Annotated in this window: 51 protein-coding genes, 13 tRNA genes and 8 pseudogenes (1 of these 72 only partly in view); 31 read left to right on the forward strand and 41 right to left on the reverse strand. The window is 33.0% G+C overall.

The genetic code is table 11. The features are described from left to right. The 15 genes from rpoC to prfA all read right to left on the reverse strand — a co-directional run. Window positions 1–3,967: the 5' portion of a DNA-directed RNA polymerase subunit beta' gene (gene rpoC, locus AAHJ01_RS00225; protein WP_342226891.1), read on the reverse strand. It extends 242 nt beyond the left edge of the window; the window shows 3,967 of its 4,209 coding nt (coding positions 1–3,967); it begins with the start codon at window positions 3,965–3,967; its stop codon lies beyond the left edge, outside the window. 55 nt (window positions 3,968–4,022) lie between these two features. After that, a complete protein-coding gene (gene rpoB / locus AAHJ01_RS00230) occupies window positions 4,023–7,826 on the reverse strand; it encodes a DNA-directed RNA polymerase subunit beta (protein WP_425286285.1) in 3,804 nt (1,267 codons plus the stop codon). Window positions 7,827–7,851: 25 nt separating this feature from the next. Next, the gene (gene rplL, locus AAHJ01_RS00235; RefSeq protein WP_342226893.1) at window positions 7,852–8,208 is read right to left on the reverse strand and encodes a 50S ribosomal protein L7/L12; all 357 of its coding nucleotides are present in this window, start codon (window positions 8,206–8,208) and stop codon (window positions 7,852–7,854) included. 24 nt (window positions 8,209–8,232) lie between these two features. Continuing rightward, the gene (gene rplJ, locus AAHJ01_RS00240) at window positions 8,233–8,763 is read right to left on the reverse strand and encodes a 50S ribosomal protein L10 (protein ID WP_342226894.1); all 531 of its coding nucleotides are present in this window, start codon (window positions 8,761–8,763) and stop codon (window positions 8,233–8,235) included. Continuing rightward, a complete protein-coding gene (gene rplA, locus AAHJ01_RS00245) occupies window positions 8,760–9,455 on the reverse strand; it encodes a 50S ribosomal protein L1 (protein WP_342226895.1) in 696 nt (231 codons plus the stop codon). Before rplA ends, rplJ begins: the two co-directional genes overlap by 4 nt. Continuing rightward, window positions 9,456–9,908, reverse strand: coding sequence for a 50S ribosomal protein L11 (gene rplK / locus AAHJ01_RS00250; RefSeq protein WP_342226896.1), 453 nt, complete (start codon window positions 9,906–9,908; stop codon window positions 9,456–9,458). Window positions 9,909–9,931: 23 nt separating this feature from the next. Next, window positions 9,932–10,480: a transcription termination/antitermination protein NusG gene (nusG, locus tag AAHJ01_RS00255; protein ID WP_342226897.1), complete on the reverse strand. Its 549-nt coding sequence runs from the start codon at window positions 10,478–10,480 to the stop codon at window positions 9,932–9,934. A 2-nt stretch (window positions 10,481–10,482) separates the two neighbouring features. Further along, complete coding sequence (secE, locus tag AAHJ01_RS00260) at window positions 10,483–10,704, reverse strand: preprotein translocase subunit SecE (protein ID WP_342226898.1); 222 nt, start codon at window positions 10,702–10,704, stop codon at window positions 10,483–10,485. Next, a tRNA-Trp gene (locus AAHJ01_RS00265) sits at window positions 10,680–10,752 on the reverse strand. Before AAHJ01_RS00265 ends, secE begins: the two co-directional genes overlap by 25 nt. Before the next feature lie 19 nt (window positions 10,753–10,771). Continuing rightward, window positions 10,772–11,959 carry an elongation factor Tu gene (gene tuf / locus AAHJ01_RS00270; RefSeq protein ID WP_342226899.1) on the reverse strand — a complete coding sequence of 396 codons (1,188 nt, stop codon included), beginning with the start codon at window positions 11,957–11,959 and terminating at the stop codon, window positions 10,772–10,774. 34 nt (window positions 11,960–11,993) lie between these two features. Further along, window positions 11,994–12,065: transfer RNA gene (locus AAHJ01_RS00275), tRNA-Thr, on the reverse strand. An 11-nt stretch (window positions 12,066–12,076) separates the two neighbouring features. After that, window positions 12,077–12,149 (reverse strand) — tRNA-Gly (locus AAHJ01_RS00280). A 20-nt stretch (window positions 12,150–12,169) separates the two neighbouring features. Then, window positions 12,170–12,254 (reverse strand) — tRNA-Tyr (locus AAHJ01_RS00285). Window positions 12,255–12,264: 10 nt separating this feature from the next. After that, window positions 12,265–12,338: transfer RNA gene (locus tag AAHJ01_RS00290), tRNA-Thr, on the reverse strand. A gap of 62 nt (window positions 12,339–12,400) precedes the next feature. Beyond that, the gene (gene prfA, locus AAHJ01_RS00295; RefSeq protein WP_425286277.1) at window positions 12,401–13,450 is read right to left on the reverse strand and encodes a peptide chain release factor 1; all 1,050 of its coding nucleotides are present in this window, start codon (window positions 13,448–13,450) and stop codon (window positions 12,401–12,403) included. 266 nt (window positions 13,451–13,716) lie between these two features. On the opposite strand from prfA, the pseudogene rho reads away from it, so the two are divergent. From rho to trpA, 8 genes and pseudogenes are all read left to right on the forward strand, one after another. Further along, a pseudogene (rho, locus tag AAHJ01_RS00300) lies at window positions 13,717–14,859 on the forward strand (transcription termination factor Rho); the annotation flags it as partial. Window positions 14,860–15,002: 143 nt separating this feature from the next. Further along, window positions 15,003–16,289: an anthranilate synthase component I family protein gene (locus AAHJ01_RS00305; protein ID WP_342226901.1), complete on the forward strand. Its 1,287-nt coding sequence runs from the start codon at window positions 15,003–15,005 to the stop codon at window positions 16,287–16,289. 3 nt (window positions 16,290–16,292) lie between these two features. Then, a complete protein-coding gene (locus AAHJ01_RS00310; RefSeq protein WP_342226902.1) occupies window positions 16,293–16,871 on the forward strand; it encodes an aminodeoxychorismate/anthranilate synthase component II in 579 nt (192 codons plus the stop codon). After that, the gene (gene trpD / locus AAHJ01_RS00315) at window positions 16,864–17,865 is read left to right on the forward strand and encodes an anthranilate phosphoribosyltransferase (RefSeq protein WP_342226903.1); all 1,002 of its coding nucleotides are present in this window, start codon (window positions 16,864–16,866) and stop codon (window positions 17,863–17,865) included. The genes AAHJ01_RS00310 and trpD overlap by 8 nt, the downstream gene beginning before the upstream one ends. Continuing rightward, window positions 17,865–18,658: pseudogene (gene trpC / locus AAHJ01_RS00320) on the forward strand (indole-3-glycerol phosphate synthase TrpC). The gene trpD and the pseudogene trpC overlap by 1 nt, the downstream one beginning before the upstream one ends. Next, complete coding sequence (locus tag AAHJ01_RS00325; RefSeq protein ID WP_342226904.1) at window positions 18,651–19,262, forward strand: phosphoribosylanthranilate isomerase; 612 nt, start codon at window positions 18,651–18,653, stop codon at window positions 19,260–19,262. The pseudogene trpC and the gene AAHJ01_RS00325 overlap by 8 nt, the downstream one beginning before the upstream one ends. Further along, window positions 19,262–20,452, forward strand: coding sequence for a tryptophan synthase subunit beta (gene trpB, locus AAHJ01_RS00330; RefSeq protein WP_342226905.1), 1,191 nt, complete (start codon window positions 19,262–19,264; stop codon window positions 20,450–20,452). Before AAHJ01_RS00325 ends, trpB begins: the two co-directional genes overlap by 1 nt. After that, window positions 20,452–21,279, forward strand: coding sequence for a tryptophan synthase subunit alpha (trpA, locus tag AAHJ01_RS00335; protein WP_342226906.1), 828 nt, complete (start codon window positions 20,452–20,454; stop codon window positions 21,277–21,279). The genes trpB and trpA overlap by 1 nt, the downstream gene beginning before the upstream one ends. Before the next feature lie 1,029 nt (window positions 21,280–22,308). Here trpA and AAHJ01_RS00340 read toward each other — a convergent pair. The 5 genes from AAHJ01_RS00340 to AAHJ01_RS00360 are packed head-to-tail and all read right to left on the reverse strand — an operon-like array spanning window position 22,309 to window position 26,029. After that, the gene (locus AAHJ01_RS00340) at window positions 22,309–23,748 is read right to left on the reverse strand and encodes a glycine--tRNA ligase (RefSeq protein WP_342226907.1); all 1,440 of its coding nucleotides are present in this window, start codon (window positions 23,746–23,748) and stop codon (window positions 22,309–22,311) included. A gap of 16 nt (window positions 23,749–23,764) precedes the next feature. After that, window positions 23,765–24,226: a 50S ribosomal protein L9 gene (gene rplI, locus AAHJ01_RS00345; RefSeq protein WP_342226908.1), complete on the reverse strand. Its 462-nt coding sequence runs from the start codon at window positions 24,224–24,226 to the stop codon at window positions 23,765–23,767. Between the two features lie 12 nt (window positions 24,227–24,238). After that, window positions 24,239–24,541, reverse strand: coding sequence for a 30S ribosomal protein S18 (gene rpsR / locus AAHJ01_RS00350; RefSeq protein ID WP_342226909.1), 303 nt, complete (start codon window positions 24,539–24,541; stop codon window positions 24,239–24,241). Beyond that, a complete protein-coding gene (gene rpsF, locus AAHJ01_RS00355; RefSeq protein WP_342226910.1) occupies window positions 24,510–24,875 on the reverse strand; it encodes a 30S ribosomal protein S6 in 366 nt (121 codons plus the stop codon). Before rpsF ends, rpsR begins: the two co-directional genes overlap by 32 nt. Before the next feature lie 11 nt (window positions 24,876–24,886). Further along, window positions 24,887–26,029: a cysteine desulfurase family protein gene (locus AAHJ01_RS00360; protein WP_342226911.1), complete on the reverse strand. Its 1,143-nt coding sequence runs from the start codon at window positions 26,027–26,029 to the stop codon at window positions 24,887–24,889. 28 nt (window positions 26,030–26,057) lie between these two features. On the opposite strand from AAHJ01_RS00360, the gene pheS reads away from it, so the two are divergent. The 3 genes from pheS (at window position 26,058) to AAHJ01_RS00375 (ending at window position 28,905) form a co-directional block, all read left to right on the forward strand. Continuing rightward, window positions 26,058–27,044, forward strand: coding sequence for a phenylalanine--tRNA ligase subunit alpha (gene pheS / locus AAHJ01_RS00365; RefSeq protein ID WP_342226912.1), 987 nt, complete (start codon window positions 26,058–26,060; stop codon window positions 27,042–27,044). Window positions 27,045–27,080: 36 nt separating this feature from the next. Then, window positions 27,081–27,827, forward strand: a complete 747-nt coding sequence (gene rlmB, locus AAHJ01_RS00370; protein WP_342226913.1) for a 23S rRNA (guanosine(2251)-2'-O)-methyltransferase RlmB — start codon at window positions 27,081–27,083, stop codon at window positions 27,825–27,827. A gap of 94 nt (window positions 27,828–27,921) precedes the next feature. After that, window positions 27,922–28,905, forward strand: coding sequence for a pyruvate dehydrogenase complex E1 component subunit beta (locus AAHJ01_RS00375; RefSeq protein WP_342226914.1), 984 nt, complete (start codon window positions 27,922–27,924; stop codon window positions 28,903–28,905). A 38-nt stretch (window positions 28,906–28,943) separates the two neighbouring features. Here AAHJ01_RS00375 and rpmF read toward each other — a convergent pair whose 3' ends face one another. The 5 genes from rpmF to rpsO form a co-directional block, all read right to left on the reverse strand. Beyond that, window positions 28,944–29,141 carry a 50S ribosomal protein L32 gene (gene rpmF / locus AAHJ01_RS00380; RefSeq protein ID WP_342226915.1) on the reverse strand — a complete coding sequence of 66 codons (198 nt, stop codon included), beginning with the start codon at window positions 29,139–29,141 and terminating at the stop codon, window positions 28,944–28,946. A 136-nt stretch (window positions 29,142–29,277) separates the two neighbouring features. Further along, window positions 29,278–30,132 carry a transcription antitermination protein NusB gene (locus AAHJ01_RS00385; protein WP_342226916.1) on the reverse strand — a complete coding sequence of 285 codons (855 nt, stop codon included), beginning with the start codon at window positions 30,130–30,132 and terminating at the stop codon, window positions 29,278–29,280. A gap of 79 nt (window positions 30,133–30,211) precedes the next feature. Continuing rightward, window positions 30,212–31,084: an RNA polymerase sigma factor RpoD/SigA gene (locus AAHJ01_RS00390; RefSeq protein WP_342226917.1), complete on the reverse strand. Its 873-nt coding sequence runs from the start codon at window positions 31,082–31,084 to the stop codon at window positions 30,212–30,214. A gap of 20 nt (window positions 31,085–31,104) precedes the next feature. Continuing rightward, window positions 31,105–33,234, reverse strand: a complete 2,130-nt coding sequence (gene pnp, locus AAHJ01_RS00395; RefSeq protein ID WP_342226918.1) for a polyribonucleotide nucleotidyltransferase — start codon at window positions 33,232–33,234, stop codon at window positions 31,105–31,107. 6 nt (window positions 33,235–33,240) lie between these two features. Then, complete coding sequence (gene rpsO, locus AAHJ01_RS00400; protein ID WP_342226919.1) at window positions 33,241–33,540, reverse strand: 30S ribosomal protein S15; 300 nt, start codon at window positions 33,538–33,540, stop codon at window positions 33,241–33,243. 145 nt (window positions 33,541–33,685) lie between these two features. Between rpsO and AAHJ01_RS00405 the strand changes: the two genes are divergently transcribed. Further along, window positions 33,686–33,946, forward strand: coding sequence for a type B 50S ribosomal protein L31 (locus AAHJ01_RS00405; protein WP_342226963.1), 261 nt, complete (start codon window positions 33,686–33,688; stop codon window positions 33,944–33,946). Between the two features lie 13 nt (window positions 33,947–33,959). On the opposite strand, the gene tsaD is transcribed toward AAHJ01_RS00405, so the two are convergent. Continuing rightward, window positions 33,960–34,982, reverse strand: coding sequence for a tRNA (adenosine(37)-N6)-threonylcarbamoyltransferase complex transferase subunit TsaD (gene tsaD, locus AAHJ01_RS00410; RefSeq protein WP_342226920.1), 1,023 nt, complete (start codon window positions 34,980–34,982; stop codon window positions 33,960–33,962). Between the two features lie 175 nt (window positions 34,983–35,157). On the opposite strand from tsaD, the gene AAHJ01_RS00415 reads away from it, so the two are divergent. From AAHJ01_RS00415 to AAHJ01_RS00425, 3 genes are all read left to right on the forward strand, one after another. Next, window positions 35,158–35,242 (forward strand) — tRNA-Ser (locus AAHJ01_RS00415). Window positions 35,243–35,256: 14 nt separating this feature from the next. Next, window positions 35,257–35,330 (forward strand) — tRNA-Pro (locus AAHJ01_RS00420). Between the two features lie 13 nt (window positions 35,331–35,343). Continuing rightward, a tRNA-Arg gene (locus AAHJ01_RS00425) sits at window positions 35,344–35,417 on the forward strand. Between the two features lie 33 nt (window positions 35,418–35,450). On the opposite strand, the gene AAHJ01_RS00430 is transcribed toward AAHJ01_RS00425, so the two are convergent. Further along, window positions 35,451–35,534: transfer RNA gene (locus AAHJ01_RS00430), tRNA-Leu, on the reverse strand. Window positions 35,535–35,730: 196 nt separating this feature from the next. Between AAHJ01_RS00430 and dapB the strand changes: the two genes are divergently transcribed. The 3 genes from dapB (at window position 35,731) to AAHJ01_RS01515 (ending at window position 37,432) form a co-directional block, all read left to right on the forward strand. After that, window positions 35,731–36,408: a 4-hydroxy-tetrahydrodipicolinate reductase gene (dapB, locus tag AAHJ01_RS00435; protein ID WP_342226921.1), complete on the forward strand. Its 678-nt coding sequence runs from the start codon at window positions 35,731–35,733 to the stop codon at window positions 36,406–36,408. A gap of 510 nt (window positions 36,409–36,918) precedes the next feature. Then, the gene (locus AAHJ01_RS01510; RefSeq protein ID WP_425286286.1) at window positions 36,919–37,068 is read left to right on the forward strand and encodes a S26 family signal peptidase; all 150 of its coding nucleotides are present in this window, start codon (window positions 36,919–36,921) and stop codon (window positions 37,066–37,068) included. 271 nt (window positions 37,069–37,339) lie between these two features. Beyond that, window positions 37,340–37,432 (forward strand): S26 family signal peptidase, encoded by a 93-nt coding sequence (locus tag AAHJ01_RS01515; protein WP_425286287.1) that lies wholly within the window; start codon window positions 37,340–37,342, stop codon window positions 37,430–37,432. A 33-nt stretch (window positions 37,433–37,465) separates the two neighbouring features. Here the strand turns inward: AAHJ01_RS01515 and AAHJ01_RS00445 are convergent, their stop codons facing one another. After that, window positions 37,466–37,801 carry a ribosome-binding factor A gene (locus AAHJ01_RS00445; RefSeq protein WP_342226922.1) on the reverse strand — a complete coding sequence of 112 codons (336 nt, stop codon included), beginning with the start codon at window positions 37,799–37,801 and terminating at the stop codon, window positions 37,466–37,468. Between the two features lie 85 nt (window positions 37,802–37,886). On the opposite strand from AAHJ01_RS00445, the gene AAHJ01_RS00450 reads away from it, so the two are divergent. Continuing rightward, window positions 37,887–37,963: transfer RNA gene (locus AAHJ01_RS00450), tRNA-Ile, on the forward strand. Between the two features lie 123 nt (window positions 37,964–38,086). On the opposite strand, the gene AAHJ01_RS00455 is transcribed toward AAHJ01_RS00450, so the two are convergent. Further along, entirely contained in the window at window positions 38,087–38,323 is a 237-nt protein-coding gene (locus tag AAHJ01_RS00455) for a hypothetical protein (protein ID WP_342226923.1), read from the reverse strand. A gap of 240 nt (window positions 38,324–38,563) precedes the next feature. Between AAHJ01_RS00455 and rsmH the strand changes: the two genes are divergently transcribed. Both rsmH and AAHJ01_RS00465 read left to right on the forward strand, forming a co-directional pair. Beyond that, complete coding sequence (gene rsmH, locus AAHJ01_RS00460; RefSeq protein ID WP_342226924.1) at window positions 38,564–39,469, forward strand: 16S rRNA (cytosine(1402)-N(4))-methyltransferase RsmH; 906 nt, start codon at window positions 38,564–38,566, stop codon at window positions 39,467–39,469. Window positions 39,470–39,494: 25 nt separating this feature from the next. Continuing rightward, window positions 39,495–39,568, forward strand: a tRNA-His gene (locus tag AAHJ01_RS00465). Window positions 39,569–39,592: 24 nt separating this feature from the next. Here AAHJ01_RS00465 and AAHJ01_RS00470 read toward each other — a convergent pair. Further along, the gene (locus AAHJ01_RS00470; RefSeq protein WP_425286278.1) at window positions 39,593–40,723 is read right to left on the reverse strand and encodes a pyridoxal phosphate-dependent aminotransferase; all 1,131 of its coding nucleotides are present in this window, start codon (window positions 40,721–40,723) and stop codon (window positions 39,593–39,595) included. Window positions 40,724–40,799: 76 nt separating this feature from the next. On the opposite strand from AAHJ01_RS00470, the gene rsmG reads away from it, so the two are divergent. The 4 genes from rsmG (at window position 40,800) to AAHJ01_RS00490 (ending at window position 43,845) form a co-directional block, all read left to right on the forward strand. Beyond that, window positions 40,800–41,420, forward strand: coding sequence for a 16S rRNA (guanine(527)-N(7))-methyltransferase RsmG (gene rsmG / locus AAHJ01_RS00475; protein ID WP_342226926.1), 621 nt, complete (start codon window positions 40,800–40,802; stop codon window positions 41,418–41,420). Window positions 41,421–41,453: 33 nt separating this feature from the next. Further along, on the forward strand, window positions 41,454–43,406 hold the full coding sequence (gene gyrB, locus AAHJ01_RS00480; RefSeq protein ID WP_342226927.1) for a DNA topoisomerase (ATP-hydrolyzing) subunit B: 1,953 nt from the start codon (window positions 41,454–41,456) through the stop codon (window positions 43,404–43,406). A 71-nt stretch (window positions 43,407–43,477) separates the two neighbouring features. Continuing rightward, a complete protein-coding gene (locus AAHJ01_RS00485) occupies window positions 43,478–43,684 on the forward strand; it encodes a hypothetical protein (RefSeq protein WP_342226928.1) in 207 nt (68 codons plus the stop codon). Between the two features lie 56 nt (window positions 43,685–43,740). Then, a complete protein-coding gene (locus AAHJ01_RS00490; protein WP_342226929.1) occupies window positions 43,741–43,845 on the forward strand; it encodes a hypothetical protein in 105 nt (34 codons plus the stop codon). A 325-nt stretch (window positions 43,846–44,170) separates the two neighbouring features. Here the strand turns inward: AAHJ01_RS00490 and rpsP are convergent. After that, window positions 44,171–44,521, reverse strand: a pseudogene (gene rpsP, locus AAHJ01_RS00495) (30S ribosomal protein S16); the annotation flags it as partial. Window positions 44,522–44,558: 37 nt separating this feature from the next. Here rpsP and AAHJ01_RS00500 point away from each other — a divergent pair. Continuing rightward, a tRNA-Gln gene (locus tag AAHJ01_RS00500) sits at window positions 44,559–44,629 on the forward strand. Window positions 44,630–44,665: 36 nt separating this feature from the next. Here the strand turns inward: AAHJ01_RS00500 and AAHJ01_RS00505 are convergent. Both AAHJ01_RS00505 and AAHJ01_RS00510 read right to left on the reverse strand, forming a co-directional pair. Then, window positions 44,666–44,986, reverse strand: coding sequence for a DUF3127 domain-containing protein (locus tag AAHJ01_RS00505; protein ID WP_342226930.1), 321 nt, complete (start codon window positions 44,984–44,986; stop codon window positions 44,666–44,668). Window positions 44,987–45,035: 49 nt separating this feature from the next. Further along, window positions 45,036–45,392, reverse strand: coding sequence for a metal-sulfur cluster assembly factor (locus AAHJ01_RS00510; protein ID WP_342226931.1), 357 nt, complete (start codon window positions 45,390–45,392; stop codon window positions 45,036–45,038). A gap of 1,101 nt (window positions 45,393–46,493) precedes the next feature. Between AAHJ01_RS00510 and AAHJ01_RS00515 the strand changes: the two genes are divergently transcribed. The 4 genes and pseudogenes from AAHJ01_RS00515 to AAHJ01_RS01525 form a co-directional block, all read left to right on the forward strand. After that, complete coding sequence (locus tag AAHJ01_RS00515) at window positions 46,494–46,724, forward strand: hypothetical protein (RefSeq protein WP_342226932.1); 231 nt, start codon at window positions 46,494–46,496, stop codon at window positions 46,722–46,724. A gap of 125 nt (window positions 46,725–46,849) precedes the next feature. Beyond that, window positions 46,850–47,373 (forward strand): annotated as a pseudogene (locus AAHJ01_RS00520) (c-type cytochrome); the annotation flags it as partial. A 1,551-nt stretch (window positions 47,374–48,924) separates the two neighbouring features. Beyond that, window positions 48,925–49,548, forward strand: a pseudogene (locus tag AAHJ01_RS01520) (4Fe-4S dicluster domain-containing protein); the annotation flags it as partial. A gap of 26 nt (window positions 49,549–49,574) precedes the next feature. Beyond that, window positions 49,575–49,783, forward strand: a pseudogene (locus AAHJ01_RS01525) (NrfD/PsrC family molybdoenzyme membrane anchor subunit); the annotation flags it as partial. 408 nt (window positions 49,784–50,191) lie between these two features. On the opposite strand, the gene AAHJ01_RS00530 reads toward AAHJ01_RS01525, so the two are convergent. Continuing rightward, window positions 50,192–50,617 (reverse strand): SufE family protein, encoded by a 426-nt coding sequence (locus AAHJ01_RS00530; protein ID WP_342226933.1) that lies wholly within the window; start codon window positions 50,615–50,617, stop codon window positions 50,192–50,194. A gap of 22 nt (window positions 50,618–50,639) precedes the next feature. On the opposite strand from AAHJ01_RS00530, the gene AAHJ01_RS00535 reads away from it, so the two are divergent. Further along, window positions 50,640–50,714: transfer RNA gene (locus tag AAHJ01_RS00535), tRNA-Ala, on the forward strand. Between the two features lie 512 nt (window positions 50,715–51,226). Here AAHJ01_RS00535 and groL read toward each other — a convergent pair. The 7 genes and pseudogenes from groL to AAHJ01_RS00570 all read right to left on the reverse strand — a co-directional run. Continuing rightward, complete coding sequence (gene groL, locus AAHJ01_RS00540) at window positions 51,227–52,858, reverse strand: chaperonin GroEL (protein ID WP_342226965.1); 1,632 nt, start codon at window positions 52,856–52,858, stop codon at window positions 51,227–51,229. A gap of 21 nt (window positions 52,859–52,879) precedes the next feature. Then, a complete protein-coding gene (groES, locus tag AAHJ01_RS00545; protein WP_342226934.1) occupies window positions 52,880–53,164 on the reverse strand; it encodes a co-chaperone GroES in 285 nt (94 codons plus the stop codon). Window positions 53,165–53,211: 47 nt separating this feature from the next. Next, window positions 53,212–53,427, reverse strand: coding sequence for a preprotein translocase subunit SecG (secG, locus tag AAHJ01_RS00550; protein WP_342226935.1), 216 nt, complete (start codon window positions 53,425–53,427; stop codon window positions 53,212–53,214). 53 nt (window positions 53,428–53,480) lie between these two features. Beyond that, window positions 53,481–54,650, reverse strand: coding sequence for a sigma-54 dependent transcriptional regulator (locus AAHJ01_RS00555; protein ID WP_342226936.1), 1,170 nt, complete (start codon window positions 54,648–54,650; stop codon window positions 53,481–53,483). Further along, a complete protein-coding gene (miaB, locus tag AAHJ01_RS00560) occupies window positions 54,629–56,056 on the reverse strand; it encodes a tRNA (N6-isopentenyl adenosine(37)-C2)-methylthiotransferase MiaB (protein ID WP_342226937.1) in 1,428 nt (475 codons plus the stop codon). Before miaB ends, AAHJ01_RS00555 begins: the two co-directional genes overlap by 22 nt. A gap of 97 nt (window positions 56,057–56,153) precedes the next feature. Beyond that, window positions 56,154–56,817, reverse strand: a pseudogene (locus AAHJ01_RS00565) (2-oxo acid dehydrogenase subunit E2); the annotation flags it as partial. 233 nt (window positions 56,818–57,050) lie between these two features. Beyond that, window positions 57,051–57,337: pseudogene (locus tag AAHJ01_RS00570) on the reverse strand (thiamine pyrophosphate-dependent enzyme); the annotation flags it as partial. Window positions 57,338–57,671 lie beyond the last annotated feature (334 nt).

The raw sequence follows: 57,671 nt of genomic DNA on the forward strand, positions 1-57,671 counted from the left end.
TCGCATTGCGAGCACGCATAATCCTCTTACCATTTTGTCTTAGAATATAATTTTCATTATTCCATTCGGTTAAATTTATTATTTGTCCAGGTTTAAACTGCTCAGAATTACCAGGATCTTCTACTACTTTAAGACTTGAAATTCTGTCGTTTTCTTCAAAAAAATCAGTTTTATATTCTATACTATCTTTTATAAACCGTGTATCTCCAGAATCTATAATTTTTACCTTTCGCATCATTTGACCAACGATAATTTCAAAATGCTTATCATTTATTTTTACTCCCTGTAATCGGTAGATCTCTTGTATTTCATTTACTAAATATTTTTGAACTTCTTTAGCTCCCTTAATATGAAGTAGATTTGAAGGTGTAATCGCACCTTCTGAAAGTGCTGTCCCTGCTTTAACATAATCATTTTCTTGAACTAGAATTTGATTGGATAACTTAACAAAATATTTTTTTGTGTCTCCGCTTTTCGATGCAATAATAATCTCACGATGACCTCTTTTAATATTTCCAAAACTCACCACTCCATCAATTTCCGATATCACTCCTGGATTAGAAGGATTACGTGCTTCACACAATTCAGTTACACGTGGCAATCCTCCAGTAATATCTGTTGTTTTTCCATATTTTCTAGGAATCTTTACAAGAATTTGTCCTGCTGTAATTACTTCCCCATCTTCTACAATTAAGTGAGCACCAACAGGAAGATTGTAAATTTTTAAGTAGTTTCCTTCCTTATCAAGGATACTTAAAGAGGGAATTATGTTTTGATCTCTAGATTCAGAAATGACTTTTAACCCGGCTTGTTCATCTATGGTAAAGGTTATTCCCTGTTCTATATATTCATAGACTATGGTTCCGGAATACTCAGAAATAATAACAGCATTATAAGGATCCCATCGACAAATTTCCGTTCCTTTTTTTATAGTAACTCCATGATGGACAAATAAAGTTGCTCCGTAAGGAATATTATTCTGCATTAATATGGAATCATCTCTTCCTAAGAGTCTCATCTCTGTAGAACGTGAAACCACTAATTCTAGACCTTTTTCATCTTGGACTGTCCTAATATCTTCAAATTCTATAATTCCATCAAAACTAGCACGGATTTGGGAAGATTCAGAAATATTTACAGCCGTTCCACCTACATGAAACGTCCTAAGTGTCAATTGTGTACCCGGCTCTCCTATCGATTGAGCAGCAATAACACCTACTGCTTCTCCTTTATTAACCAATTGTCCTGTTGACAGGTTTATACCATAGCATTTAGCACAAATACCTCTTTTAGATTCACAGGTCAGTGGGGATCGAACTTCTACCGTTTCTATTCCCAATTCTTCTATAAGAAGAGCTTTATCTGCATCAAACATTTCATCATAAGCGACTATAATTTCATCCTTACTAGGATGATAGATATCATAAAGAGCAATTCTTCCCAAAAGACGTTCAGAGAAATTTTCTATCATTTCTTCATTCTTTTTAAGAGCACTTATTTCAATTCCTATAATCGTCCCACAATCTTCTTCCGTAACGATAATATCTTGAGCTACGTCTACAAGACGTCGTGTGAGATAACCTGCATCAGCTGTTTTTATAGCTGTATCTGCTAACCCTTTTCTAGCACCGTGCGTAGAAATAAAATACTCTAGGATAGAAATACCTTCACGGAAATTGGATAAAATTGGATTTTCAATAATTCCTCCGCTAGTACGTTGTGGTTTTGCCATCAAGCCACGCATTCCTGAAAGTTGTCGAATCTGTTCTTTCGATCCCCTAGCTCCTGAATCAAGCATCATATATACTGAATTAAACCCTTGATGGTCTTCATACATTTGTTTCATTACTTTTTCAGTTAATAGGGCATTGGTACTTGTCCAGATATCAATAACTTGATTATAACGTTCATTATTAGTAATCAAACCCAGATTATAGTTAATTTTAACTGCATCTATTTGCTCAATAGCACTATTAATCAGAGTTTGTTTATTATTAGGAATAATAATATCACCTAAACTAAAGGAAAGCCCACCTTTAAAGGAATTATAAAAACCTAGTTCCTTAACATCGTCTAGAAATTTTACTGTGGTAGGAACATTAGTAAGCATCAATATTTTACCAATTATATCACGTAAAGACCTCTTAGTTAGTAACTCATTAATATATCCTACTTTTTTAGGAACCACTTGATTAAATAGTACTCTCCCTACAGTCGTTTCCACAATTCTATCTACAAGTTTATTCTTTTCGAGAATAGGGACTTTTACTTTTATCCCTGCATGGATTTCTGCCGCACCTTCATTATACGCTATCTGGACTTCTTCTGTTGAAGAAAATACTAATCCTTCACCTTTAATTTTCCTATCTGATGTAGATTTAAAACATTTTGTCATATAATAAAGTCCTAGGACCATGTCTTGTGATGGAACAGTAATAGGAGATCCATTAGCAGGATTTAAAATGTTTTGTGACGACAGCAGAAGTAATTTAGCTTCTAGAATAGCCTCTGGTCCCAGTGGGAGATGTACCGCCATCTGATCACCGTCAAAATCTGCATTGAAAGCTGTGCAGACCAATGGGTGCAGTTGTATAGCTTTACCCTCAATGAGTTTGGGATAAAAAGCTTGAATTCCTAATCTATGCAATGTAGGAGCACGGTTAAGCAGTACTGGATGCCCTTTAAGCACATTATCCAAGACATACCATACAAACGGATCACGGTTATCAACAAGTTTTTTAGCTGATTTTACGGTTTCAACAATACCACGTTCTAGTAATTTCCTAATAATAAAAGGTTTGTAAAGTTCTGCAGCCAGATCTTTGGGAAGTCCACATTCGTATAGTTTTAACTTCGGTCCTACTACAATTACAGAACGTGCTGAATAATCTACACGTTTTCCTAAAAGATTATGACGAAATCGTCCTTGCTTACCTTTAAGTGAATCAGATAAAGATTTCAAAGTTCGATTACGATTCATAGCGGATGTTTTCTTTGTGTTATCATATAATGAATCCACTGCTTCTTGAAGCATCCGTTTTTCATTTCGAAGAATAATATCAGGAGCCTTTATTTGTAAAAGACGTTTCAATCGATTATTACGAATAATAATTCGACGATAGAGATCGTTTAAATCTGAAGTTGCAAAACGTCCACCCTCTAGAGGTACTAAAGGACGTAATTCAGGTGGAATCACTGGAAGAGCGTGAATAATCATCCACTCTTTACAATTTTTTTTAGATGATTCTATAAATGCTTCTACTACCTGCAACCGTTTTAGAGCTTCTAGACGTCGTTGTTTATATGTTTCATTCTCGGCTTTATGACGAAGACTAGAAGAAAGTTCATCTAGATTTACTCGTTTAAGTAGTTCTTCTATACATTCAGCACCCATCTTAGCGAGAAATTTATTAGGATCTCTATCATCAAGGTCGAGATTTTCCTTTGGTAGATTCTCTACTATTTGTAGATACTCTTCCTCCATTAAAAATTCCATTTTTTTCAAAGGGGTACCATCGGGATATTGGGCAATACCCGGCTGGATGACCACATATCGTTCATAATAAACGATAAGGTCAAGTTTTTTTGAAGGAATACCTAAAAGGTAACCAATCTTATTGGGTAATGATCTAATATACCAGATATGTACCACAGGGACTACTAAATTAATATGTCCAATACGTTCACGTCGGACTTTTTTTTCTGTAACCTCTACACCGCATCTGTCACAGACAATCCCCTTATAACGAATTCTTCTATATTTTCCACAAGAACACTCATAATCCTTTATGGGACCAAAAATTCGTTCACAAAATAGTCCGTCACGTTCTGGTTTATGAGTCCGATAATTAATTGTTTCAGGTTTTAGTACTTCTCCGTAAGATTCTTGAAGGATATACTCCGGAGAGGCCAAACTTATAGTAACCTTGTTAAAGTTTTGAACTTTTTTAGTTGTTTTTATAGACATTTATAAAAATTTATAGTTCAGATTTTTCGCGAAGAGTACGAAATGAACGATATATTTATTCTTCAAGATGGAGGTTTAATCCGAGTCCTTTAAGTTCATGTAGCAATACATTGAAAGATTCAGGAATCCCTGGTTCAGGCAGAGTTTCTCCTTTAACAATAGATTCATAGGTTTTAGAACGACCTACTACATCATCAGATTTTACGGTAAGTATTTCTCTTAGAATGTTTGAAGCTCCAAAAGACTCTAGAGCCCACACTTCCATTTCTCCAAAACGTTGTCCTCCGAATTGCGCTTTACCACCTAAAGGTTGCTGGGTGATCAGTGAATAAGGACCTATGGAACGAGCATGCATCTTGTCGTCTACCATATGACCAAGTTTTAACATATAAATAATTCCCACGGTAGTTGGCTTATCAAAACGTTCTCCAGTTTCCCCATCATAAAGATAGGTGCTTCCTAAGTTAGGTAATCCGGCCTTACTAGTATATTCAGTAATTTGTTCTATTGAAGCACCATCAAATATAGGTGTAGAAAATTTTATTCCCAGCTTATGACCTGCCCATCCCAATATGGTTTCATATATTTGTCCAATATTCATTCTTGATGGAACACCTAATGGATTAAGCACAATATCTACAGGGGTACCGTCTTCCAAAAATGGCAGATCTTCATCACTCACAATACGTGATACAATTCCCTTATTACCGTGACGTACGGCCATTTTATCACCTACTTTAAGTTTTCGCTTTTTAGCAATGTATACTTTTACTAGTTTTACTATTCCCAGGGGCAATTCATCACCTACAGAAAGAGTAAATTTTTTACGTTTTAGTTCTCCTTGTAAATTTATAACCTGAATTTTATAATTATGTAATAGCATTGAGACTAAACGATTCGTATGATCATCTGAAGTCCATTCATAAGAAGAAATATTGATATAATCATAAATATTCTCTAGAAGATTTTTAGTAAAGATGTTTCCTGCAGGAATAATTTCTTCTTGCATATCATTCTCGATTCTCCTAGAGATTTTAGATTGTAAAAGTGTATATAATTTCTCACATAGCATCTTATGCAATTCAGAAAAACTACTTTGATATTGAGATTCAAAATATTCTATGTCCATTTTATCTTGGGCACGTCTTTTTTTATCTTTAATACTTCTTGAAAAAAGCTTTCTATCAATAACCACTCCGTAAAGCGAAGTATCTGCTTTTAATGACGAATCTTTTACATTACCAGCTCTTTCTCCAAATATAGCTATGAGAAGTTTTTCTTCCGGTGTCGGATCATATTCTCCTTTTGGAGTTATCTTTCCGATAAGAATATCTCCAGGTTTTACCTCTGATCCTACACGAATAATTCCATTTTCATCTAGGTTTTTAGTAGCCTCCTCACTAAGGTTAGGAATATCACTGGTAAGTTCTTCCATACCTAATTTTGTATCACGTACTTCTAGAGAATATTCATCTATGTGAATAGATGTAAATAAATCTTCACGAACTACACGCTCCGAAAGAACAAAAGCGTCTTCAAAATTAAAACCCTTCCAAGGCATAAAAGCCACAAGTATATTCCTACCTAAAGCTATTTCTCCTTTTTCCGTAGCATAACCTTCGCAGAGCACTTGTCCTTTGGACACTTTCATTCCCTTTCTAACAATAGGCTTAAGTCTAATTGAAGTATTTTGATTAGTTTTTTTAAACTTCATAATGTTGTAGGTTTTAATGTTAGAATCAAAACTGAGAAAAGCTTCTTCTTCAGTTATGTTATAACGGATAGAAATATGATCTGATTCGACGTATTCTACAAGACCTTCTCCCTCCGCATTAATAAGTAGACGGGAATCAGTAGCCACTTTTTTCTCAAGACCAGTTCCGACAATCGGAGATTCAGGACAAAGCAAAGGCACAGCTTGACGCATCATATTTGAACCCATTAGAGCACGATTGGCATCATCATGTTCAAGAAAAGGAATTAGAGAAGCTGAAATAGAAGCTATTTGATTGGTTCCTACATCAATGTAATCAATTTTATCATATTCAACCATCGGAAAATCTCCGTCTTTCCTGGAAATAACTATCTCGTTAAGAAAATATCCATCTTCATCCACCTTTGCCTTAGCCGTAGCTATAGTTTTTTCCGACTCGTCCTCAGTGGGAAGATAAATAGAAGAAGAAAAGTCAATTTGACCATTTGTAACTTTTCTGTAAGGGGTTTCTATGAATCCCAGACTATTCACTTTAGCAAACACACAAAGTGAATAAATTAATCCAATATTGGTCCCTTCTGGGGTTTCTATGGGACAAAGTCTACCGTAATGGGTATAATGAACATCACGAACTTCGAAACCAGCACGGTCCCTAGAAAGACCTCCTGGGCCAAGAGAAGAGAGTCTTCTCTTATGCGTTATTTCAGAAAGTAAATTAGTCTGGTCCATAAATTGAGAAAGTGGGCTAGTACAAAAAAAAGAATTTATGACCGAAGAAAGAGTTTTTGCATTGATTAAATCAATAGGAGTAAAAACTTCATTATCACGGACATTCATTCTATCACGAATAGTACGTGCCATACGTGATAACCCAATATTTAATTGTGCCGATAATTGCTCACTTACTGTTATCACTCTACGATTTGAAAGATTATCAATGTCATCTATTTTTGAGTGAACTCTCTTAAGAATATATTTTACAATATAGATAAAATCTTCTTTTGTAATTACCTGTATTTCAATAGGAATATTTATTCCTAAACGTTGATTAAGTCGGTATCTTCCTACTTCTCCGAGATGGGATCGATTAAAAAAAATTTTTTCAATTACTCCAATAGCTGTTTCTGAGTCGGGAGGTTCAGAATTTCTGAATTGTCTGTATATATGTTCAAGCGCTTCCTTACCAGAATTGGTCGGATCTTTGTTAAGCGTATTTTTAAGAATGATATAATCGATAGTGTTCTTTTCTTTTTTTTGTAAAATAACGCTATCTATACCTGATTCTATGAGGTGATAAATATGCTCCTGTTCAAGGATAATATCACGATCAAGAATAACCTCATTTCTTTGAATGGAAATAACTTCTCCGGTGTCTTCATAAACGAAATCTTCTATCCATTGTTTTAAAACACGTGCTCCAACTTTAGAACCTATTAATTTGTTGTAATTAGATTGAGTGACCTTAACTTCTTCAGAGAAGTTGAAAAGATCAAAAATATCTTGATCTTGTTCGTATCCAATAGCACGAAAAAGTGTAGTAACTGGAAACTTTTTTTTACTATCTACATAAGCATACATTACATTGTTGATATCGGTAGAAAATTCAATACCTGATCCCTTTAAGGGTATTACTCTAGCTGAGTATAAACGTGTACCATTAGCGTGTATAGATTTACCAAAAAAGATTCCTGGAGAACGATGCAGTTGTGAAACCACTACACGTTCAGCTCCATTGATTATGAAAGACCCTGTTGGAGTCATATAAGGAATAGTTCCAAGATAAACGTCCTGAATAACTGTCTTAAAATCTTCATGTTCAGGATCTTGACAAGAGATCTTCATACGAGCCTTCAAGGTTACACTAAAAGTTAACCCTCTTTCAAGACATTCTTCGATAGAATACCTTGGAGGATCTAATAAATAATCTAGAAATTCTAGAACAAATTGATTTCTTACATCGTAAATAGGAAAATTTTCCATGAAGGTTTTAAATAATCCTTCATTTTTTTTATTTTCGGATTGGTTTTCTAGTTGAAAGAATTCCTTAAAAGATTGGATCTGAATTTCAAGAAAATCAGGATACTCTACTTGCTTCTTCACAGAAGCAAAACTAACTCTAGAAGTCAACGTCAACGTTAATTTTATTTATGTTTTTAGTATTCTCAAGAATTTATTTCAATTCTACTTCAGCACCAGCTTCTTCTAATTTTTTTTTAAGTGATTCGGCTTCATTTTTAGTTATCCCTTCTTTAACATTCTTGGGAGCACTATCTACTAGTTCCTTAGAATCTTTAAGTCCCAATCCAGTAATTTCTTTAATAAGTTTAACTACGGTTAGTTTAGAACTTCCTGCAGATTTAAGTACTACATCAAAAGATGTTTTTTCTACACTGGGTTTACCTGAATCAATAACGGGAATAGTAGCTGGTTCAATACCGTATTCTTCCTTTAGAATTTTAGCCAAATCATTTACTTCTGAAACTTTTAGGTTAATCAAAGTTTCTGCTAATTTTTTTATGTCTGACATATATAAATAATTTTTCGTGATTTTTTAAAATTTGGGTGATCCTCTTGATAATATTTCAAGGCATCCTAAAATTTTATGATCTACTGATTTTAATGTAGAAATAATTTTTTTTATAGGAAAATGTAATAAACTGATTACATCACTAATCAATTCTTTTTTATCTTTTATATTAACTAATGTTTCGAATTGTTCAGATCCAAGATAAAAGGATTCTTCTACATAAGCGCCTAAAAATAAGGGTTTATCACTATGATTTTTTTTGTTGAAATCTCTAATGATTTTTGCAGGAACATTATTCACTTCCGAAGTCATCACAAAGGTATTTCCTTGAATAACACAAAATAACGGAGACCATTTTGTTATATGGCTTTCCATAGCTTTGCGTAATAAGGTATTTTTAACTAACCGAACCTGAACCTGAGAATCGTAACAATTACGTCTTAATTCAGAAATTTTATTTGCATTTATTCCAGAAATATCGGCAAAATATATATTCTTTGAAGATAAGACAGAAGTAAGGGTTTTTATTGATTGTAATTTTTGTTCTTTTGTCATATTATACTTTTAACATCTACCTGTATTCCAGTACTCATAGTTCCTGAAAGAAAGATACTTTTCAGATAAGTTCCCCGAGTTGAAGAGGGTTTCAACCTATTGATCATTTTAATTAACTCAAGAGAATTATCGACTACCTTTTCAGGTAAAAACGAAGCTCTTCCCACAGAAGCATGTACAATACCGAATCGATCTACTTTAAAATCTATTTTACCATATTTAACTTCTTTAATAGATTTTCCAATTTCTGTACTAATCGTTCCAGTTTTAGGATTGGGCATTAATCCTCTAGGACCAAGTATTTTACCTAAACGTCCTAACTTTGGCATCATCATTGGCGTGGTAATAATCACGTCAATTTCAGTCCACCCATGATTAATCTTTTCAAGATATTCATCTGAACCAACATAATCTGCCCCAGCCTCTTTCGCTTCAACTTCTTTGTCAGGTCCAACAAGGGCTAAAATACATATATTTTTACCTGTACTATGAGGTAACTTAACTACGCCACGAACCATTTGGTTCGATTTTCTAGTATCTATACCTAGACGTACAGCAATATCAATTGAAGAGTCAAACCTACTATAGGAAGATATTTCTTTTACAATCTTTGCAGCCTCAGATAAGGTATAAGCTTTATTTCTATCGTATTTATTATAAATTTGTTTTATCTTTTTAGTGAGTTTTCTCATCTATTTATTATTTTTATTCATCGTAGACTCACCATAGATTTCTATTCCCATGGATCTAGCTGTACCTGCCACCATAGACATAGCGGATTTTAGGTTAAAACAATTTAGATCCGGCATTTTATTTTCTGCAATTCTTTTCACTGTATTCCAATCTATTTTTGCCACTTTATTTCGATTGGGTTCTTTAGAACCTTTTTTTAACGAAGTTGCCTCCATCAACTGAACAGATACAGCAGGATTTTTTACTATAAAGTCAAAAGATCCATCATCATAAATATTTATTAATACAGGGAACAATTTTCCAAGATTATTCTTAGTACGATCGTTAAATTGTCTACAAAAAGACATAATATTTATCCCAGCTGCTCCACAGGCTGGTCCTATAGGAGGTGAAGGGTTCGCTGTTCCTCCATTGATTTGAAGTCTTATAACTTTTTTTATTTTTTTTACCATTGTTATGATTATGTTGTAAATATTTATATTATTTTTTCTATTTGCGTAAAACTTAAATCTAATGGAGTTTTTCTTCCAAAGATTAATACTGATAAAGAAACTTTTTCTTCATGTATTTTCTCTATAGTTCCATAAAATCCTACAAAGGGACCATCTATTATTTTTACTTTTTCTCCTAGAATGAAGGAAACACTGATACTGGCATTCCTTTCGGATAGTTCATTTACTATTCCAAACATCCTATTTACTTCTGATTTTCTCATTGGAATAGGGTGACCACCTTTTTTTTCACTTAAAAATGAAATAACTCCAGGAATATTTTTTATAGTATGTTCTACTTGACTTTTTAAACAAGTTTCTATCAACACATACCCAGGATAATAGATTTTTTCTTTTTTATTTTTTTTCCCATTACGGATCTTAATTATCTTTTTTACAGGAACTAGCACCTTCCCTATATTTTCTTTAATACCTAAATGCTGTATTTCATTTTCTATGTAGTATTTAACTTGATTTTCTTTGCCACTTACAGTTCTAAGGATATACCACTTTTTTTCGTTAGGATTTTTCATATTTAAAAAATGACGTGTAAAACAATTCCAAAAATTGCATCTATGCAAGAGACAATAAGAGATAATATAAAAACATAAACTGAGACCATAACAGCAGAAGATTGTAATTCTTCCCATTTTGGCCAAGTAACATTCCTTACAAATTCATTAAAAAAGTTGTAGAAATTTTTAATTTTTCTACGAAGTTTACAGGTTTTTGCACGGGCGATAAGAATCGAACTCACGACCTTCGGTTTTGGAGACCGATGCTCTACCAACTGAGCTACACCCGTTTTTTGAAGAGGAATAATATTAATCAAATATTTTTGTAACTTTACCTGCTCCAACAGTTCTTCCTCCTTCACGGATAGCAAAACGTAGGCCCTCACTTAAAGCAACAGGTTGAATTAATACAACTTTTACAGATATATTATCTCCAGGCATTACCATTTCTACACCATCAGCAAGGTGAATTTCTCCAGTAACATCTGTGGTCCTAAGATAAAATTGAGGACGATATTTATTATGGAACGGGGTATGTCTTCCACCTTCTTCTTTGGATAGAATATACACCTCTGCATTAAATATCCTATGAGGTTTGACAGAACCGGGTTTACCAATGACCATACCACGTCGAATATCTGTTTTTTCAATCCCACGTAACAGTAAACCGACGTTGTCTCCCGCTTGACCTTTATCAAGAATTTTCCTAAACATTTCCACACCAGTTACGGTCGAAGTCAGTTTTTTTTCTACCAGACCTACTATTTCGACAGAATCACCCGTACTAACAACACCAGTTTCAATCCGTCCGGTAGCTACAGTACCTCGTCCTGTAATAGTAAATACATCTTCTACAGGGAGCAAGAAAGTTTTATCAACATTCCGAATTGGTTCAGGAATATAATTGTCTATAGCCGTTATTAATTCGTTAATTTTTTCCATCCATTTTACTTCTCCATTTAAAGCACCTAATGCAGAACCATGTATTATAGGAGTATTGTCCCCATCAAATTCATATTTTGATAATAACTCGCGAAGTTCAATTTCGACAAGTTCCAGAAGTTCTGGATCATCTACTATATCTACTTTGTTCATCAAAACCACGAGTTTAGGAACACCTACCTGACGAGCTAAAAGAATATGTTCCCGAGTTTGTGGCATGGGACCATCGCTAGCTGCAACCACTAAAATAGCACCATCCATCTGTGCTGCACCAGTAACCATGTTTTTTACATAGTCAGCATGTCCAGGACAATCTACATGTGCATAATGACGTTTATGTGTTTGGTACTCAACATGTGATGTATTAATAGTGATACCACGTTCTCTTTCTTCAGGAGCATTATCAATTGCACTAAAATCTTTTGCTTCAGCCAACCCTTGCTCAGATAAGACTTTAGTAATAGCAGCTGTCAAAGTAGTTTTACCATGATCTACGTGACCAATTGTACCGATATTCAAATGAGGTTTGTCACGTTTAAATTTTTCTTTTGCCATGATTTATAATTGTGTTTATCCTTGTAATTTAGAGAGCCAATGACGGGTATTGAACCCGTGACCTCTTCCTTACCAAGGAAGCACTCTACCTCTGAGCTACATCGGCTAGACTCTTTGAGCGGAAAACGGGTCTCGAACCCGCGACCTTCAGCTTGGAAGGCTGACGCTCTACCAGCTAAGCTACTTCCGCATTTCATGGTGTATGGTGTATGGTGGGGAGAGCAGGATTCGAACCTGCGAAGATTATATCAACAGATTTACAGTCTGCCCTCGTTAACCGCTTGAGTATCTCCCCCATTAATTTTAGCCGGCGAAGGGATTCGAACCCTTGACACCGAGATTACAAATCACGCGCTCTAGCCAACTGAGCTACACCGGCAGTGCCTACAAGGTAAAAATTAGACGAACCTATACAGTAAAGATAATATATAAAAAAAAAATCTAAACTTTAAGATCAGCTATTTTAAGAGCATTGATCATTTCTTGAATATGTCCATTCATAAATTCATCCAGAGAATAAATTGATTTGTTGATCCTATGATCTGTCACTCGACCCTGAGGATAATTGTAGGTCCGAATTTTAGCCGATCGATCTCCAGTAGAGACTAATGATTTCCTTTCATTGGCTCGTTCTTGAGTATTCTTTTTTAATTCTGTTTGATATATACGTGCACGAAGTACATTTAAAGCTTTTTCATAATTCTTATGTTGATAACGTTCTTCTTGACATTCTACTACTATTCCTGTTGGTATATGTGTTAAACGAACTGCTGATTCAGTTTTATTCACGTGTTGTCCTCCTGCTCCGCTTGATCGGAATGTTTCTCTTTTAATATCATCCGAGTTAATATTTACATTAATAGCGTCCACTTCAGGTAAAACCGCTACAGTAATAGCTGAAGTGTGGACTCGACCTTGAGATTCAGTTTCAGGAATTCGTTGCACACGATGTATTCCAGATTCAAATTTTAAAATACCATATACTTTTTCTCCTTGTACATCTAGTATAATTTCTTTATATCCATGACCAGTTGATTCTTGTGCGTTTAAAATCTTATATTTCCAATTTCTATTTTTAAAGTACATGGTGTACATTCGTAAAATATTTGTCACAAATAGACAAGCCTCATCACCTCCTGTTCCTGCACGTAACTCAACAATAGCATTTTTATCATCTTCAGAATCTTTAGAATCCACTAAAGATTGAATTTTATTTTCTATTTGTTCTAAATCTATCAACAGTTTATTTTTTTCTTCTTGTGCCATTTTTTTTATTTCAATACATTCAATAGCATCACAAAGAATTTTTTCATTTTCGTGTAAAGATTTAGATTTAGATTTATAGTCGTGATAGATTTGTATAATCTTTTCCAGATTTTTATATTTTTTTGAAAGAGATACAAAACGTTGTTTATTTGCAATAATATTAGGTTGAATAATAAGATCATAAATCTCGTCAAATTCTTGCTCTAGTTTATCAAGCTTTTCCATTAGAAACCTTTTTTTCATCTTTTCCTGTTTTATAAATGTTTGACTGAACTTTACTATCACTAACACTAATGAATTACAAGAAAAAGTGGATTAAATGACGAAATATATCTAAAGATAGAGAAAAAGTACATAAAACTGATATGCACTCTAAAGACAAAATTTATAATGAAAATCGTAAGACATTGGAATACTCAGTATAACACATAACGTACAATTTTTACATATATGAGGAAAAATCAAACCAAATAGACATTATGCCTTTGGAAAACAAATATCGTGCAGCAAATTATGAATTTGAAGGAATTGTGGCTAGTGAAGGAGTTCTTGAAATTATGCCAGAAAATTATGGATTTCTCAGATATTCAGATTTTAATTATCTCTCGTCTCCAGACGATGTTTATGTTTCTCAATCGCAAATTAAACTTTTCAGTCTTAAAACAGGTGATACAATCAGTGGAGCAATTAGGCCACCTAAAGAAAGTGAAAAATATTTTCCTCTGATTAAAATAATTAAAATTAACGGGAGATCTCCTTATGACATACGTGAGAGATCTTCTTTTGAACATCTTACACCTTTATTTCCAGAAGAAAAATTTAATTTGTCTTATAAGAACTCTACTGTTTCTACGAGAATTTTAGATCTTTTTGCTCCGATTGGGAAGGGACAACGTGGGATGATTGTAGCCCCTCCAAAAGTAGGAAAAACTATATTATTGAAAGATCTAGCTAATGCTATAGCAGCAAATCATCCTGAAGTCTATTTAATGATCTTATTAATCGATGAACGTCCTGAAGAGGTGACTGATATGCAACGTAGTGTCAAAGGTGAGGTAGTAGCCTCAACTTTTGATGAATCAGCAGAAAGCCATGTTAAAGTAGCAAATATTGTTCTACAAAAGGCAAAAAGAATGGTGGAATGTAATCACGATGTAGTGATATTGCTAGATTCTATAACTCGTTTAGCAAGAGCGTATAATACGGTAGCTCCTGCTTCAGGAAAAGTCCTTTCAGGAGGAGTAGATGCTAATGCTTTGCATAAACCTAAGAGATTTCTTGGTGCTGCTAGAAATATAGAAGGAGGAGGCTCTCTTTCTATTATAGCTACAGCTATGATCGAAACTGGTTCAAAAATGGACGAAGTTATCTTTGAAGAGTTTAAGGGGACAGGTAATATGGAATTACAACTTGATAGAAAAATAGCTAATAGAAAATTATATCCGGCTATAGATCTAGTTGCTTCAAGCACACGTAGGGATGATTTATTATTGAACGATACTACATTGCAGAGAATGTGTATTTTGCGAAAACATATTTCAGAGATGAATACGATAGAAGCTATGGAATTTTTGATCAAACGAATTAACCAAACTAAAAGTAACGAAGAATTCCTTATTTCTATGAATAAGTGATTTAAAAATATAAGTTTCTACACATTTTTTTATTATGTTCTCTTTCAAAAGCTTTCATCAAAAAATTCTAGCAGATATTACTACTCCTATAAAGCTTTATATGCAATTAAGAGATCATTTTACAAAGACATTACTTTTAGAATGTGCAGATTATCACAACAAAAAAAAAAATTTCCATTATTTGTATACAATCTTTAGCAGAGATTATTGTATGTGATAGATATATATATAAACGTTATCCAGATTCTACTGAAGAAAAAATAAAATTAAAAAATAGTATAAATGCTTATAAATTTTTAGCCCCTTTTTTTTACAAATTTCGAGTCGAATCAGGTTTTTCACCTTATTCAGGTTTGTACGGTTATATAACTTACGATAGTATTCCTTTTTTTGAAAATATAATTTTTACCTCCCCTTCTTTTGAAGAGGATAAAGTCCCCAAAATTCGTTTAGGTTTTTTTAAGAATCTTATAGTTTTCGATCATTTTCATAATAAACTTATTGTTATAGAACATCGATTCGTTGAAAAGGAAGATTCCCAAATGGAAAAAATTTTTAATCTTATTCATCAGAGTCGATTTATAAATTTTCCTTTTAAAAGAATAGGTAATGATGTATCAAATCTTACCGATGATCAATATCGTGATTTGGTATCCAAAGGTATAAAAGCATGCGTGTTGGGACAAGTGTTTCAAATTGTACTTTCACGACAATATAGTCAAAAATTCAAAGGAGATGAATTCAATGTATATAGAACCTTGCGTTCTATTAATCCTTCGCCTTATTTATTTTATTTCGATTATGGAAATTATAAAATATTCGGGTCTTCTCCTGAATCTCAAATAGTTATTAGTAATAATACAGCTTCTATTTATCCAATAGCTGGAACTATGCATCGTTCTGGAGATTATACAACTGACAAAAATGCAGCTGAAATATTAGCAAAAAGTACTAAGGAAAATTCAGAACATGTAATGTTAGTAGATTTAGCTCGGAATGATCTCAGCAAGACTTCTTCAGAAGTAAAAGTGAATCGTTATAAAGAAATACAATACTTTTCGCATGTTATGCATATGATTTCACAAGTTTCAGGAAACTTAAAATATGGAATTTCTTCGATCAAAGTCTTTGGAGAAAGTTTTCCATCCGGAACTTTATCCGGTGCTCCAAAGTATAAAGCTATGGAACTAATAGATAATTTTGAAAATAAATCACGTGGTGTCTATGGAGGAGCAATAGGTTTTTTTGGTCTGAACGGTGAAGTGAATACAGCTATTATTATTCGTTCCTTTCTTAGTAAAAATAATATGCTATTTCTGCAAGCAGGAGCAGGAATTATAGCAGATTCTAAAGAAGAAAATGAACTAGAAGAAGTAAATAATAAACTTGAAGCACTAAAACAAGCTATTTTATGTGCTGAAAAGATTTAATAAATGGGTATAATAAAAATCTTAGTCCTTGATAATTACGATTCTTTTACCTACAATTTAGTGTCTTTGATTAAAGAAATTACAAATAGTACGGTCTCCGTTTTTAGAAATGATTCTATTCCCTTAGAAGAAGTTGATAATTACGATAAAATACTCTTGTCGCCAGGACCAGGAATTCCAGAGGAATCTAATATTCTCAACCCTTTGATACATAATTATGCACCGACAAAAAGTTTATTCGGAATTTGTTTAGGTCAGCAAGCTATCGCAGAGGTTTTTGGAGGAGAATTACTTAACACAAAAAAAGTATATCATGGAATTACCAGTAAGGTAAAAATAATTGATTCTACTGAACAACTTTTCAAAGGCTTGCCTGATATTATTGAAGTAGGCCGTTATCATTCATGGATGGTTTCGGCCCAACAATTTCCTAAAGAATTAAAAATTACGGCAAGAGGACCCAAATGGGAAATCATGGCTATACGTCATAAAAAGTATGATGTAGTAGGTGTTCAATTTCATCCTGAATCTATATTAACTCCTTATGGAAAAAAAATAGTGTATAACTGGTTACATGTATAATGTAAAAATTCCGGATATACTCAACTCTCTTTTTGAAGAGAAAATTCTTAATCAGCAAGAGGCAAAGTCTCTCATGATTAATATAGCAAATAATAAATTCACTCCGGCTCAAATATCAGCATTAGTAAGTATTTATAACATGAGAACTCCTCAATTGGAGGAATTAAAAGGCTTTTATGAAGCATTGCTTGACTTTAAGATTCATATAAATTTGAATACAGTTGATGCAATAGATATTTCTGGAACAGGAGGAGATGGTAAAAAGACTTTTAACATTTCCACTTTAGCTGCTTTTATAGTGGCTGGTTACGGTGGAAAAGTAATAAAACATAGTAATTATAGCGCATCATCTATTACTGGATCTTCCAATTTGCTAGAATCATTGGGATACAAGTTTACTAATGAAGAAGGACGCTTACAAAAAGAATTGGAAAAATCTGGAATATGTTTCTTACATGCTCCACTATTCCATCCAGTGATGAAAAACGTCTACTGGGTAAGAAGAGAAATAGGTATAATGACTTTCTTCAATATTCTAGGACCTTTGTTAAACCCTAGTGAACCACACTATCAACTATTGGGAGTAAATAATCTAGAAATCGCAAGATTATACTATTATTTTTTTAAAAAGGAAAAAAAAAATTATGCGATTATTCATAGTCTAGATGGGTATGATGAGATTTCATTGACTAGTCCATTTAAATGTTACGATCCAAAAGGTGAATCTATTTATACTCCAAAAGAATTAGGTCGATTAAAACTTCTTCCTAAAACTATTACAGGAGGTAAAAATACAGAAGAAAATAAACGGATATTCGTTAGTATCCTTTCTGGAGAAGGAAGTAAAAGCCAAAATGAAGTTGTATTGACAAATGCTGCATTCTCTTTATGTTTACTGAATAACAAAGATTTTAAAAGTAATTATCTGATAGCAAAAGAAAGTTTAGAAAGTAAAAAGGCTAAAAAAGTGTTAGAAACATTATTAAACATTTAATGAACATTTTAGAAAAAATTATTACTATAAAACAGAAGGAAGTTTACATAAATAGGCATCTTGTTACTATAAAAACACTGGAAAAAAGTCCTTATTTCGAAAGAAATTGTCATTATTTATATAATAATTTAAAAAAAAAACATACCAATATTATTGCCGAGTTCAAGCGTAAATCTCCTACTCTGGGGATTATTAATAATCGGGTTTCTGTAAAAGAAGTAGTGAAAGCTTACGAAAATGCAGGAGCTTCTGGAATATCTATATTAACAGATTATTTTTTTTTTATGGTCAAAATGAAGATCTTACAGAGGCTAGAGAAATCGTTTCTTTACCTCTCTTGTGTAAAGATTTTATAATTGACGAATATCAAATTATTGCTGCTAAATCGCTTGGAACAGATATCATTTTACTAATTGCTGAGGTCCTCTCCAAAGAGAAAATACAGTCTTTGACCCATGTAGCTAAAATACTAGGTTTAGAAGTACTTATGGAAATGCATTATGAAAAAGAATTCTACAAAATTAATGAATATATCGATATTATAGGAATCAACAATAGAAATCTTAGCACTTTTTTTGTCGATATACAACGTTCTGTAGAATTATTTAAAATAATACCTAATAATTTTATAAAAATATCAGAAAGTGGTCTATATGATCCGATTAAAGTGAGTTTTTTAACCCAAATGGGCTTTGCAGGCTTCCTTATTGGGGAAATATTTATGCGTTCTTCTCATCCTGGAAAAAAAATGGAAGAGTATATTAAACAAGTTAACCTAAAATATCATGTTTAAAATTAAAGTTTGTGGTTTGAAATATCCTAGTAATATAATGGAAATTTTGATTCTTAAACCTGATTTTATAGGATTTATTTTTTACCCTTTCTCTACGAGATTTATAAAAAAATATTTGACAATTCCAAATTTATGCGAAGTAAAAAAAATCGGGGTATTTGTAAATTCATCTGAAAAATACGTTTTACAAAAAATTGAAAATTATAGATTAGATTTAATTCAACTTCATGGAAATGAAGATGTTAAATTTTGTTATAGTTTATACAAAAAAAATATTAAAATTATTAAAGCGTTTAATGTAGATCAAAATTTTTCGTTTGAAAAAATTCAAAAATATAGTAATTGTGTTGATTATTTTCTTTTTGATACAAAAACTTCAAAATATGGAGGCAGTGGTAAAAAATTTTTATGGGTGAAACTGTATGAATATTATTTTGATATTCCTTTTTTTCTTAGTGGAGGTATTACTATAAATGATACTGATGAAATTCTGAAACTTTCACATCCTAAATTGTTTTGTATAGATATTAATAGTCATTTTGAAATTACTCCAGGGTTAAAAAATAGTCATTTAATTAGTAATTTTATAAAAAAAATACGTTGATGAATTCTTATTTATCTGATAAGAATGGATTTTATGGCGATTTTGGAGGGACATTTATTCCAGAAATTTTATGGATGAATTTAAAAGAATTAAAAGACTCTTATGAAAGTATAATTTTTGACCTTAGTTTTAAAAAAAAATTTGAATCATTGCTAAACAACTATGTAGGACGTCCTACTCCTTTATTTTATTGTAATGAACTTTCTAAAAAATATAAAACTAATATTTATTTAAAACGTGAAGATCTTAATCATACTGGATCACATAAAATTAATAACACAATAGGACAAGCTTTATTTGCAAAACAACTTGGTAAAAAAAAAATTATTGCTGAAACAGGAGCTGGACAACACGGAATTGCTACAGCTGCTGTTTGTTCTCTTCTTTCTTTAGAATGTATAATTTTTATGGGTGAAACTGATATTTTACGACAAGCAATTAATGTATCTAAAATGAAAATGTTAGGAGCTAAAGTTCTTCCTGCAACTACTGGAAATAAAACTCTTAAAGATGCAATTAATGAAGCTTTACGTTATTGGATAAATCATCCTGAATGTTATTATTTACTAGGATCAGTAGTAGGACCACATCCATATCCAAAAATAGTAGCTTATTTTCAATCTATTATAAGTAAAGAAATTAAAAAACAATTACAAGAAAAGAAAGGAATAACACAACCTAATTATATTATTACTTGTATCGGTGGAGGTAGTAATGCAATAGGTGCTTTTTATCATTTTTTAGAGAATGCATCAGTAAAATTAATTGCTGTGGAATCAGCAGGATTAGGAATATATACTAATAAAACAGCAGCTACTACTATTCAAGGATCAAAAGGGGTTATACATGGAAGCATGACTTTTGTTATGCAAGATAAATATGGCCAAATTATAGATCCTTATTCAATTTCTGCTGGAATGGATTATCCAGGAATAGGTCCAATGCATGCTAATTTATTTAAGACACAACGTGTAAAATTTTTTAATGTTACTGATAATGATGTGTTACAAGCAGCTTATGAAATAAGCCAAATTGAAGGAATAATACCAGCGTTAGAAAGTGCTCATGCTTTAGCTATTTTGCCTAAAATTTCTTTTAAAAAAGAAGATATAGTAGTAATTAATCTTTCAGGTAGAGGAGATAAAGATATAAAAAATTATATTAGACATTTAAATCAATTTTTGAAATAATGAATCTTATAGATCATCTCTTTAAGAAAGGAAAAAACAACTTAAGTATTTATTTTACAGCTGGTTATCCAAAATTAAATAGTACTAAAAAAATTATTCAACTTTTACAAAAATATAAAGTAAATCTTATTGAAATTGGGTTGCCTTATTCAGATCCTATGGCAGATGGTTTAATCATTCAAAAAAGTAATAAAAAAGCTCTTAAAAATGGAATGAATCCTGATCAATTATTTTCTCAACTACAATTAATACAAAATGAAATTCAAGTTCCATTAATCTTAATGGGATATTATAATCAATTTTTTAAATTTGGAGAAGAATATTTTTTAAATTGTTGTAAAAAATCAGGAATATCAGGTATTATTTTTCCTGATTTACCTATAGAAATTTATAAAGAAAAATATCAAAAGTTATTTGAGAAATATGAATTATATTTTATTTGTTTAGTTACGTCACAAACTACAGATAACCGAATTATTTTGCTTAGTAATATTAGCAAAGGATTTTTATATGTAGTTTCTTCAATATCTACTACAGGTTCTACTACAGGTTCTACTACAGGTTCTACTACAGGTTCTACTACAGGTTCTACTACAGGTTCTACTACAGGGAAAAAAAAAGATACACTGATTTTTTTAAATCGGATTAATCAGTTGAATTTATCTATTCCTACCCTAATAGGGTTCGGTATCGCCAACAAGAATTCATTTAATTTGGCTTGTCAATATGCTAACGGAGGTATTATAGGAAGCGCATTTATACAATCTCTAGATGAGAATGACCTAGAAGGAAGTATTCATCGTTTCATCGCATCTATTTTGTATTAAAAATTTAGTTATTCCACCACATAACCTATACCTACTTTATAGTGCACTGCTAAAAAATACTTTTCGTTGTACAGTAGGTGTGGGTTGTTCTATAAGCTTGCTAAGTATATTTAAACCTTACCTAATCCAATGCATCTAAATATAGGAGCAATTCCTTTATAATTTTGAACCTAAATACAAATTAATATTGTAGAAGAAATCATATAGACGATAGCTTTGCATTCTCTTGAAATATAGCCAGACGAGATTACAGCTAAAATCTGTCGAAGTTATCATAATGATCTCTGGAGGACGCTATAAGAGCAGACATTCCTGATAAAGCTAGAGGTCACGAGCAGCATAAACCCAAAATTTGATGACGACCGAAGAAAAGCTTTCTTGAGATTCCTCTGTTAAATAATACATTAACGTTGCGTCACCAGCTAGTTGCGTCACCAGCTAGTTGCGTCACCAGCTGGTTGCATCAATCCGTGTTGACCATCGAGTTCTGCATTTATACAACGTTTAATCATTGCCATGGGACTCTGAATATTCCATAGTAGCCTCTAGCTTCCTTTGCACTGTATTGTTGGCATAGAACCAAAATTGATCTTGATTTTTTTTGTACGACATGAATCCGATTTTCTTAGGCAATAGTAAGATCACAAACTACATGTCCACCTCCTATTGCATAAACGTTTACCATAGCGATAACAGGTTTAGGGAGTTCTCGTATTATATAAGACATTAATACGTGGTACTCCGTCTTCCAATACCCTTGCTTTTTTACCTGTAAGAATGACTACGTCAATAGTAGAACACTCACGAACTATATCCATAGATTCAATCACGAACTATATCCATAGATTCAATCACGAACTATATCCATAGATTCAATCACGAACTATATCCATAGATTCAATCACGAACTATATCCATAGATTCAATAGTTTCAAGCATTCTGAACTTCTGGACGATTTATAGTAATTTGAGCAACTCCTTTGCACATTTCAAAGGTTATGTATTTATACTTGCGAAGAGACTAACAAACTATGGTTGACATGGATAACACGAGGTTAAAAGTTTCTTCATGCTTACTTTTTCTTCTAAGAACTTATCAAGTTCTTTTATAGATAGACGTTCTTGTTTCATAGTATCTCTGTATCGTACTGTCAAAGTGTTCGTCCTCAAACTTTCATAGTCTATTGTGAAACAGAATGGGGTTCCAATAGCATCTTGACGACGATAACGTTTCCCGATAGATTCTTTATCTTCATAAACTAGAGAATATTTCCATTTAAATTCATCAAAAATTTTTTCAGCTAATTCTGGTAACCCATCTTTTTTTAGCAAGGGTAATATAGCTGCCTTGATAGGAGAAATTGGTTCTGGTAATTTTAACACGAAACGGGAAGTTCCATCTGCCAAAATTTCTTTGTGAAGAGAAGAAGAAAATATTACAAGAAACAAACGATCAAGACCTAATGAAGTTTCTATTACGTACGGAATGTAACTTTTATTTTTTTCTGCATCAAAGTACTGAATTTTTTTACCTGAAAAATATTGATGATTTTTCAAATCAAAATCAGTCCGTGAATGAATACCTTCAATTTCTCTAAATCCAAAAGGAAAACGAAATTCTATATCAGAGGCAGCATTAGCATAATGAGCTAATTTAGTATGCTTACTAACACGATAGTTATCCGATGATAATCCCAAAGCTAAATGCCATTTTAGTCGGATTTCCTTCCAATATTCATACCATTTTATTTCCTCGCCTGGAGCTACAAAAAATTGCATTTCCATCTGTTCGAACTCGCGCATTCTAAAAATAAATTGTCTAGCTATAATTTCATTCCGAAAAACTTTACCAATTTGCGCTATTCCAAAAGGAATTTTCATTCGTGTACTTTTTTGTACAGTCATCAAATTGACAAAAACTCCCTGAGCTGTTTCAGGCCGTAAATAAAGTGTAGTAGATTCTGAGCCTATACTGGTTTGAAACATCAAGTTAAATTTCCGTACATCTGTCCAATTTTTGGACCCTGATTTTGCATCTGAAATTCCTAATTCATCAATCAATTTTTTGATCTCAGATAAATTATTTGCTTCCATCGAATGGACTATACGTTCTGAGATTTTCTTTTGTTGCAATTTTTCACAATAATCTTCTAGTAGAACATCTACACGATAACGATATCCACTATCTTTATTTTCAATTAAAAGATCATTAAAAGAATCCACATGTCCTGAAGATTTCCAAGTAGTAGGATGCATTAGGATCGAAGTATCTATGCCGACGATATTTTTATGGATATTTACCATTGCTTTCCACCAATAATCTTTCAGATTGTTCTTCAGAGCTACTCCATACGGACCGTAATCGTATATGGAACTTAATCCATCATAAATCTGACTTGAAGGAAAAATAAAACCATAAGATTTTGCGTGAGAAACGACAAGTTTTAGGAGATCATCATATTCCTTCATATATACCCTGTATGATTCATTTTTTTTTATGATCTACTTTAGTAGATATAAGTTCAAATGGTAGACTTACTTTTATTTTTCTATGTAACCTAATTTCAGCTCGGTGTTTGCCTAAAATTTTGACTTTATTAAGAATAATCAAATTTTTATCTACCTTAATATCATATTTACGGAGAGATTCTTCAATAGTATTATTGTTAATAGATCCAAAAAGCTTACCATCTGAACCTGTCCTCACCTTAATTTTAAGGTGAATCTTCCTAAGTTTTTCTGCTATTTCTTTAGCTTTTTTTATTAAATTTTCTTCTTTTTTAGAACGCTGCTTTAATATCTCCTGTATTTTTTTTTTATTAGATTTAGTAGATAATTCAGCATATCCATTAGGTATAAGATAGTTTCTAGCGAACCCAGGCTTTACAACTATTTCTTCATATTTCAACCCAAGATTATCTATATCTTTTTTTAGGATAATTCGCATATTTATTAAGGTTTATTTCAAATCGTCAGTTATAAAAGGGAGAATCGCTAAATGTCTTGCTCTTTTTATCGCCTTACTGACTTTCCCCTGATACTTAACAGAAGTTCCTGTAATCCTCCGTGGTAAAATTTGACCCTGAGGATTGAGAAATTTTAATAAAAAGTTAGGATTTTTGTAATCTACATGTTTTAGACCGTATTTCTTAAAAAGGCAATATTTATGACGAGGTTTTTCATAGATTTCTATCGGAGATAGATAACGTATTTCTCCTTCTTTTCCTTGCTTAGCTTGTTTTTCTAGGTTGTTTAATTCCATAATTGTTTTTTTTATAATATTCAAATGAATGTTGATTCAGCCTTATGATAAGAAAACGGATCACGCGTTCGTCTCTATTAAAGAAGAGTTCAAGTTCTGATATTATGTTTTTCGATGGGATTTCTCCATCGAGAGAAAATAAAAATAGTTCATAGTATCCGGTTTTTTTTTTCTTTATCGGATAAGCCAATTTTTTGAGTCCCCAGGATTCGTGTTTCTCTATTACAACATGATTTTTTTTAAGTAAACTATTAACGTTTTCTATTGTTTCTTCTACCTGATTTTTTGATAGAACTGGAGTTAATATAAAAACAGTCTCATAATATTTTGACATGAACTATATGTTTATAATGAATTTGAGGTATTAATACATTCCTTTAAAGCAATAATAAGTGCGTCTATATCCTTCTTAGTATTAGTTATTCCTAAAGAAATACGTAACGTAGTTCTATTTTCTGGTCCCGAAATTGTGTGTATAACATGAGACGATAGTCCTATACCTGATAAACAAGCACTTCCTTGTGCTACAGCAATACCTTTAAGATCAAGACAAAAATGTAACACATCATCTGGTTTAGGCAAAGAAATACTTAATATTGTATAAATACTTTGTTGAAGATTATCAGAAAGACCATTGAATTGTACCTCTGGGATAGCCTTTTTAAGCTCAAAAATAGCATATTTTTTAATATCTTCTATATACGAGTGTTCTTTATCAAGATATTGCATAGAACATTCTAGAGCTTTAGCCATGGCTACAATACCATATAAGTTTTCGGTCCCTGCACGTATACCAAGTTCTTGAACTCCTCCATGTATAAAACCTTTTTGTAAGGAACCCTTTCGGATAAAAGCAAAACCTACTCCCAATGGGCCATAAAATTTATGAGCTCCAGCTGATGCAAAATCCACTCCAATTTTTTGCATATTTAATTTATAATGACCAATAGTTTGAACTGTATCAGAGTGAAACCAAGCCTTATATTTTTTACATATAGCAGAGACTTTTTTCAATGGGAGAATATTTCCTATTTCATTGTTAGCATGCATTAAGCTTACTAACGTAGTAAAAGAAAAATTTTGTAATCTATTTTCTAGATCCTCAAGATCTATTCTTCCGTGAGATTTAAGTTTAACAAATTCTAATATTATCCCATGATTTTTAAATAATTGAGAAGAGGTCTCCAGAACCGATTTATGTTCAATAGGTGAAGTAATAATCCGTTTAACTTTAAGTTGTTGAATAACAGTTGTTAAAATCATATTATTCACTTCAGTACCTCCAGAAGTAAAAATAATTTCCGAAGATCGTACATTTAAAAGTTTGGCAATAGTTCTTCTTGAATTTTCTATTGCAAAACGTGCTGATCTTCCCCATTTATGATTAGAAGAAGGATTCCCAAAAAAAACTAGTAAAGTATTAGTCAGAGTTTTGATAACTTCCGGTCTGATGGGAGTCGTAGCAGCATTATCCAAGTATATATTCAACAATTCAACAATAAATTTTTCTCTATAGATGATTAAAAAAATTGAACAAATCCATTTAGATATAAAGAAGTTTATTGCTAATGGTCAAGAAGATATAGAAACTTTTAAAGTCAAATATTTTGGTAAAAAAGGAAAGATTACAGAGCTATTTAAAGAGTTCAAAACATTACCATCGAGAGAAAAGAAAGATGTAGGTGCAGAACTTAACCGGTTAAAAAACGAGTGTAACGAAATTATTCGACAAAATAAATATAAACAAAAAAAAAATGAAGAATCTCTAGAGGATTTAACTAAATCTGGAAACCCCTATATCTTTGGAGCACGTCATCCTATTTCTCTAGTAAAAAATAGTATCATAAACATCTTCAATCAAATAGGGTTTACTCCTTATGAAGGTCCAGAAATTGAAGATGATTGGCATAATTTTACTGCTTTAAATATTCCGGATTATCATCCAGCAAGAAATATGCAAGATACATTCTTTATAGAGAAAGATCCTGATATATTACTCCGTACACACACTTCTTCGGTACAAATTCGTTATATGGAAAAACACCGTCCACCTATTCGGATTTTATCTTCTGGAAGAGTGTATCGAAATGAAGCGATTTCTCCTAGATCTCACCATATGTTTCATCAAATAGAAGGTTTGTATGTAGATACAAAAGTTTCTTTTTCCGATTTAAAGCAAATGATTCAATATTTCACTAATTCTCTTTTTGGAAGCTCTAGAATTAGATTCCGTCCTTCGTATTTTCCTTTTACTGAACCTAGTGCTGAAGTAGATGTTTATTGTGAGTTAAAAACTAAAACAGGTTGGTTAGAAATTATGGGGTGCGGAATGGTAAATACACAAGTTTTACGAAATGTAGATATTGATCCGGATAAATTTTCAGGATTTGCCTTTGGTATTGGTATTGAACGAATTGCTTTGTTTCTCTATAAAATTGGAGATATTCGACTTTTTTTTGAAAATGATATTAGATTTTTGAGGCAATTTGAGAGTATTCATTAAAATCCCCTATCCATGAAGTGGATTCACTCAAAATCCATGTTATCAAACTCCATATATGGATTACACCCATTGATAGAAGCTATCAAATCAGGAAAAATTATAGATCAAATTTTTTTACAAAAAGGATTACTAGGTAACAATTACTATACCTTATATGAATTGATTAAAAAACATCGGATACCATTCCAAAATGTTTCACTAGAAACACTTAATCGTCTGACAAAGAAAAATCATCAAGGAGTTTTTGCTTTTATTTCTTCTATAGATTTTCATTGTATTGAAAATTTACTGCCTAAAGTTTCTGAATTAGGAAATATTCCGTTATTCCTTGTATTGGACGGCATTACAGATGTACGAAATTTTGGTGCTATTATTCGGACATCCGAATGTGTTGGTGTAAACGCAATAATTATCCCCTCAAAAGGATCAGCACCAGTAAATTCTGACACTATCAAGACTTCTTCAGGAGCTATTTTTAAAATCCCTATTTGTAAAGAAAATAACCTTATAAGGTCGTTAAGATTTTTGAAAAAATCTGGGTTACACATTATAGCAGCCACAGAAAAAGCCGATACTATTTTTTATGAGGCTAATCTCTCTGTCCCTTTGGCTATTATTTTAGGCAATGAAGAAAAAGGAATTTCAAAATCTTGTTTGTCTTTCTCTGATGAGAAATTAAAATTACCAATGTTGGGAACAATTTCTTCATTGAATGTTTCTGTGGTTTGCGGAGTTATTCTATACGAAATATTGCGACAACGGTTACGTGTTGCAAAATTATAACGAAAACTTTAAAAAAATATAAGCGTAGCACACATTTATATACTTGGACAAATGTAGAAAATTTAGTTAATTTGATAAACGGACATTTTTAATTATGAAAGAAATGACTTTTCGTGAGGTAATTGCTGCAGCTATGAGCGAAGAAATGAGAAAAGATCCGAGCATATATTTAATGGGAGAAGAAGTAGCAGAATATAACGGTGCTTATAAAGCATCCAAGGGAATGCTTGATGAATTCGGTTACAAAAGAATTGTAGACACACCAATTTCAGAGCTGGGATTTTCTGGTATTGGTATAGGATCTGCTATGAATGGATGCCGACCAATTATTGAATATATGACGTTTAATTTTTCTCTTGTAGCTATAGATCAAATCATAAATAATGCGGCAAAAATCCGACAGATGAGTGGAGGACAATGGAGTATTCCTATTGTATTCAGAGGGCCTACCGGATCAGCAGGTCAATTGGGAGCTACACATTCACAAGCATTTGAAAACTGGTATGCTAATTGTCCTGGATTGAAAGTAGTCATTCCTTCTAATCCTTACGATGCTAAAGGACTATTAAAATCAGCTATCCGTGACGATGATCCAGTGATTTTTATGGAATCTGAACAAATGTACGGGGATAAAATGATGATTCCAGAAGAGGAATATGTCTTACCCATTGGGGTAACGGATATTAAAAGAATAGGAAAAGATCTAACGTTAGTATCGTTCGGTAAAATGATGAAAGTAGCTTTGTCATCTGCCGAGTTTCTTTCAACAGAAGGTATTGATATAGAAGTTATTGATTTACGAACAATACGCCCATTAGATTATGAACCTATTGTAAAATCGGTAAAAAAAACTAACAGACTAGTGATTCTTGAAGAATCCTGTCCTTTTGCATCTATTGCCTCTGAAATTGCTTACTTTGTTCAAAAAACAATATTTGATTATTTAGATGCTCCTATTATAAAGATCAATGTTCAAGATGTTCCAGCTCCTTATGCCCCTAATCTGATAAATAAATGGTATCCTAATTCATATAAAGTAATTGAAGTTATAAAAAATCTTTTATACTGCAGAAGCTAAAGATCAGTATAAATAAAAGCACGTTGTGGAATAAATATTTATTTCTTCACAAGTGTTATTAGTTCTACAACTACTTTACCTCTATAGTAAAGCTTATTATTGTCCCAATGAGCACGATGATATAAGTGTGTTTTTCCTGTCGTAGAACAATAAGTAAGCTGAGGTAACATCGCTTTGCAATGAGTTCTCCTTTTATTCCTCCTGGATTTAGATTGTCTTCTTTTAGGATTAGGCATACTTGTTTTTTTTTAAATTTTTCATTTTGTACATTGAAAGGAATACAACAACATACTTCATGTACTCCAGCGGAATCTCTCAGTAGGTTACATAAGGGCATCTAAGATTACTTGAAGACAGGAAGGTCCGTAATGTTTATTTTTTTTTATCATTTAATATTTTGAATAATTTATTTATCATCCCATTGACAAATATTCTACTTTTTTCAGTTGAATACATTTTTGTAATTTCTATATATTCGTTCATTGTTACTCGTGAGGGTATACTTGGGAAATGGAGAAATTCGCATATAGACATTTGCAAAATAATCAAATCTAAAATGGCTATTCTTTCAAGGTTCCAATTTTTAGAAGTTTTACGAATCAATGCATTGAATTCATTTTTGTATATAAAAGTTTTATGAAAAAGCTTATGAACAAAATATTTGTTATCATAGATATTGTAGAGATGAAAGTTATTAGGTGTGCTTGGGGTTATAAATTTTAATGTATTATATACCATTATATTAGCTGGATATAAATCATCAACCCATGTTATGTAGTCTTCTTCTAAACACTCATAAAGTTTATCATGATTAGCGAAATTTTCTTCATAATAATGCAAAATAAAATTTTTATCTTCTTCAAACGAACTTTTTACAGTTGAACAATAATCGTGATAAAGTGGAAGTGTATATAATTCTTTAAAAAGAATCAATAAATAATCGTCATAATTATTCCAACTAAGTTGCTTATTATCATTAATATATTGGCATAGTTTCTTATTCTTTGAAAGAATGATTAACAGCTTATTATCAGCTAATTTATCTACTGGGAATCTTTTTTTTTCATGTAATCCGAGAAGAAGACTAAGTAAATATATGTATAGATCAAAAATTTTTTCTATACTATGAAACATATTGGATTCTACTATTTGAGTATCTTCATTTGATATGTGTTGGGCGTACAAAAATTGCATTACTTTAGTTCTAAAATTATTTATTACCAACATTGATTAATAATTATTTGACGTGTTACGTCAGATGATAACCGTTGATTATTCGCTTGTGCTTCTAAGAGAACTAACCTTATTACGTTAACCTGTCAAGATAGGATTGGAGAATGTTTATTTGTGAGCTATGACGAAGTTTTCTACATGCCTTATCTTTTATCTGTCTCACTCTCTCTCTAGTAAGGTCATGTTCTTTTCCTATTTCCTCTAGAGTCCGAGGAGGGTGACCATCTAGTCCGAAACATTTTTTAGTAATCTCACGTTCACGTGGCGTGAGATCATTCATTAAACTAACAATATCAATTCGTAAAGATTCTTGAATAAGATTTTCATCAGGAATAGGTGATTCATTGGAATGAATTATATCATATAAATTATAGTCTTCCCCTTCAGCTAATGGGGCATCCATAGAAACAGATCTAACCGAATTTTTTATAGATTCTTTTACATCGTCTTCATGGATATCAAGTACTTCTCCAATTTCTCGAGTTGAGGGTAAACGTTCATACTTTTGTTCTAACTGTGCTAAAGTTTTATTAATCTTGCTGATTAATGCACATTTATTCATGGGCAAACGCACCAGACGTGAACATTCAGCAATAGCTTGCATAATGGATTGACGACACCACCATACAGCATAAGAAATGAATTTAAATCCTTTCGTCGGATCGAATCTCTTAGCAGCCTTTATAAGGCCCAAATTTCCCTCATTGATAAGATCTCCTAAACTTAGTCCTTGATTTTGATACTGTTTACTTACAGATACCACAAATCGTAAATTTGCCTTCACAAGTTTATTAAGAGCTACTTCATCTCCTTTTTGAATCCGCAGTGCTAATTCTACCTCCTCTTCAGGAGTAAGTAAAGATTCTTTTCCTATTTCATGTAAATACTTATCAAGAGAAGGCATTTCCCGATTAGTTACTTGCTTAGTAATTTTAAGTTGTCTCATAATATTATCGTGTCAGTATACTATTTTCTACCTTTAGGTAAAAGAACTTTTCTAGAAATTATAATTTTTCCATTCCTATCATCAATTCCCATGAGTTTGACCTGGATTTTATCTCCGATTTTTAGAACATCTTCTACTTTATCCAATCGCTCCCAATTAATCTCCGATATGTGAAGGAGATATTCTTTACCAGGAATTATCTCTACAAAAGCCCCGAATTTTTTAATTGATTTAACCTTAGCATCGTATATACCCTTTATTTCTGGAACAAAAGAAATCGCTTTAATTCTTTGTACCGCTTTATCAATTTTGTCTTGATGCTTTCCAACAATTTCTACAAATCCAATTTTTCCTTTTTCTTCTATAGAAATTACAGTATTAGTTTCGTCCTGAATTTCTTGAATCATTTTTCCCCCTGTACCAATAACTGATCCTATAAACTCTTTAGGAATTTCTAAAACAGATATCTTAGGAGCATGGGGTTTTATAGATTTTCTGGGGAGAGATAATGTTTTTAGCATTTCATTTAAAATATATATACGTCCTTCATAGGCTTGTTTTAGAGCTTTTTCAAGAATTTGAAAAGAAATACCTTCTTCTATTTTAATGTCCATTTGACAAGCGGTAATTCCTTTTGCCGTACCAGCTACTTTAAGATCCATATCACCAATATGATCCTCTTCACCTAAAATATCGTAAAGTATTACTTCTTTACCATGCTCTATTATTAATCCAATAGAAATCCCTGAAACTGGGAGTTTAATAGGTATTCCTGCATCCATAAGAGCAAGGGTTCCTGCACAAATAGTTGCCATAGAAGAGGATCCATTAGATTCAAAAATATCAGATACCATACGAATAGTGTAAGGATTTCCTTCAGGAATAACATTTTTTAGTGCCCGTTGCGCCAAATTTCCATGTCCTATTTCACGACGTGATATTCCTCGTATAGTTCGGACATCTCCAGTAGAAAAAGGAGGAAAATTATAATGGATGTAAAATTTTTCTTTTTCTTCTTTAAGGGCATTATCTATACGGTTGGCATCAACCGATGATCCAAGTGTTACGGTAGTTAACGATTGAGTTTCTCCACGAGAGAATATCGCAGAACCATGCACGCTAGGAAGATAGTCTACACAGCATTGTATCGGTCTAATTTCTTTTGAAGAACGTCCATCTATGCGATGATTTTCAGATAGTATCAATGTCCGTATAACTTTTCTCTTTATTTCTTCGTAATAATAATGTGCTAAACTTTCCTTTTCTTTCCACATTTCTTCTGTAAAGTGCAACTTTACTTCATTGAATATATTCCTGTATTTTTCAATAAGTTGTTTCTTATCAGAAGAATATTTTGAAGCTTTATATGTTTTATCAGAAGTTATCTTCTGAATTTTATCATAAAGTTCTTTATCCTGTACTTCATAAAAATGATCAAATCTTTTAGTACTAAATTTTTCTAGTTTATAGGCTAAACGTATCTGTGCATTTACCTGATCTTTTATAACTTCCTGTGCGAAAGCAATTGCGGATAATATTTCTTTTTCTGATATTTCTTTCATCTCCCCTTCTATCATAATAAGGGCTTCTTTAGAAGCTCCAACAATCATATCGATATCATATTTTAAAATTTCTTCTATATTGGGATGAATAATGAATTTGTTATTACAACGTACAATGCGGACCTCGGAAATAGGTCCATTAAAGGGGATATCCGAAACAGCTAATGCTGATGAAGCTGCTAATCCTGCTAATCCATCTGGTAAGACTGAGTTATCATAAGAAAGCAGTGAAATCATAATCTGTATTTCAGCATGGAATTTTTTTGTAAAAAAAGGTCTTAATACACGATCTACAATACGAGGGATTAAAATTTCTCTATACGTAGGACGCACTTCTCTCTTGAAAAATCCACCAGGAATTTTACCGGTCGCATAATATTTTTCTTTATAGTCTACAGTAAGAAGTAAAAAACCTGTATTTTTCTTTATAGTTTCTTTGGAAGCTACAACAGTAGCTAAAATCATAGTATTTCCCATTTTTACAACAACGGAACCATCAGACTGTTTAGCTAGAAATCCAGTTTCTATATGAATCCTACGACCGTATGTGATAGATATTTTTTCTGAAATAATACTTGATTTTTTCATATAAAATTATTTTCTTAGGTTCAATTCTTTTATTATTATCCTATATCGATTAATATCAAAATTTTTTATGTACTTAAGTAGTTTTCTGCGTTTTCCTACTAGATTAATGAGAGATTTTTGAGTATGAAAATCTTTTCTATGTTTTTTAAGATGTTCAGTCATATGCTTTATTCTCTGAGTAAGAAGAGCAATTTGACCTTCTGAAGAACCCGTATTAGTAACTAATGTACCGAATTTGTCTAAAATTTTTTGGGAAGTGGTTAAAGTGGTTAAAGTGGTTAAAGTGGTTAAAGTGGTTAAATACATAATTATATTATATATAGACTAATATATAGACTAATATGCTAAACTAATATGCTAAACTAGACTAATATGCTATGGAGCAGTTTTTTTATTATATAGATTATGAAATATTATGAAATATTATGAAATATTAAAAAAACATTTTATTATGAAAAAAGGAATTCATCCCAAAAACTATAGATTGGTAGCTTTTAAAGATATGAGTAGTGAGGAAATATTCCTATGCCGTTCTACAGCTGAAACTAAAGATCAAATAGAAATAGATAATGTAAAATATCCACTAATAAAAATAGAAATATCTAGTAGTTCACATCCTTTTTTTATTGGTAAAATGAGATTTGTAGATACCGCTGGTAGAGTGGATAAATTTCTAACAAAATACAAGAATTACGGAAAAACTAATTTTTAAAGATTGGAAAAATCTAAATATTATCCCACTCACAAATTGCTGTCGGAGTGATATTGATATTATCGAATATTCCTTTAATGTATTTTATTTGAGCAGTCATAGCAATCATAGCTGCGTTATCAGTAGTATATTCTAATGGAAGGAGATGCAATTTCCAATTTTTTTCATTTGAAGCTTGTAAAAATTTTCTACGTAATCCAGAATTAGCTGAAACACCTCCTGATAAGGCAATTCTAAAAATACCTGTTTTATAAATAGCCTGGTAGACTTTATCGAATAATATATTGACTAAAGTGTACTGTACTGATGCACAAATATCGTGTATATTATTTATAATAAAATTTGAATCATATTGTAACTTTTTTCGAATGAAGTATAAAAATTGCGTTTTAAATCCGCTAAAGCTCAAATCTAGATTTTTTATTTGTGGTTTTGAAAAAAGGAATTTTTTATATTTCCCTTTCTGTGCATAACGATCTATCCATATCCCTCCAGGATATCCTAGACCAAGAATTTTAGCTGCCTTATCAAAAGCTTCTCCCACGGAATCATCAATGGTTTTCCCAAGTAAAGTCATTTTAAAATAATCGTCTACTTGTACTATTTGTGTATGTCCTCCGCTGACAGTAAGGCATAAAAATGGAAATTTCGGAGTGGAATTAAGTTCATTTCTTATAAAGTGAGCTAGAATATGTGCTTGTATATGATGTACGCTAATAATCGGAATGTCCCATGCTATAGCCAAAGACTTAGCAAATGAACTTCCTACTAGCAAGGATCCTATCAGACCTGGTCCACGTGTAAAAGCTATAGCATCAATTTTATTTCTGTTCGATAACATAATAGCTTGATGAACTAATGGAACAATCTCTTTTTGGTGATATCTAGAAGCAAGTTCAGGAACTACTCCTCCATAATAGTTATGTACTTGTTGAATTCCAATAATATTGGAAAGTACAACATCACCTTTCATAATAGACACAGCGGTGTCATCACAAGAAGATTCTATAGCAAGTATAACAGGATATTTTTTCATGGATAACACTATGAAAGATTAACATAAGGAAAAAACTTTTGATGGGATTAATTAATATGTATCAATTCTTGCTTCCTTATTATATATTACAGAGATCTGACGGTGATTTTAATCACGATAACAACTATTCGCACTCTCCTTAGCAGGAGTAAGTATTATTCAAAGAAATACGGAGGGAGGGTTGCCAGAGTGGTTAATGGAGCAGTTTGCTAAACTGTCGGCGAGAAATCGTCGCGTGGGTTCAAATCCCACACTCTCCGCGGAGAACGTAGAACGGAGTGTGGCGTAGTCTGGTATCGCGCCTGGTTTGGGACCAGGAGGTCACAGGTTCGAATCCTGTCACTCCGACGAAGATTTTAAAGGTCACGTAGCTCAGATGGATAGAGCAACTGCCTTCTAAGCAGTCGGTCGCAGGTTCGAGACCTGCCGTGATTACTACATATTTGATGAGTGTCCACGACTGGATAGTGTCCACGACTGGATTCGAACCAGCACATTCTTTCGAATACCACTCCCTCAAAGTAGCGTGTCTACCAATTCCACCACATGGACTTAATAGGTTTGATAAAAATTATTTACAGGTTGTAATGACAAGGCCCCCTTTCTTTTCCCCAAATATATTAACCCTGTATCTGCTGGTAATAGCAAAAATACCAAGTTACTCCTATACTTGAAGCCTAAGTCTTTATTTTTTGTTTTTTATCATATTTATTATCTTAGTAAAACAATACTGATAGATACTGTGCATATGAATATTGCTTTGATAGGATACGGAAAGATGGGAAAAGCTGTAGAAAAAATAGCCAGAAATCGTAACCATCAAATTGTCTTAATAAGCACGTGTACTCCTGATCTTACAACCCTTAAAGAGCTAAATATAGCTATAGAATTTAGTATCCCTGAAGCAGCTTTTAAAAATGTAAAAATTTGTTTAGAAAACAATATTCCTGTAGTTTGCGGAACGACTGGTTGGTTAGATCAACTTTCAGAAATAAAATCCTTGTGTCAAGAAAAAAACGGAACTTTTTTATATTCTTCTAATTTTAGTATAGGAGTTAATTTATTTTTTGAGATTAATCGGATATTTGCACATCTAATAGCGCCTTATAAGGAATATGAAGTCTCTATAGAAGAAAAACATCATACAGAAAAAAAAGACACTCCTAGTGGAACTGCGATGACTTTGGCTAAAGCAATATTAAATGAAGGAAAAGATGAACGAAAAAACCAATTAGTGATTACTTCTCAACGTATTGAGCATGTAATAGGTATACATACAATACGTTATCATTCCACTATAGACGATATTAGTTTACAGCATAGAGCTAATAATCGTGAAGGTTTTGCTCTTGGAGCTGTTGTAGCTGCTGAATGGGTATATAAAAAAAAAGGTCTTTTTTCTATGAAAGATGTTTTAGGAGTATAATATATGATCTGTATTCTAATTTTTTCGTCACTTTATCAAAAAGCTGTCCGAAATATCTGGTAAGCAGCTATACCAATTTATAGCTTTTGGGTAAAAATTACTCATAGACCAAAATGGTGTGCCCATAATTGGTGGAATGATGTATCCAATTATGTTGGTAGATTTCGTTTGTTGTTTCGATAAAAACAAAATTTAATAACTTTTATATAAATTCTAATAAAGAATTCATCATAGTAGAAAAACGTCCGTAAACAGTACTTTCATAATTTTTGTTTGCAATAGTATTTTCTTCTTTTGTGCATACTTATCTTATTCAGACCGACTTCGTTTATGGAACGAACTTTAATGATAGGGTACTGTATTTTTGTAAGTCAACTTCATTATGGGTTCCGAATTCCTATTCCCCCTAAAGGATTACCCTTTATACAATTCCCGTAATGGGAATCCGATCAGATATAAATAACCTACGACTTCCTTATATTAGGTTACCAGCCATCACTCCTATTAGGAATAGGAGATCTTGTAGTATTTAATTTTCCATCCGATGATACAAACGCAACAGATAGAAAAGATCATTACATTAAACGTTGCGTGGCTATTTCTGGAGAAACATTGGAAAGAGAAACATTGGAAATTCAAGCTCGGAAAGTGAATGGGTAAAAAAATTCTTCAAAAGAATATGCTTATATCGTGCAAACCAAAGATAAGCCTCTCAATGAGAATTTTAGAATTTTTGAAATTACAGATATACAATTTATAGAAAATCGTAATAATTCCGATATAAAAAATTGACAACGTCAAAAAATATTTATTCCCAAGAAGACTAAAAGAATTATATATTTTTATGTACCTAAAAAAGGAGATGTGATACAAAAAAAAATATCATCACAAATTATGAAGGGCATAAAACATCTTTTTTAGATATGGAAAAATAGTAACTCACTACAATATAGAGAAGAATTATTATTTTATGATGGGAGATAATCGTAATAATTCATTTGATTACCGATATTGGGGTTTTTAAATGGTCCCGTGTTAAGACTCTTTATAAGTTTCTTTATACTAGTAATTCTCGTTCTATATTTTCTATATAGTCTAATGAATCCTCAAGACGAAAATTGAGTTCGGGAATTTTTCTAATTTGATTTCGAAGACGTTGTCCTAAAAGGTGTTTATAATATAGGTGTTTATCTATTATTTCTTGTAAAATTTTTCTGTTTTCCTTTTTTGGGGAAAAAATACTTAAATATATCTTAGCTGAACTAAGATCCGAACTAATATGTACTCTTATTACACTAATCAACAATCCATTATTTACTGTTTCATAACGAAATATACTTGCTAACTCTTTTTGAATGAGTACTGTAATTTTTTTATTTCGTATGCTTACCATATATTTCAACTTTTTCGTGTCCCCATCACACTTGCTTACCTGTTTGCAAAACAATCAAATTTGTTGTAAAATTATGTAATTCTTGGGTCCCATAGCTCAGTTGGTTAGAGCACCTGACTCATAATTAGGTGGTCGCTGGTTCGATCCCAGCTGGGACCACCATGGAACACGTAATTAACTTAACCGTATAAGCAGTTTACGCAAGAAAGGGTTTCGTTTTCTACTCCACGTTCTGAGATCTTTTCCAGGACGAAATTATAACGTCCTTTGCGAACTACATAGATATTATATTCTGCGGGAGCGGTTGCGGTAGCGGTTGCGGTAGCGGTTGCGGTAGCGGTTGCGGTAGCGGTTGCGGTAGCGGTTGCGGTAGCGGTTGCGGTAGCGGTTGCGGTAGCGGTTGCGGTAGCGGTTGCGGTAGCGGTTGCGGTAATCCAGGTTCAGTATGATGCTAAACATAGCGTTGGCCAATACGCTTCCCTCTTTCCCGTCAGCATTTATGAGTTCATTCGCACCAATCATAATGGGGTTTTACGTGCATCTATCACCTGTACCTTGATATTGTCACGAACCACTACTATTTTTTTATAATGAATTCTCGAGAATAAGTAATCTTTTCTTTAATAAGCAATCTTTAATAAGCACACTACTGTATTAACTACTGTATTCACTACTGTATTAACTACTGTATTCACTACTGTATTAACTACTGTATTAACTACTGTATTAACTACTGTATTACAAGTACGAAAATATAAAGAAATGACACTAAACTATCATACACCAATACTTATCAATCAAATTTTAGATTACCTTATTATCGATCCAAAAGGTACTTATATAGACGCCACATTTGGTGGAGGAGGACATAGCAGAGCTTTGTTAAAACTACTTGAAAAACAAGGAAAAATACTAGCTTTCGACCAAGATGAAGAAGCTATTCAAAATAACATTGTTCAAGATCATCGGCTCGAGCTTTTTCATCAAAATTTTCTCCATATTGAAAATCTTTTACGTTTCAAGGGGATTTCTAAAGTCTCTGGAATTTTAGCTGATTTAGGGGTGTCTTCTCATCAGTTAGATACCGCAGAACGAGGATTTTCTATGCGTTTTGATCATGATATAGATATGCGAATGAATAAAAAAGCTAAACAATCTGCTAAAACTATCATCAATACTTATTCAGAAGAAAAATTATACAGGATTTTTTCAGAATTTGGAGAATTGAAAAACTCTAGAAAATTGGCTAAAGCAATTGTTGTTAAAAACCGGGAAAAGCCGATAGAAACGACTTTTGAATTGATCAAAAGTATTGAAAATGAATTTGATTATAAAAAAATCAAGTTTTTAGCACGAGTATTCCAAGCATTAAGAATGGAAGTCAACGGAGAAATAAAGGCGTTAAAACAATTGTTAATTAGTATACGAAGGATACTTAAAAAAGGTGGACACGTTGCTATTATATCTTATCATTCATTAGAAGATAGATTAGTGAAACAATTCTTTAAGAACGGAAGGTTTGATCAAACCCCTGAAGAAGACTTTTATGGAAAAAAATTCCGACCTTTTCTGGTATTATCAAATAAACCTATTTTTCCTTCAGAGGAAGAAATTCGTAAAAATCCACGTGCGAAAAGTGCTCGTCTAAGAGTTGCGGAAAAAATATAGAAATACGTAACTTCATTACTCTTTGGTGGATGTAGCTCAGTTGGTTAGAGCATTAGATTGTGGTTCTAAGGGTCGCCGGTTCGATCCCGGTCGTCCACCCTAACCCTACATCATAACGTTAATTTATGATAACATACGGCGAATACGAGCAAAAGCTTCCTTAAGATTTTCTTCAGAAGAAGCATAGGAAATTCTTATACAATTTTCATCTCCAAAAGGTCCTCCTCCAACAGTAGCCACATGAGCATGATTTAGTAGATACATAGCTAAGTCATCAGAATTAGAAATTCTTACACCAGAAAAAGTTTTTCCAAAAAGATCTGAAACATCTGGAAAAATATAAAATGCTCCCTGTGGAATATTGGAATGAAACCCGGGAATATTAGATATTTCTTCCAAAACCATATCCCTACGTTTTTTAAACGTATTAATCATATAACTAATTTTTTCATAAGAGGCTTTTAAAGCGCTAATAGCTGCTTTTTGTGCAATAGAATTGGCTCCTGAAGTAGTCTGTCCCTGAATTTTCTCACAAATTTGAGCCAGCCATTCTGGTGCCCCAATATATCCAATTCTCCAACCTGTCATAGCAAATGCCTTGGAAAGTCCGTTTACAGTAACTGTTTGTTCGTATACTTCTGGAAATTCTGCAATGCTAGTGTAAGTATCTAAATAATTAATATGTTCATATATTTCATCCGAAATTATCATAAGTTGTGGATGCTTGGCGAAAACCTCAGAAAGATACTTTAATTCTTTACGAGAATATATACTTCCTGAAGGATTACATGGTGAGCTAAAAATAAATATTTTTGACCGAGATGTAATAGCATTTTCTAGACTTTCAGGGGAAATTTTAAAATCAGTTTGTAAAGTTGTGGGAATGATCACCTGTCTAGCCTCACATAAACTAGCCATTTCATAATAGCTAACCCAATAAGGAGCAGGAATAATTATTTCGTCTCCTGGATTAATAAGTGCTAAAAAAATATTAATCAGCGATTGTTTTCCTCCAGTAGATATTACTATCTGAGATGGCTTGTAATTCAGTCTATTATCTCTTAAAAATTTTTTACACACTTCTTCTCTCAACTCTAAATAACCAGATACAGGAGTATAATAATGATGTCCATCATCGATGGCTTTTTTCGCTGCTCCTAAGACAAAATCAGGAGGAGAAAAATTAGGTTCACCTACGCTCAAGTTAATTACATCATGTCCTTGTGCTGTAAGATTTCTAGCTCTTGCAGACATGGCGAGAGTTTGAGAGTATCTCAGATTTTTCAATCTATTGGAAATACTTTGCATTCTTTCCGTCATTTAAATATATATGCATATTTTAGAGAAATATTTTACAGAACTTACTGCTCATCAGTATGAGCAGTTTTTTGAAATGAAAACTATTTACGAATATTGGAATGCACGAATGAATTTGATTTCTAGAAAAACAATAGATAATTTTTATCAACAGCATGTGCTTCATTCCCTTGTAATAGCTAAAATCTCTCCATTTTTACCTGGAGCTAGGATCATGGATGCAGGGACAGGTGGAGGATTTCCAGGAATTCCTTTGGCAGTTTTATTTCCTAATAGCCAATTTTTATTAGTAGATTCTATTGTAAAAAAAATTCGAACAGTTACAGAAATTTATAAAGAATTAAATCTTCATAATGTATACACTGAATGTACACGTATAGAACAGTGGAAAGAGAATTTTGATTTTATCATTTCTCGTTCTGTTACAAGATTAAGTCAATTAGTTCATTGGACTTCAGGAAAATTTTTTAAAACTTCACATCATGCATTAAAAAATGGTCTTTTGTGCTTGAAAGGTGGAGATATAAGTAGTGATATTAAAAATTTGCCCCAAGCTAGAGAATATGCTATAAGCAATTATTTTGATGAGTTCTTCTTCAAAAAGAAAAAAATCATTCACCTACCTAGTAGGTGATGACGAATAATATATTTATAACGGATTTTACTTATGAAACATAATATAAACGATAATAATTACACTGCTGATAATATTCAGTCGTTAGAGGATATTGATCATGTTCGTATAAGACCATCTATGTATATAGGAAATATAGGACTAAGAGGGATTCATAATATGATTAATGAGGTTATAGACAATTCTGTAGATGAGGCTATGGCAGGATATTGCGATAAAATTTGGGTGACAATACATGATGATAATTCCATAAGTGTACTTGATAATGGTAGAGGGATTCCGATAGATCTTCATAAAAAAGAAGGAAAATCGGCACTTGAGGTGGTCATGACAAAGATAGGGGCAGGAGGGAAATTTCATAAGGATTCATATAAAGTATCTGGAGGGTTGCACGGTGTTGGAATTTCTTGCGTTAATGCCCTTTCTAGCTATTTAATTGCTTTCGTGTATAAAGAAGGAAAAATTTATTACCAAAAATATATCCGTGGAAAAGCTTTGGAAGAAGTAAAAATCATAGGAAAATCTAACCAACGTGGTACTAAAGTACAATTTCATCCTGATGAAAAGATATTCAAAATCATAGAATATGACTATGAGATTTTGGCTAATCGCTTGAGGGAGCTATCGTTCCTTAATAGAGGACTTTCAATTTTTTTAATTGATGAAAGGACTATTTATGATAGTGGATTTCCAAACAAAGAAACTTTTTTTTCTCAAATTGGGCTAAAAGAATTCATTCTATTTATAGAAGCAAATAAAGAGCCTTTAATACAAGAAGTAATATATATAGAAGGAGAACTGGAAAATATTACAGTTCAGGTAGCCATGCGTTATAATATCTCATTTAATGAAGATATTCGTTCTTATGCAAACAATATTAATACCAAAGAAGGCGGGACGCACTTGTCTGGATTTCGAAGGGCTCTTACTCGTACGCTAAAAAAATACGTCGATGAATTAAACTTTCTTTCCAAAGAAAGAATAGAGGTTACAGGTGATGATTTCCGAGAAGGATTAACGGCGGTAATTTCAGTAAAAGTTCTGGATCCACAGTTCGAAGGGCAAACAAAAACTAAACTAGGAAATACCGAAGTAAGCGGTGTAGTAGATAGAATTGTTGGAGAAATGCTCTATGATTATTTAGAAAGACATCCCATTGAAACTAAAAAAATTCTTGAAAAAGCGTTATTATCAGCAAGGTCACGACAAGCCTCAAAACGTGCCCGTGAGCTTATACAGAGAAAAAAACCAATTATTATAAATGAATTATCTGGAAAATTAGCAGACTGTTCATCAAATGATCCGACTTCTTGCGAGATTTATATAGTAGAAGGGGATTCAGCAGGTGGAACAGCTAAACAAGGACGAGATAGAGAATTTCAAGCTATATTACCCTTGCGGGGTAAAATTTTGAATGTAGAGAAGTCTGTTCAGTATAGAGTGTTCGTAAATGAAGAAATAAGAAACATATTTACGGCTTTGGGGGTCTCTATAGAGAATGAGGAAAAGCTACTAAGTAGTCCATCGTTAAACATTGACAATCTTCGCTATCATAAGATTATTATTATGACTGATGCTGATATTGACGGAAGCCACATCTCTACCCTAATATTAACTTTCTTTTTTCGATATATGAAAAGTCTTATAGAAAATGGATATATATATATTGCTACCCCACCTCTTTTTTTAATAAAAAAGGGGAACAAACACACCTATGCTTGGAACGATAAAGAGCGTGAAAAAATTATAGAAGATTTAGGTGGTCTGAAAGGAGTAAATATACAACGTTACAAAGGATTAGGAGAAATGAATGCTGATCAATTATGGTATACGACAATGAATCCAAAGAACCGGATTCTTAGAAAAGTAACTATAGAGAATTATATTGAGGCTGATAGGATTTTTTCTATACTTATGGGAGATGATGTTTCTTCTCGCAGGAATTTTATAGAAAAAAATGCTGTGTATGCACATATTGATTACTAATTTATAAATGTTAAGCTTCTTTTTTTTGAAGAAGGAAAGATTTTACTGGTAGATCAACCTAATTTTAGGTGGTGAAAAGAATTCGTTGGAAGATCTGCAGATTTGTCAATATTAAAAAAATCAAAGTCGTACATGCTGGAACTCTCGATCCAAAAGCTACTGGACTATTGATAGGATGTACAGGAAAAGCTACTAAGGAAACAGAAAAAGACTATAAAATTTACAGTGGGACCCTAAAACTTGGGGCTACTACTCCTTGTTACGATTATGAAATGTAAGAAGATAAAATATTCCCCATTGATCATATACAAATTTATGAAACCGCTAAAAAATAATGCAACAACCACCAATTTTTTCAGCCCTTCAACAAGAAGGAAAACGTCTTTATAAAATGGCAAGAAAAGGAATTAAGATCGAAACAACGTTAAGAGAAGTATAAGTAGAAATTTGAGGGTCCATTGTGGAAAAGGTCCGTATATTAGTTCACAATTTTGTAGATTCACCGCAGGGCCTAACAAATCAATGGGTATACAATAAACGACGTAGATACAACCTATTGGCCTTAAATTGACCTATACTATGAACATCTGTACACGTAATCGGTGATATATTGCAATGGAATATAAATTCGTTAAGTTTTCACTATTCCCATTATCTGGAAATCTCACTCGCAATACCTCTATAAATAGTATATTAGATATGTTTTTCCTGAACTTAATTGAATTATCCAATCTCACCATGCCTCCGAAGAATTTTCATCCATGTTTTATTTTAAATTTCACTATTTTTTTTGACAGCCATTTTTTAAATCTATGTTCAGCCTCAGTATTATCAAAAACCCCTTTACGAACACCATCAATAAGATGTTTCTTATACATAACTCCAGAATTAGATAATATAGAACGAACTGTATCTGTAGGCTGAGCTCCTTTCTGTAACCATGAGATCGCTCTCTCAATACTAAGTTCAATAGTAGAGGGATCCGTTAACGGATTATAAAGACCTAATTTTTCTATAAATTTTCCATCTCTTGGAGAACGAGAATCGGCTACTACTATATGATAAACAGGATTATATTTCCTTCCGTATCGTTGAAGACGAATTTTTGTGGCCATAAAATATCTCTTTAAATTTTCATAATATATTTATGAGGGACCCGTGGTGTAACGGTAGCACAGCAGATTTTGGTTCTGTTAGTCGGGGTTCGAATCCCTTCGGGTCTACAATTCCTCTGTTTCTAATACCCATTCAGTCATAAGTCAGAAAGGTAAATCATCAAATTCTTCCTTTGTATCTGATCTAGTTTCATTAATTTTTTCTATTTTCCATCCCTGTATAGAGTTGAAATACTTTGCAATTCCTTCAGGATTTATCCATTCTCGACCCCGTAGGTTAATGGATATCTTTACTTTATCGTTCGGGTAAATAGAATTAAGTAACTCTGTTTTCCCTTGAATAAATTCTATCAATAGATGTTGAGGATATTGTTCTTCAGTGGTAAGCACTAACTCTCTTTTTCTAAATCCCTTAGACAAAATTTTAGTCTTTGATATTTTTTTTACTTTTCCTGATATTTCCATAAATTATATATTATATTTTATATTTACTAAATATACGATAAAATAAATTTTATAGAGTATCTAATTTAAAACGGGCTTCTTCGCTAAGCATAGAAGGGTTCCATGGAGGATCAAAGGTTAAATCAATTTCTACATTTCTTACTCCACCAATATCCTTAATTTTTCTTTTTACCTCCTCACGGAGATAATTAGCTACAGGACAGTTAGGAGAAGTAAGTGTCATAATAATTTTGACATCTACCTTATCGATTATTTTAATATCATATATTAAACCTAGATCATAAATATCTATAGGAATTTCATAATCATAGATTGATTGCAATACTGCAATAATACGTTCTTTAGAAATATTGTTTTGTTCTTCTATAATTGACACATCCGAATTATTTATCCAATAAATAAACATGATATATACGAAATTCTTGAATCGCTTCTACAGTAACCTCATAACGCACTTGCTTTATTTGTTAGGGGAACGGTAATCAGAAGTATACTCTCGTAAATAAACGACTTTTAAAATTATAACACTGGCAGCTGAAGATTTTCAGGCCTATAACAGACTGTGTTGAAGTAAACATTTCGTTTTATAAAGAAAGTTTTTTAGCTCCTTAAAACGGATTAGTTTACCTACTGGGCTATAAAATTATTTCGCTCATAAGTTCTAGCGGATATTTTTTTGTAGTCCCTGAACGAAGCATATCTAAGCATATCTAAGCATATCTACAACCTTAATTAAACCTAGATCCGGTTGGCCACATCCACAGTACAGTCATCACTATAGAGAATGTCGTCAGAATCGTACACGTTGTAAACTATTCAGATATTTATTGGCTACTCGCTGTATATCTTCGCACCGAATAGAACGGTAATGATTATCAGTAGATTGCGCAATTACAGCGAGCAATTACAGCGAGCAATTACAGCGAGCAATTACAGCGAGCAATTACAGCGAGCAATTACAGCGAGCAATTACAGCGAGCAATTACAGCGACATATATACCCAGCAATGGTCAGCGTAGCATTGTATAATCATTCTCGTCAGCTGTATTGAGATCCAAACTACTTAACGTTGAGTTTATTATCAACTCTGGCATGTAACAGACGCAACAAGTATGATATTCTCCACGACCAATAAACCTCTACAACCCGTATTCTTATACCCTACGTGGTCCAGTATACGGAACTAAAGGGTGATAACATGTAATCCGTTATCAATGGTGGATCGTATATACTTTGAGAGTTGGTGTATTCTTAGAGAATTTTCCTTTAGATGAAATATTCAAAAAAGAAAATCCGTTTATTCCTTAGCATTGGGATATTTTTTTCTATCGTGTTTCAACCGATTAGAGCACAAACGTACATCAACCGATTAGAGCACAAACGTACATCAACCGATTAGAGCACAAACGTACATCAACCGATTAGAGCACAAACGTACATCAACGTAAATGTTGAAAAAGGCGCTAGTCTTTTTAAGACTAATTGTACTTCTTGTCATTCTACCGATATGACTAAAAAACTTATAGGCCCAGCGCTGTATGGCGTCACTAACAAGAGAAATAGTGAATGGATCAAGAATAATAAAGATTTAATAAAAAGCGGAGATAAAGACGCTATTTCGATCTATAAAGAATATGGGAAGATAGACATGAACCCTTTTCCTCAGCTTTATGACACAGATATAATCCTCCTTAAAAAACTTCTGAAATACAACCATAAGATCCTAGTGAAACCTTGATTAGGCTAGTTATACTAGGGTTTTGATTTTACTGATTCTGAGAATATACACGCTTGTTCGCATAATAGATGAAGAGTACCATGAAAAAAATCCCGTCGTATTGGGGATATTCGTTAGATGGGATTATTGACGTGAATAAGGTATATCAGCCCAATCAAACGATTTATTTCTCTCATTCAAATAGATTGGCATTCTAGCGCAAAATATGGAAAAGTATCTGGAATTCCTTCTGCGAATATATGTCTGAATTGCCATGTTAGTATCACGGAATATAACGTCGATTAGATTGAAAATGGTAAATCTAAAATTTTTTAGACCAAAGAAATACAAAAAATTTATAAAGCTATAGGCCTAACCTATTCTAATAAAACTCACCCGATAAAATGGATAATATGCCTGATCATTCTCAGCATGTGGTAGCTGGAGAGGAAACAATCTAAGAATGTAGATGTGGTATGTAAAGTCTGTCATGGAGAAGTTCAAGATAAGGTAAAAATGGTTAATGTATGGGGTTAATTGTCATAGGACTACAGAAGTAAATATGGACAATAAATTACATGAAAAGTTGAAAAAACAACATAATGGTAAAAACCCGGTAAAAGTTACAGTAGATTCTGTAGGAGGAATAGAATGTGGTAAATGTCATTAACTTCATAAATAACTCGAAATGGGAAACACTACACGGAGAGAATTTCTAAAATGGATGGTATTTGGAATAGCTTCTGCTACATTAGCTAGTTGCACTGTTATCCTATCTATTCCATATTACACCAGGAATACCAGTATACTATGCTTCAACTATGTTTGATGGCTTCGATGGCAAAATACTGAATCTCTTCATAACGTATCGTCTCGTGTACAGGCTTCTTTACTTCTATTAGATGATAACGAACGGTTAAAAGGACCTTCAATTAAAAGACAGTCTGGATCATGGAATATGTTATTTCACAACTAAAAAAAATTACTTTCTTTTACCAGTCCATCTACGAAAAAGTATATCCAACAGCACGTTGGATTACTTCTGATGCATATTCTTCAGAAATACTAGGTATCCCACACTCCGATAATTAATTGTTTCCTTTGATGCAGATTTTTTAGGTAGTCCAGAGAGCTTAGCAAAAAAAAACCCGGTGCTAATAATACAACTGGAAAGCCTAACAGGTGCTCAAGTACATCATCTGTTATATATAAGACTATGCAAGGTGATTCTAACCATTATCTAGCACAAAAAATTAAAGGTTCGAAAGCAGTAGTTTTTGCTGACGGCAGTAAAGAGGCTTAGCTCTTTTAATCAATAAAAAAATTAGTAGCCATGCTCTAAACCTTTTCTTACTTGCGAAAGAAAGTAATGATTTATTATAGATCTTGAAAAAGGAGACATTTTAATAAATAATGCTAATCCTTTATATACAAAAAAATTAAAAACTTACCGGATAATTTTCTCCCAAAGAGGATGAAACTTACGATATGATGAAGGTATGGGCACCTACGAACCATTGGTTGTAAAGCTGGGTGAACCTATTACAGGGATCTCATGCAGCCTGTTATACAACCATTACAAGATTCTTTACTAATATGGAGATGGAGTTGGAGTAATCTAAGATATAAGCAAGAAAAATACATATCATAGCAGTAATCTGACCTATTCTGAAAAAATATTTGACCAGTGTTTCATCATTTAATGAAGCCTTTTTTCGTGGCTGCGTCTAAAACTAAAAAAAAGAAGGTTTTGAACTATATACTACAACGGCCTTAGGAGATGGAACTCAGTCCAATAATCCTTGGAGCTTCCTGATCCCATTACCCGTACTACTTGGTACACACTTTGGAAAAAACTGGTGATTCGTAATTGGCTCAGAGGAAATGGAGCAATGGATGGAGATTGTGTTTATCTAACAATGGGAAATATTACATTTAAAAATGTTCCTGTTTATATACAACCTGTACAAGCGTTGGGTTCCATAGGATACTAAAGGAAAAGTATCCTGTCAATCAGTAGGAATAAATGCTTACTATCTGGATGAGAATTTTAAGATTCTACAAAAAGGAATTAAATCTTCAATCAATTTTCTTGTGCGCAGTTACAACACACTATGGTCGGAAGAAATTCCATTGCTAGAGAAACCAAAAAAAAAAGAAAGAAGAGAAAATAAAAATTTATAAGGGAGATATTCCATTATATAAAATCACACTTTGGAAAGATAGATCTCAAGGTCATCATTTCCATCTTTCTATAGATTTATGCATAGGATGTGGATCATTGCATGTCATGCAGAAAACAATGTACCAGTGGTAGGTAAAGTCTCGTGATATGCATTGGTTACGTATAGATCGTTATTATTCTACTGAAGAAAGTTTCGTCAGTCTGGCCAAAAAGGGACTTTCACAAAAAAATATGTTTTCGTAGCCAGAAATGTCCAATATAATCCTAAGGTTATTTTTCAACCTGTTATGTGTCAGCATTGTAACAATGCACCTTGCGAAACAGTTTGTACGGGAGCAGCGACTTAACATGGACAAAACATGATGGCCTACAACCGGGGCGTTGGCACGCGTTATTGCGCTAACAATTGTCCTTACAAAGTTCGTAGGTTCAACTATGCTGAAAATTATATAGGGAGATATGCTGAAAATTATATAGGGAGATATGCTGAAAATTATATAGGGAGATATGCTGAAAATTATATAGGGAGAATGGCGCTTAATCCAGATGTAGTAGTACGAAGTAGAGGAGTAATGTTCTCTTTGTATTCATCTTACACAGGCTCCCAGAGCCAAAAATATAAAGGATGGTGAATTCCATACATTGTGCACTAAAGCCTGTCCTAAGGAGCTTTAAGTTTTGGTGGTTGGGCATTGATAGGTTGCAATGTTTTGATACCACAAGTACTCTGGTTCAGAGCTGGACGAAGAAGTTTTTTCTGGTCGGATGTAATATAGGAATGTGGTTTGATATGAACCTCAGCCACGATTATCTTCCTTCTACCTGGACAGGATTTCTCCCTTCTTTTGTAGATATTGGAATTTTTATCGGAACTAATGGTTTTATATTTATTATCCGCACGAATATTTCCTGGAATTTCACTAGTAGCGATATTTCTAAATAATCAAGGTTATCTTCCTTTTTTTAATAATTTACACGGACACGATTTAGCTAAATATATTTTTGCTACTAGTCTTCTATGGACTTATTTGTTTACTCTATTGGTATGGTAATATACCTGAAGAAGTAACATATTTTCTGCATCGTTCAAATCAATATCATTTTATTCACTTTATCATGCTAATTACCAATTTTTGGACTTATCAGTAGTAGATATAAAAAAATAATCGTGGATGTATTCTCCTGATAGGACATTGATTATGCCAGGTAGCGGAGACTGCTTTGGTATGTATTAAATCGGTAGTCTACTTTTTGTAGGTTGTATACCCACAGGGTAATTTACTATTCTAGTAGTAAAGTGTATTTAATAAAGGGTAATATATTTCCTGACAGGTAAACATTTAAAAGCCATCGCATATTGTTTTATCTGTTTAAACATAGCTTCCATACCGTTAGCTCGTATTGGAGATAGGAAAGAACTAAGTCCAATTTTTAAAATAAATTCTGGTTCAGAATAAATAATCTGGTCTAAGAAACGTCCAGAATAGATACGTAGCATTAATGCTATAATACCCCGTGGAATAATAGCATCACTGGAGGCTTGAAAAAAAATTTGATTTTGTTTTACATAGGCATGTAACCATACTCTAGAATGACATCCTAGAATCAATTTATCTTCACTACGTAAATAAGATGGAATTGTTTTAAGTTTTTTACCTAATTCTATTAGATAGATATATTTATCTTCCCAATTGTCAAAAATTGAAAATTCCTCTATGACCTCTTGCATACTTTTTTTAAAATAGGCTGTCGGGGATGTAGCTCAAGTTGGCTAGAGCGCTACAATGGCATTGTAGAGGTTGTGGGTTCAATTCCCATCGTCTCCACGAGACAAATTATTACATTTGCAATAGGCAAGTGCTAAGTGCTGTGCAACTAGCTATCTTTAAATAAACGAAGCAAAGGGAAGTAGCAGTGTGATACAGATTACTTGTATCTATCGTAGCTGTATAACTTCGTTAAAGGTACCAACGAGCCGTTCTTCGTTAAAGGTACCAACGAGCCGGAGATTATCGTAGATTCTACGTAATACAGCAGTGTAGGTGCCCCCACTAAAATATTTAAGTGACGTGATAGTCACGGTAATCTACTAATGCTGGGTTCTATTACTTTAAGCAGGATGTTACACTTCGTGATGAAATTGTACAGCATCGTAAGCCAACCGACCTAAATATGTGCGTTGCATACCGTAACAAATGTTATGATGGTACTACGGATAAAATTAAACCTTTCGGGAACAATATCAGGATATACTCCTAATGCGTATAGCACGCTGACAAAATATAAAACCCGTCCCGTTGGATAACGATTCGGGTTTTTAATTGTATTGATGTTTTAATTACATCATATTACCCATTCCACCACTTCCAGGAACCTGTGGAGCTGGTTCATCTTTTTTTATTTCAGTTACTACACACTCAGTGGTAAGTAGCATACCTGCTACTGAAGCAGCATTTTCCAATGCTACACGAGTTACCTTAGTAGGATCAATTATCCCAGCAGAAATCATATTTTTATATTCACTTTCTTTAGCATCATATCCAAAGTCTCCTTTACCTTCAGAAACTTTTGATACAATGACCGATCCTTCTCCACCTGCATTAGCTACGATCTGACGAAGAGGTTCTTCAAGAGATCTTTTAACAATATTAATACCAGTGTTTTGATCAGAATTATCCCCATTAATATGCTTAAGAGCATTTATACTACGTACCAAAGCTACACCTCCACCTGCTACAATACCTTCTTCAACAGCAGCACGAGTTGCATGCAAAGCGTCATCGACACGGTCTTTTTTCTCTTTCATTTCTACCTCAGAAACAGCACCAACATAAAGAACTGCTACCCCACCAGCCAATTTGGCTAAACGTTCCTGAAGTTTTTCCTTATCATAGTCAGAAGTGGTGTTCTCTATTTGAGATTTTATTTGATGAACACGTCCCTCGATAGCCTTTTTATCTCCAGCACCATTTACAATGGTGGTATTATCTTTATCAATACTTACTTTCTCAGCTCTACCAAGCATCTGAATATTAGTATCTTCTAACTTAGTACCAGTTTCTTCAGAAATTACTATACCACCTGTCAAAATAGCGATGTCTTCCAACATAGCTTTTCTTCTGTCTCCAAATCCTGGAGATTTTACAGCAGCAACTTTTAAAGCACCTCGGATTTTATTAACTACTAAAGTAGCTAAAGCTTCTCCATCTACTTCCTCAGAAATTATTAATAGCGGTTTACCAGATTGGGCTACAGGTTCTAATATTGGAAGCAAATCTTTCATAACAGAGATCTTCTTCTCACATAAAAGAATATAAGGATTGTCTAGTTCAGTAGTCATTTTTTCACTATTGGTAACGAAATAAGGTGACTGATATCCACGATCGAACTGCATACCCTCTACTACATCCACATAAGTTTCAGTACCTTTAGCTTCTTCTACCGTAATTACTCCTTCTTTCCCTACTTTTTCGAAAGCTTCAGCTATAAGCTGACCAGTTACTTTATCATTATTCGCTGATATGGAAGCCACTTGTTCTATTTTTTTACTACCTACCTCAACTTTATGAGACTGTTTTTTTAAGTCAAAAACAGCGGATTCTACAGCTCTATCAATTCCTCTTTTCAAATCCATGGGATTTGCACCTGCAGCTACATTTTTTAGTCCCTCACGAACAATTGCCTGAGCTAGTACAGTAGCTGTGGTAGTACCATCCCCAGCCACATCATTAGTTTTTGAAGCTACCTCTTTAACCATTTGAGCCCCAAGATTTTCTATAGCATCTTCCAATTCTATTTCCTTGGCTACTGAAACACCGTCTTTAGTTACATATGGTGATCCAAAAGATTTTTGTAATACAACATTGCGTCCCTTAGGGCCTAAGGTTACACGGACAGCATTTGTTAGGGCATCAACCCCTCTTTTTAATTTGTCCCTTGCTTCTATATCAAATTTAATGTCTTTTGCCATCATTTAGATTTTTTTATCCGATTAAATAATTGCTAATATGTCAGATTCCCGCATAATTAGGTAATCTTCTCCTTCATGTTTTATTTCTGTGCCTGAATATTTACCATACAATATTTTATCTCCAATTTTAACTGTCATGGGTTCATTTTTTTTCCCAAATCCCACAGCCACAACGGTCCCTTGCTGAGGTTTTTCTTTAGCTGTGTCAGGGATAATAATACCTGAAGCAGTCTTAGTTTCTGCTTCATCAGATTTAACCAACACTCTATCTCCTAAAGGTTTTAGATTTATATTTTTATTTTTCATCGTTAGGTTATTTGATAGAAAAAACATAAAATTATGCCCATTTTTTATCAAAGACAACAAGAGTTAAATGTCAGTATTAAAATAAATAATACGATTGATAGAATCCAAGTAGTTTTTTCTAAAAAATCATTCGGACGGCGTATACCGAACATTTGTGTGCTCTTGGGGGTTAAAATTTTAGAACTTTTAGGATTTTGAATCAGAATTATGATCAACAGTAAAAAAGATATAATACTAATAAGTATAGTTAAAAATATATACACGTCGTTACACGTCGTTACACGTCGTTACACGTCGTTACACGTCGTTAGTTTCACTAAATTTCTATGCTGAATTGTTTTATTTTTCTATAGAGTGTTCGTTCAGATATACCCAATTCCTTGGCCGCCGTTTTTCTTTTACCCCTATTTCTCTTTAAAGCTTTGCGAATCAACTCTATTTCTTTTTCCTGCAAGGATAGAGATTTAGAAGCAGTACGAGGTTCTTTGGATTCATCAATTTCTTCATAATTAGTTTTCCCTGCTGCAGATATTATTTCCTCTTGTGGATAATCCTGTTTAACACGATGAGCATATCCTGTTGGGCTTCGCAGAAGTTTCCATGTGAGAGACTTTAAATCGTTTAAATCCTTACGCATATCATAAAGTACTTTGTAAAGTAAGTCTCTCTCATTACTCATTTGTCCCGACTCCGGAGAAAGCGTCTGTTCAGGAAGATATTCTTTTATGCGTTCAATAGAAACCTCTCTATCAGACTCTAGAATAGATAGTTGTTCTACAACATTACGCAATTGACGAACATTTCCTGGCCAAGGATAATTTTTTACATAACCCATAGCATCACTACTTAACTTTATGGTAGGCATTCGGTATTTTTCGGCAAAATACTGTGAAAATTTTTTAAATAATAAACTAATATCTCCTCTTCGCGCTCGTAAAGAAGGCACATTAATTTGAACAGTATTGAGTCTATAATAGAGATCTTCTCGGAATCTTCCTTTAGATATCGCCTCAGAAATATTAACATTAGTTGCTGCAATGATCCGGACATTAGTTCTCTGTATTATAGAAGATCCTACCTTTAAAAATTCTCCGGATTCTAAAACTCGTAATAGCCGTACTTGCGTGGTCAGAGGTAATTCACCTACTTCATCGAGAAATATAGTACCCTTATCGACTACTTCAAAATATCCTTTACGTACACCAGTAGCACCTGTAAATGCCCCCTTTTCATGACCGAAAAGTTCGCTCTCTATAGTTCCTTCAGGAAGAGCACCGCAATTTACAGCTATATAAGAATTATGCTTTCGCAAGGAAAGTTGATGAATGATCTTCGGAAGAAATTCCTTTCCTACACCACTTTCACCCATTACTAGTACGGAAATATCCGTGGGAGACACTTGTATAGCTTTCGCTAAGGAGCGATTTAGCACCGGATCATTTCCGATTATTTTGAACCGTTGTTTTATGCTCTGTATGTTTTCCATAGTGTTTTTAAACTATTGAAAGTCTTCCCTATCAAGGTAGAAGAAGTACAATCTACAATATTTACAGTCACAAACTCTCCTATTTTATAGTACTCTTTTGGAAAGACTACTACAGCGTTCTGTGAATTTCTACCATACCAATGCAAAGTGCTTTTTTTTGATTCTCCTTCTATCAAGACTTCCTGAATTTTTCCTAAATGCTTTTTTTTACCTTCATAAGAATGTTTATGTTGTAAATCTATAATCTCTTGTAAACGTTTTTTCTTTGTAGAGTCAGGAACATCATCAACCAATCTTTTTTCAGCCGGTGTACCTGTACGTACAGAATAAGCAAACATATATCCGAAATCATAGCGCACGTATTCCATAAGGCTCAGAGTTTTATGATGATCACTTTCTGTTTCTCCGCAAAAACCTGCAATAATATCATGCGATATAGCACAATCTGGTATCAGACATCGTATTTTATCAATAAGTTCTATATATTGCTCACGTGTATATCGGCGATTCATACGTTTTAATACACGCGTACTACCAGACTGTACGGGAAGATGAATGTGTCTACATATGTTTGAATAACGTACTATAACTTTTAAAACTTTTTCTGACATATCATAGGGATTAGAAGTAGAAAAACGAATACGCATTTTAGGCAATGCACAAGCTACTAACTCAAGCAAATCCGCAAAGTCTAATGAGGTTTTACGTTGAATTTCTGAAGCTTTATAAAAATCCTTTTTCATACCACCTCCATACCAAAAATAGGAATCAACGTTCTGTCCAAGAAGAATAACTTCTTTATATCCTTTCTTCCAAAGATTATTACATTCATTCACAATAGTATGTGGATCTCGACTACGTTCTCTACCACGAGTGAAAGGAACTACACAAAACGTACACATATTATCACAACCTCGAGTAATAGTGACAAAGGCTGTTACCCCGTTTCCAATAAAACGAACCGGATTTATATCAGCGTAAGTATAAGATTTCGAGAAAGCTACATTAAGAGCCTTTCTTCCATCTTTAACCTTACGAATCATAGAAGGAATATCACGATATCCATCAGGACCTACCACTAAATCAACTATTTGTTCTTCCTCAAGTAATCGAAACTTCAGTCGTTCTGCCATACAGCCCAAAACACCTATCACTATATGGGGTCTGATTTTTTTTATAGATTGAAACTGTGCCAAACGCATCCTAATAGTGTTCTCTGCTTTCTCTCGTATTGAACAAGTATTAATCAATATAACATCAGCTTGTACTGGATCCGAAGTATTACTGAAACCTTCATCGAATAATATAGAAGTAACTATCTCACTATCAGATAAATTCATTTGACAACCATAACTCTCTAAATAGAATTTTTCCCCTCTGTGTCTAAAACTAGATTCTCCCTTCATCTCTTTCTTGTGTTTTTTGTTAGGAGGAGAACTTTTCGAATACGCAAAGCTATAACGCAGCCTTAAACGGTTGTAATAACTATAATTCTAGCGCATTCTAAATTTTTCTCTCCATAAAAATGTCTTTAACATACACTAGAAATCCCACAGATTCTCTGACGTCTATGAAAGTGCTACGTACATTATGGGACGAATCTTCACCTATGGCTACAGGACGATAAACTATATTGTGCATGCCTAAAATAACGCTTTGAGGAGTATTAATAATGGGAGTCGAAAGCATAGAACCAAATACTCCTCCATTAGTAATGGTAAAAGTCCCACCACTCATTTCATCTACGGAAATTTTTCCGTATCGTACAAGTGATGCTAAACGTTTTATCTCTTGTTCTATTCCTCTGAAGGAAAGTATCTCTGCATTTCTTAAACCTTTAGGTCCAGATAAAAATCATAATGTATTTTCTCTTCTCCATCAATCATATAAATTTAGAGCTAATCCTACACCATGTCGTTCTTTATATCAAACTTAATATCTCGCTCATGTCTATTTCGTTAAAAGTAGTAAGCATAGCAGTTTCGTTTTTTACGTTTACTTTACGTTCAGAAATTTTCTTTATAAGTGCAGAAAGACGTTCTCTTTGAAATGAACGAGGAGCACCAGTAGTTGCTACCCCTATCGACTGAATAGCTTTAAGAGCATCTTTTTTGGTAATCCGACCTTCTTTACCATAACCTAAAATTTGTGAATAAGAAATCTTTTTCTATGCTAAAATATTCCTTGCTGGAGAAGGTATTTTTTTAAGTTCACTTGCGATTTGGACTAAAATCTTGTTCAAGAACTTGTATGGATCTGATGTTTTCTTTTTGTAAAGATCTCTAGCGTTAATATGATTCGCAATAGCCTTATAAAGTGAAGGTTGTGTAAACCTGGGGTCATCTCCTATACACCACAATAAAAACATCTCTTTGATAGAAAATCTACAGCAAAATGTATAGCGTGAATCACGTATTCTACATCATCAGCATTGACGTGTAATACTGGGGAACGATATCAGTGCAATAGATACTAGAACGACCATCTATATAATCGGTGGTAAATACCATCTATATAATCGGTGGTAAATACCATCTATATAATCGGTGGTAAATACCATCTATATAATCGGTGGTAAATACCATTTGATTATTGACTACTATATGTATCGTTCCTCCTGTTTTATAACCTTCTAGTTGAGACATTTCATAAATAAGACCTTGTCCAGAAATAGCAGCATCTCCATGTCCAGAAATAGCAGCATCTCCATGTCCAGAAATAGCAGCATCTCCATGTCCAGAAATAGCAGCATCTCCATGTCTAAGAATGGGTAACAGATGGTTAGAATTTTTCTTATAGTAATGATCTATCTTAAACCTTCTACCACAGTATCTACAGTTTCAAGATGCGAAGGTGCAAGACTTATCCCATGACGGTTATTTCGTTTTATCGTAGCTACGAAATGATATTTGACGTCTACAGAAAAAACTTATATTCTTTTCCATAGAATTCGCAATATACAGTCTTAAGATGACCCGCCGTTATATTAGCAAGTGTACAAGGTTCCTTTCCGACAAGTTT

Source organism: Candidatus Walczuchella endosymbiont of Icerya purchasi, from assembly GCF_964030875.1.
Classification (GTDB): Bacteria; Bacteroidota; Bacteroidia; order Flavobacteriales; family Blattabacteriaceae; genus Walczuchella.

Coding starts and splice junctions, on each gene's coding strand:
- groES (WP_342226934.1), bottom strand. CDS start 53,164: ATGAAAAATAAAAATATAAATCTAAAACCTTTAGGAGATAGAGTGTTG.
- AAHJ01_RS00530 (WP_342226933.1), bottom strand. CDS start 50,617: ATGCAAGAGGTCATAGAGGAATTTTCAATTTTTGACAATTGGGAAGAT.
- gyrB (WP_342226927.1), top strand. CDS start 41,454: ATGAAACATAATATAAACGATAATAATTACACTGCTGATAATATTCAG.
- AAHJ01_RS00325 (WP_342226904.1), top strand. CDS start 18,651: ATGTTTAAAATTAAAGTTTGTGGTTTGAAATATCCTAGTAATATAATG.
- rplK (WP_342226896.1), bottom strand. CDS start 9,908: ATGGTAAAAAAAATAAAAAAAGTTATAAGACTTCAAATCAATGGAGGA.
- nusG (WP_342226897.1), bottom strand. CDS start 10,480: ATGAAAAATCCTAACGAAAAAAAGTGGTATATCCTTAGAACTGTAAGT.
- AAHJ01_RS00385 (WP_342226916.1), bottom strand. CDS start 30,132: ATGTTGGTAATAAATAATTTTAGAACTAAAGTAATGCAATTTTTGTAC.
- rplI (WP_342226908.1), bottom strand. CDS start 24,226: ATGCGAATTATCCTAAAAAAAGATATAGATAATCTTGGGTTGAAATAT.
- AAHJ01_RS00340 (WP_342226907.1), bottom strand. CDS start 23,748: ATGAAGGAATATGATGATCTCCTAAAACTTGTCGTTTCTCACGCAAAA.
- rpsO (WP_342226919.1), bottom strand. CDS start 33,540: ATGTATTTAACCACTTTAACCACTTTAACCACTTTAACCACTTTAACC.
- rplJ (WP_342226894.1), bottom strand. CDS start 8,763: ATGACAAAAGAACAAAAATTACAATCAATAAAAACCCTTACTTCTGTC.
- AAHJ01_RS00375 (WP_342226914.1), top strand. CDS start 27,922: ATGAAAGAAATGACTTTTCGTGAGGTAATTGCTGCAGCTATGAGCGAA.
- AAHJ01_RS00310 (WP_342226902.1), top strand. CDS start 16,293: ATGGGTATAATAAAAATCTTAGTCCTTGATAATTACGATTCTTTTACC.
- trpB (WP_342226905.1), top strand. CDS start 19,262: ATGAATTCTTATTTATCTGATAAGAATGGATTTTATGGCGATTTTGGA.
- pnp (WP_342226918.1), bottom strand. CDS start 33,234: ATGAAAAAATCAAGTATTATTTCAGAAAAAATATCTATCACATACGGT.
- AAHJ01_RS00490 (WP_342226929.1), top strand. CDS start 43,741: ATGCAACAACCACCAATTTTTTCAGCCCTTCAACAAGAAGGAAAACGT.
- rpsR (WP_342226909.1), bottom strand. CDS start 24,541: ATGGAATTAAACAACCTAGAAAAACAAGCTAAGCAAGGAAAAGAAGGA.
- rpsF (WP_342226910.1), bottom strand. CDS start 24,875: ATGTCAAAATATTATGAGACTGTTTTTATATTAACTCCAGTTCTATCA.
- miaB (WP_342226937.1), bottom strand. CDS start 56,056: ATGAAGGGAGAATCTAGTTTTAGACACAGAGGGGAAAAATTCTATTTA.
- AAHJ01_RS00390 (WP_342226917.1), bottom strand. CDS start 31,084: ATGAGACAACTTAAAATTACTAAGCAAGTAACTAATCGGGAAATGCCT.
- AAHJ01_RS00455 (WP_342226923.1), bottom strand. CDS start 38,323: ATGATTGGTGCGAATGAACTCATAAATGCTGACGGGAAAGAGGGAAGC.
- AAHJ01_RS00555 (WP_342226936.1), bottom strand. CDS start 54,650: ATGGAAAACATACAGAGCATAAAACAACGGTTCAAAATAATCGGAAAT.
- tsaD (WP_342226920.1), bottom strand. CDS start 34,982: ATGAAAAAATATCCTGTTATACTTGCTATAGAATCTTCTTGTGATGAC.
- trpD (WP_342226903.1), top strand. CDS start 16,864: ATGTATAATGTAAAAATTCCGGATATACTCAACTCTCTTTTTGAAGAG.
- AAHJ01_RS00515 (WP_342226932.1), top strand. CDS start 46,494: ATGACTAAAAAACTTATAGGCCCAGCGCTGTATGGCGTCACTAACAAG.
- AAHJ01_RS00445 (WP_342226922.1), bottom strand. CDS start 37,801: ATGGTAAGCATACGAAATAAAAAAATTACAGTACTCATTCAAAAAGAG.
- pheS (WP_342226912.1), top strand. CDS start 26,058: ATGATTAAAAAAATTGAACAAATCCATTTAGATATAAAGAAGTTTATT.
- AAHJ01_RS00510 (WP_342226931.1), bottom strand. CDS start 45,392: ATGTTTATTTATTGGATAAATAATTCGGATGTGTCAATTATAGAAGAA.
- rsmG (WP_342226926.1), top strand. CDS start 40,800: ATGCATATTTTAGAGAAATATTTTACAGAACTTACTGCTCATCAGTAT.
- tuf (WP_342226899.1), bottom strand. CDS start 11,959: ATGGCAAAAGAAAAATTTAAACGTGACAAACCTCATTTGAATATCGGT.
- groL (WP_342226965.1), bottom strand. CDS start 52,858: ATGGCAAAAGACATTAAATTTGATATAGAAGCAAGGGACAAATTAAAA.
- rlmB (WP_342226913.1), top strand. CDS start 27,081: ATGTTATCAAACTCCATATATGGATTACACCCATTGATAGAAGCTATC.
- rsmH (WP_342226924.1), top strand. CDS start 38,564: ATGACACTAAACTATCATACACCAATACTTATCAATCAAATTTTAGAT.
- rpmF (WP_342226915.1), bottom strand. CDS start 29,141: ATGCCTAATCCTAAAAGAAGACAATCTAAATCCAGGAGGAATAAAAGG.
- rplA (WP_342226895.1), bottom strand. CDS start 9,455: ATGAGAAAACTCACTAAAAAGATAAAACAAATTTATAATAAATACGAT.
- rplL (WP_342226893.1), bottom strand. CDS start 8,208: ATGTCAGACATAAAAAAATTAGCAGAAACTTTGATTAACCTAAAAGTT.
- AAHJ01_RS00505 (WP_342226930.1), bottom strand. CDS start 44,986: ATGGAAATATCAGGAAAAGTAAAAAAAATATCAAAGACTAAAATTTTG.
- trpA (WP_342226906.1), top strand. CDS start 20,452: ATGAATCTTATAGATCATCTCTTTAAGAAAGGAAAAAACAACTTAAGT.
- AAHJ01_RS00470 (WP_425286278.1), bottom strand. CDS start 40,723: ATGTCTGCAAGAGCTAGAAATCTTACAGCACAAGGACATGATGTAATT.
- prfA (WP_425286277.1), bottom strand. CDS start 13,450: ATGGAAAAGCTTGATAAACTAGAGCAAGAATTTGACGAGATTTATGAT.
- AAHJ01_RS00405 (WP_342226963.1), top strand. CDS start 33,686: ATGAAAAAAGGAATTCATCCCAAAAACTATAGATTGGTAGCTTTTAAA.
- dapB (WP_342226921.1), top strand. CDS start 35,731: ATGAATATTGCTTTGATAGGATACGGAAAGATGGGAAAAGCTGTAGAA.